47 protein-coding genes and 3 pseudogenes (1 of these 50 running past the window's edge) are annotated in these 57,671 nt (G+C 63.1%); 30 read left to right on the top strand and 20 right to left on the bottom strand.

Features of this window, described 5'->3' with window-relative positions:
- The 3 genes from CIT31_RS08155 to CIT31_RS08145 all read right to left on the bottom strand — a co-directional run.
- Positions 1-780, bottom strand: the 5' portion of a protein-coding gene (locus CIT31_RS08155) for a substrate-binding domain-containing protein (protein ID WP_065008346.1). It extends 276 nt beyond the left edge of the window; the window shows 780 of its 1,056 coding nt (coding positions 1-780); it begins with the start codon at positions 778-780; its stop codon lies off the left edge, out of view.
- A gap of 61 nt (positions 781-841) precedes the next feature.
- On the bottom strand, positions 842-1,861 hold the full coding sequence (locus CIT31_RS08150; RefSeq protein WP_029355307.1) for an ABC transporter permease: 1,020 nt from the start codon (positions 1,859-1,861) through the stop codon (positions 842-844).
- 36 nt (positions 1,862-1,897) lie between these two features.
- Complete coding sequence (locus CIT31_RS08145; RefSeq protein ID WP_095518404.1) at positions 1,898-3,424, bottom strand: sugar ABC transporter ATP-binding protein; 1,527 nt, start codon at positions 3,422-3,424, stop codon at positions 1,898-1,900.
- A 136-nt stretch (positions 3,425-3,560) separates the two neighbouring features.
- Between CIT31_RS08145 and mtnK the strand changes: the two genes are divergently transcribed.
- The 9 genes from mtnK (at position 3,561) to apnL (ending at position 14,525) form a co-directional block, all read left to right on the top strand.
- Complete coding sequence (mtnK, locus tag CIT31_RS08140; protein WP_095518181.1) at positions 3,561-4,832, top strand: S-methyl-5-thioribose kinase; 1,272 nt, start codon at positions 3,561-3,563, stop codon at positions 4,830-4,832.
- Complete coding sequence (mtnA, locus tag CIT31_RS08135; RefSeq protein ID WP_095518180.1) at positions 4,829-5,920, top strand: S-methyl-5-thioribose-1-phosphate isomerase; 1,092 nt, start codon at positions 4,829-4,831, stop codon at positions 5,918-5,920. The genes mtnK and mtnA overlap by 4 nt, the downstream gene beginning before the upstream one ends.
- Before the next feature lie 353 nt (positions 5,921-6,273).
- On the top strand, positions 6,274-7,101 hold the full coding sequence (locus tag CIT31_RS08130; RefSeq protein ID WP_095518179.1) for a phosphogluconate dehydrogenase C-terminal domain-containing protein: 828 nt from the start codon (positions 6,274-6,276) through the stop codon (positions 7,099-7,101).
- A 270-nt stretch (positions 7,102-7,371) separates the two neighbouring features.
- Positions 7,372-8,313, top strand: a complete 942-nt coding sequence (locus tag CIT31_RS08125) for a D-ribose ABC transporter substrate-binding protein (protein WP_095518178.1) — start codon at positions 7,372-7,374, stop codon at positions 8,311-8,313.
- Between the two features lie 76 nt (positions 8,314-8,389).
- Positions 8,390-9,049 (top strand): DUF2291 family protein, encoded by a 660-nt coding sequence (locus CIT31_RS08120; protein WP_095518177.1) that lies wholly within the window; start codon positions 8,390-8,392, stop codon positions 9,047-9,049.
- Positions 9,046-10,596, top strand: a complete 1,551-nt coding sequence (locus CIT31_RS08115; protein ID WP_095518176.1) for a sugar ABC transporter ATP-binding protein — start codon at positions 9,046-9,048, stop codon at positions 10,594-10,596. Before CIT31_RS08120 ends, CIT31_RS08115 begins: the two co-directional genes overlap by 4 nt.
- Positions 10,589-11,653 (top strand): ABC transporter permease, encoded by a 1,065-nt coding sequence (locus CIT31_RS08110; protein WP_095518175.1) that lies wholly within the window; start codon positions 10,589-10,591, stop codon positions 11,651-11,653. The genes CIT31_RS08115 and CIT31_RS08110 overlap by 8 nt, the downstream gene beginning before the upstream one ends.
- 2 nt (positions 11,654-11,655) lie before the next feature.
- On the top strand, positions 11,656-12,690 hold the full coding sequence (locus CIT31_RS08105) for a Gfo/Idh/MocA family protein (protein ID WP_095518174.1): 1,035 nt from the start codon (positions 11,656-11,658) through the stop codon (positions 12,688-12,690).
- Positions 12,687-14,525: a D-apionate lactonase gene (gene apnL, locus CIT31_RS08100; protein WP_095518173.1), complete on the top strand. Its 1,839-nt coding sequence runs from the start codon at positions 12,687-12,689 to the stop codon at positions 14,523-14,525. The genes CIT31_RS08105 and apnL overlap by 4 nt, the downstream gene beginning before the upstream one ends.
- A gap of 2 nt (positions 14,526-14,527) precedes the next feature.
- Here the strand turns inward: apnL and CIT31_RS08095 are convergent, their stop codons facing one another.
- Positions 14,528-15,241 (bottom strand): transcriptional regulator NanR, encoded by a 714-nt coding sequence (locus CIT31_RS08095; protein ID WP_095518172.1) that lies wholly within the window; start codon positions 15,239-15,241, stop codon positions 14,528-14,530.
- 143 nt (positions 15,242-15,384) lie between these two features.
- On the opposite strand from CIT31_RS08095, the gene oiaX reads away from it, so the two are divergent.
- From oiaX to dhaL, 9 genes and pseudogenes are all read left to right on the top strand, one after another.
- Positions 15,385-16,635, top strand: a complete 1,251-nt coding sequence (gene oiaX / locus CIT31_RS08090) for a 3-oxo-isoapionate-4-phosphate decarboxylase OiaX (RefSeq protein WP_095518171.1) — start codon at positions 15,385-15,387, stop codon at positions 16,633-16,635.
- Positions 16,636-16,639: 4 nt separating this feature from the next.
- On the top strand, positions 16,640-17,974 hold the full coding sequence (locus CIT31_RS08085) for a four-carbon acid sugar kinase family protein (RefSeq protein ID WP_095518170.1): 1,335 nt from the start codon (positions 16,640-16,642) through the stop codon (positions 17,972-17,974).
- A 401-nt stretch (positions 17,975-18,375) separates the two neighbouring features.
- Positions 18,376-19,026, top strand: a complete 651-nt coding sequence (locus CIT31_RS08080) for a helix-turn-helix domain-containing protein (RefSeq protein ID WP_245316143.1) — start codon at positions 18,376-18,378, stop codon at positions 19,024-19,026.
- Positions 19,027-19,116: 90 nt separating this feature from the next.
- Positions 19,117-19,767 (top strand): 2Fe-2S iron-sulfur cluster-binding protein, encoded by a 651-nt coding sequence (locus CIT31_RS08075; RefSeq protein WP_095518169.1) that lies wholly within the window; start codon positions 19,117-19,119, stop codon positions 19,765-19,767.
- Positions 19,768-19,774: 7 nt separating this feature from the next.
- Positions 19,775-20,608 (top strand): annotated as a pseudogene (locus CIT31_RS08070) (FAD binding domain-containing protein); the annotation flags it as partial.
- A 9-nt stretch (positions 20,609-20,617) separates the two neighbouring features.
- Positions 20,618-22,905, top strand: a pseudogene (locus tag CIT31_RS08065) (xanthine dehydrogenase family protein molybdopterin-binding subunit).
- A 55-nt stretch (positions 22,906-22,960) separates the two neighbouring features.
- Positions 22,961-23,140 (top strand): annotated as a pseudogene (locus CIT31_RS35000) (hypothetical protein); the annotation flags it as partial.
- A gap of 50 nt (positions 23,141-23,190) precedes the next feature.
- A complete protein-coding gene (locus CIT31_RS08055) occupies positions 23,191-24,204 on the top strand; it encodes a dihydroxyacetone kinase subunit DhaK (RefSeq protein ID WP_206073340.1) in 1,014 nt (337 codons plus the stop codon).
- Positions 24,205-24,215: 11 nt separating this feature from the next.
- Positions 24,216-24,854: a dihydroxyacetone kinase subunit DhaL gene (gene dhaL, locus CIT31_RS08050; RefSeq protein WP_095518167.1), complete on the top strand. Its 639-nt coding sequence runs from the start codon at positions 24,216-24,218 to the stop codon at positions 24,852-24,854.
- On the opposite strand, the gene derI is transcribed toward dhaL, so the two are convergent.
- The 3 genes from derI to CIT31_RS08035 all read right to left on the bottom strand — a co-directional run bounded on the left by derI (position 24,851) and on the right by CIT31_RS08035 (position 26,958).
- The gene (derI, locus tag CIT31_RS08045) at positions 24,851-25,294 is read right to left on the bottom strand and encodes a D-erythrulose-4-phosphate isomerase (protein WP_095518166.1); all 444 of its coding nucleotides are present in this window, start codon (positions 25,292-25,294) and stop codon (positions 24,851-24,853) included. The two genes, dhaL and derI, sit on opposite strands and share 4 nt — an antisense overlap.
- 27 nt (positions 25,295-25,321) lie before the next feature.
- Positions 25,322-26,107, bottom strand: a complete 786-nt coding sequence (locus CIT31_RS08040; protein ID WP_095518165.1) for a triose-phosphate isomerase — start codon at positions 26,105-26,107, stop codon at positions 25,322-25,324.
- A gap of 83 nt (positions 26,108-26,190) precedes the next feature.
- Positions 26,191-26,958 carry a DeoR/GlpR family DNA-binding transcription regulator gene (locus CIT31_RS08035; RefSeq protein WP_095518164.1) on the bottom strand — a complete coding sequence of 256 codons (768 nt, stop codon included), beginning with the start codon at positions 26,956-26,958 and terminating at the stop codon, positions 26,191-26,193.
- A 292-nt stretch (positions 26,959-27,250) separates the two neighbouring features.
- Between CIT31_RS08035 and fba the strand changes: the two genes are divergently transcribed.
- The gene (fba, locus tag CIT31_RS08030) at positions 27,251-28,315 is read left to right on the top strand and encodes a class II fructose-bisphosphate aldolase (protein ID WP_029355262.1); all 1,065 of its coding nucleotides are present in this window, start codon (positions 27,251-27,253) and stop codon (positions 28,313-28,315) included.
- A 35-nt stretch (positions 28,316-28,350) separates the two neighbouring features.
- Here fba and CIT31_RS08025 read toward each other — a convergent pair whose 3' ends face one another.
- The 10 genes from CIT31_RS08025 to CIT31_RS07980 form a co-directional block, all read right to left on the bottom strand.
- A complete protein-coding gene (locus CIT31_RS08025) occupies positions 28,351-29,313 on the bottom strand; it encodes a sugar phosphate isomerase/epimerase family protein (RefSeq protein ID WP_095518402.1) in 963 nt (320 codons plus the stop codon).
- Positions 29,313-30,830 (bottom strand): glycerol-3-phosphate dehydrogenase, encoded by a 1,518-nt coding sequence (locus CIT31_RS08020; RefSeq protein ID WP_095518163.1) that lies wholly within the window; start codon positions 30,828-30,830, stop codon positions 29,313-29,315. The genes CIT31_RS08025 and CIT31_RS08020 overlap by 1 nt, the downstream gene beginning before the upstream one ends.
- A 49-nt stretch (positions 30,831-30,879) precedes the next feature.
- Entirely contained in the window at positions 30,880-31,920 is a 1,041-nt protein-coding gene (locus CIT31_RS08015) for a 2-hydroxyacid dehydrogenase (RefSeq protein WP_095518162.1), read from the bottom strand.
- Positions 31,921-31,930: 10 nt separating this feature from the next.
- On the bottom strand, positions 31,931-33,484 hold the full coding sequence (locus tag CIT31_RS08010) for an FGGY-family carbohydrate kinase (RefSeq protein WP_095518161.1): 1,554 nt from the start codon (positions 33,482-33,484) through the stop codon (positions 31,931-31,933).
- Positions 33,484-34,608, bottom strand: coding sequence for an ABC transporter ATP-binding protein (locus CIT31_RS08005; RefSeq protein ID WP_029355254.1), 1,125 nt, complete (start codon positions 34,606-34,608; stop codon positions 33,484-33,486). The genes CIT31_RS08010 and CIT31_RS08005 overlap by 1 nt, the downstream gene beginning before the upstream one ends.
- On the bottom strand, positions 34,605-35,723 hold the full coding sequence (locus CIT31_RS08000) for an ABC transporter ATP-binding protein (protein WP_029355252.1): 1,119 nt from the start codon (positions 35,721-35,723) through the stop codon (positions 34,605-34,607). The genes CIT31_RS08005 and CIT31_RS08000 overlap by 4 nt, the downstream gene beginning before the upstream one ends.
- A gap of 5 nt (positions 35,724-35,728) precedes the next feature.
- Complete coding sequence (locus CIT31_RS07995) at positions 35,729-36,586, bottom strand: carbohydrate ABC transporter permease (protein ID WP_095518160.1); 858 nt, start codon at positions 36,584-36,586, stop codon at positions 35,729-35,731.
- A gap of 9 nt (positions 36,587-36,595) precedes the next feature.
- A complete protein-coding gene (locus tag CIT31_RS07990; protein ID WP_095518159.1) occupies positions 36,596-37,519 on the bottom strand; it encodes a carbohydrate ABC transporter permease in 924 nt (307 codons plus the stop codon).
- A gap of 205 nt (positions 37,520-37,724) precedes the next feature.
- On the bottom strand, positions 37,725-39,170 hold the full coding sequence (locus tag CIT31_RS07985; protein ID WP_095518158.1) for an ABC transporter substrate-binding protein: 1,446 nt from the start codon (positions 39,168-39,170) through the stop codon (positions 37,725-37,727).
- 44 nt (positions 39,171-39,214) lie between these two features.
- On the bottom strand, positions 39,215-40,189 hold the full coding sequence (locus CIT31_RS07980; protein WP_095518157.1) for a sugar-binding transcriptional regulator: 975 nt from the start codon (positions 40,187-40,189) through the stop codon (positions 39,215-39,217).
- A gap of 456 nt (positions 40,190-40,645) precedes the next feature.
- Between CIT31_RS07980 and CIT31_RS07975 the strand changes: the two genes are divergently transcribed.
- From CIT31_RS07975 to CIT31_RS07950, 6 genes are read left to right on the top strand one after another with little or no spacing between them, the layout of a single operon-like run.
- The gene (locus CIT31_RS07975; protein WP_095518156.1) at positions 40,646-42,046 is read left to right on the top strand and encodes an SWIM zinc finger family protein; all 1,401 of its coding nucleotides are present in this window, start codon (positions 40,646-40,648) and stop codon (positions 42,044-42,046) included.
- Positions 42,043-43,482, top strand: coding sequence for a DUF5691 domain-containing protein (locus CIT31_RS07970; protein ID WP_095518155.1), 1,440 nt, complete (start codon positions 42,043-42,045; stop codon positions 43,480-43,482). The genes CIT31_RS07975 and CIT31_RS07970 overlap by 4 nt, the downstream gene beginning before the upstream one ends.
- Positions 43,483-43,500: 18 nt before the next feature.
- A complete protein-coding gene (locus CIT31_RS07965) occupies positions 43,501-44,580 on the top strand; it encodes an ATP-binding protein (protein ID WP_095518154.1) in 1,080 nt (359 codons plus the stop codon).
- A gap of 6 nt (positions 44,581-44,586) precedes the next feature.
- Positions 44,587-46,845 carry a DUF5682 family protein gene (locus CIT31_RS07960; RefSeq protein WP_095518153.1) on the top strand — a complete coding sequence of 753 codons (2,259 nt, stop codon included), beginning with the start codon at positions 44,587-44,589 and terminating at the stop codon, positions 46,843-46,845.
- A complete protein-coding gene (locus tag CIT31_RS07955) occupies positions 46,838-48,079 on the top strand; it encodes a VWA domain-containing protein (RefSeq protein WP_095518152.1) in 1,242 nt (413 codons plus the stop codon). The genes CIT31_RS07960 and CIT31_RS07955 overlap by 8 nt, the downstream gene beginning before the upstream one ends.
- A gap of 5 nt (positions 48,080-48,084) precedes the next feature.
- Positions 48,085-49,476 (top strand): FAD-binding oxidoreductase, encoded by a 1,392-nt coding sequence (locus CIT31_RS07950; protein ID WP_095518151.1) that lies wholly within the window; start codon positions 48,085-48,087, stop codon positions 49,474-49,476.
- A gap of 36 nt (positions 49,477-49,512) precedes the next feature.
- Here CIT31_RS07950 and CIT31_RS07945 read toward each other — a convergent pair whose 3' ends face one another.
- Positions 49,513-50,442: a pseudouridine-5'-phosphate glycosidase gene (locus CIT31_RS07945; RefSeq protein ID WP_095518150.1), complete on the bottom strand. Its 930-nt coding sequence runs from the start codon at positions 50,440-50,442 to the stop codon at positions 49,513-49,515.
- A gap of 30 nt (positions 50,443-50,472) precedes the next feature.
- The gene (locus tag CIT31_RS07940) at positions 50,473-51,582 is read right to left on the bottom strand and encodes a carbohydrate kinase (protein WP_095518149.1); all 1,110 of its coding nucleotides are present in this window, start codon (positions 51,580-51,582) and stop codon (positions 50,473-50,475) included.
- 173 nt (positions 51,583-51,755) lie between these two features.
- Here CIT31_RS07940 and murQ point away from each other — a divergent pair, with 173 nt between their 5' ends.
- Positions 51,756-52,679 (top strand): N-acetylmuramic acid 6-phosphate etherase, encoded by a 924-nt coding sequence (murQ, locus tag CIT31_RS07935; protein WP_095518148.1) that lies wholly within the window; start codon positions 51,756-51,758, stop codon positions 52,677-52,679.
- A 194-nt stretch (positions 52,680-52,873) separates the two neighbouring features.
- Positions 52,874-54,004, top strand: coding sequence for an anhydro-N-acetylmuramic acid kinase (locus CIT31_RS07925; protein WP_095518147.1), 1,131 nt, complete (start codon positions 52,874-52,876; stop codon positions 54,002-54,004).
- A gap of 144 nt (positions 54,005-54,148) precedes the next feature.
- Here CIT31_RS07925 and CIT31_RS07915 read toward each other — a convergent pair whose 3' ends face one another.
- Positions 54,149-55,327 carry an MFS transporter gene (locus CIT31_RS07915; RefSeq protein ID WP_095518146.1) on the bottom strand — a complete coding sequence of 393 codons (1,179 nt, stop codon included), beginning with the start codon at positions 55,325-55,327 and terminating at the stop codon, positions 54,149-54,151.
- Positions 55,328-55,375: 48 nt separating this feature from the next.
- Here CIT31_RS07915 and CIT31_RS07910 point away from each other — a divergent pair, with 48 nt between their 5' ends.
- The 3 genes from CIT31_RS07910 to CIT31_RS07900 all read left to right on the top strand — a co-directional run bounded on the left by CIT31_RS07910 (position 55,376) and on the right by CIT31_RS07900 (position 57,593).
- Positions 55,376-55,915, top strand: a complete 540-nt coding sequence (locus CIT31_RS07910; protein WP_095518145.1) for an Lrp/AsnC family transcriptional regulator — start codon at positions 55,376-55,378, stop codon at positions 55,913-55,915.
- A gap of 141 nt (positions 55,916-56,056) precedes the next feature.
- Positions 56,057-56,596: a dihydrofolate reductase family protein gene (locus CIT31_RS07905; protein WP_095518144.1), complete on the top strand. Its 540-nt coding sequence runs from the start codon at positions 56,057-56,059 to the stop codon at positions 56,594-56,596.
- A 22-nt stretch (positions 56,597-56,618) separates the two neighbouring features.
- The gene (locus CIT31_RS07900; protein ID WP_095518143.1) at positions 56,619-57,593 is read left to right on the top strand and encodes a sigma-70 family RNA polymerase sigma factor; all 975 of its coding nucleotides are present in this window, start codon (positions 56,619-56,621) and stop codon (positions 57,591-57,593) included.
- The last annotated feature ends 78 nt before the right edge of the window (positions 57,594-57,671 follow it).

The following is a 57,671-nucleotide window of genomic DNA, read 5'->3' as shown; positions in this document are numbered from 1 at the left end:
GGAGGTCGAGATATCGGCCGAATAGATCTTGATGTCCTTGTTGAACCCCGCCTCGTCGACTGCGATCTTCACGCCCTTGGCGAATTCATCATAGGGCGCGAACATCACCTTGATGTCGGGGTTGGCCGACAACACCGAGCGGGCCTGGTTGGCGACGGAATTGGCGATCGGATTATCGAGCGTGCCGAACATCGCCGCCTCGTTGATCCCCGCATATTTCTTCTTGAAGTCAACCCAGGTCTCGTTGCGGCGGTCGAGCGGCGCGATGCCGGCGACATAGACATAGCCGGCCTTCCAGCTCTCGCCATTGTCCTTGATCGCCTGTTCGAGCGCGAGGCGTGCGAGGTCGCGGTCGGACTGTTCGATCTGCGGGATCTTGGGGTTTTCGACGTTGACGTCGAACGCTACGACCTTGATGCCGGCGTCGACCGCGCGCTGGGCGGCTTCCTTCATCGATTCCGTCAAGCCGTGCTGGATGATGATGCCCTGGACGCCAAGCGCGATGGCCTGGTCGACCATGTCTGCCTGGAGGGCGGCGTCCTGACGGCTGTCAAGGACGCGCAGATCGACGCCGAGCGCTTTGGCCTGTGCTTCGACACCGGACAGATAGGCCTGGAAGAAGTCACCGGTCGAGAGATAGCGGACCAGCGCGATCTTGACGGCGCCGGGCTTGTCGAACGGCGCCGGCCTGTCCTGCGCCATCGCCGGGACCTGCATCAGCAGCGCGGCGCCGGCAAGCCCGAGTGCTGCCTTCCCCAAAAGTCTTCTCGTGATCTTCATGTTGTCTCCTCCACTTGTTGAACTCAATTTTCAGCCGGTCGAAATCCTATCTGTCGAAACCCTACCTCTTGCCCCTGCCGGAAAGGGCGAAGGTGAAGACAAGGGCAACCACAAGAACCACGCCCTTGATGAAATCCTGCGTGTAGTAGGGCGCGTTCATCATCGTCAGGCCTTGCAGCAGCACGCCGACAAACACCGCACCGACGGCCGTACCGAAGGCGTTCGGCTTGGCGGCCCCGAGGACCGCATAGCCGATCAGCGCCGCGGCGACAGCGTCGAGCAGGAGATTATTACCCGAGGCGATGTCGCCGCGTCCAAGCCGGGCAGCGAGCAAAATGCCGCCGATCGAGGCAAAAACCCCTGAAATAACGTAGGCCCAGATTTTGTACGCCTTGACAGGCGCGCCGGCGAGTTCGGCAGCCCGTTCGTTGCTGCCGACCGCATACATCATGCGACCGAAACGGGTGTATTCGAGAAAAAACCAGATCAGCACCGCAAGCACGAGCAAGACGACTACCGAAACCGGGATGAGGTTGGGGATGAAGAAATCGAAGCGGTGGCGGCCAAGCGCCAGGAAGCCAGCGCCGAACGTGCCGTTGGCGACCGCGCCATCGGGCATCGTCATGCCGGTGGCGATCGAGCGGCCCTCGGTCGGAATGCGCTGCAGGCCGACGAGCAGGAACATCATGCCGAGCGTCGCCAGAAGGTCCGGTACGCGCATATAGACGATCAGCCAGCCATTGATGAGGCCGACAACGGCACCGATCAAGAGACAGGCGACAACCGCGACGACGGCGTTCTGCTCCAGCACCACCATGACATAGGCGGCTGCCATCATGGCGCTGGTGGCGACGGAGCCGATCGACAGGTCGAAGCCGCCGACGACCAGGGTGGCGGTGACGCCGAGCGCCAGCACGCCGGTGATGGCGACCGACTGGAAGATGAAGACGGCGCTCTGCGGCGAGACGAAGCCATCGGCGGCGATGGCGAAATAGGCAATCAACCCGAACAGCAGAACGATGAAGCCATAGCGGATGGCATGGTCGCGCGCCGCTGCCATCCTTACCAAACCCGAACTCATGTCCTCTCCATTCCACGTCCCATTATCTGCCCGCCCTCACGCTGCGCTGTGCAAGGGCCTGCCCGCCACTTCGGCCAACAAGCGCTCGAGGTCGATGTCGGCGTTGCGGTGTTCGCCAACGATTGTCTGCTCCGACATCACCAGGATGCGGTCGGCGGTCTCCAGCGCCTCGTCGAGTTCAGTGACGAACAGCAGCGTCGCACGGCCGTTCGCGCTCGCCCGCAGCTTGGCCGCGATGTCGCGCCTGGCCGAAATGTCGACGCCCTGAAACGGCTCGTCCAGAATGAACAGCTTTGCCGCCTGCGAGATCCAGCGGGCGACCATCACCTTCTGCTGGTTGCCGCCGGAAAGGGCTGACATTTCGTCCTTCTCCGAGCGGCAGACGATGCCCAGTTCCCGAATCTGCTGGCGGGCGGTGGCGCGCTCGATGCGGCGCTTGAGAACGCCCATACGCGACATCCGCCTGTGGAACGGCAGGCTGATATTTTCCTGGATGTTGAAGTCGCCGACGATCCCGTTTTCGCTCCGGTCCTTGGCGACGAGAAACACGCCGGCGGCGATCGCCTCGCCTGTCGAACCCGGAGCATAGGGTTTTCCGTTCAACGTCATGGTCCCGGTGAGCGGCTTGCGGACGCCAAACAGCGTCTCGGCGAGCGCGGTCTTGCCGACGCCGACGAGGCCGGTGATGGCAACGACTTCGCCGTCGCCGAGCGTCAGCGAGATCGGCATGGAGCCTTCTGCAATGCGCAACCCGTCGATCGTCAGGATAGGCTTGGCCGAATTCCTGGCGACGATCCGGTCGAGGTGGATCTTGCGGCCGAGCATGGCGTTGACGGCGCCTTCATAATCGAGCGGCTTGCGGTCGAAAACACCTGAGATGGCGCCGTCTCGCATCGAGACGATCCGGTCGGCGAGCCGCCTGATGTCGGACATGCGGTGCGAGATGTAGAGGATCGCGACGCCCTGCTCGCGCAGCCTGTCGACCAGCGCGAACAGCCGGTCGGCTTCGGCGCTGGACAAAGAGGAGGTCGGCTCATCGAGGATCAGGACCTTCGGCTGATGCGCCATGGCGCGGGCAATCGCCACCATCTGGCGGTCGGCCAGAGACAGATCGCTGATCCGGGCCTTCAGGTCGATGGCCAGCCCCATGCGGTCGGCAACCGCTTTTGCCTCGCGACGCACCCGGCCCGGATTGAACAGGGTCGGCGCGCCGCTGCCGCTCAGCCTGTCGAGCGTCAAATTGGTGGCGACGTCGAGGTCGGCGACGACACCGTCATTGATGTTTTGATGAACGGTGACGACGCCGGCGCGGATCGCCTCGGCCGGCGTTTTTGGCGCGAAATCCTCCGGCGCGAAGTCGTGGCCGGCAAGGCTCATCGTGCCGCCGCCGCGCTCGTAGACGCCGCTGACGATTTTGACGAGGGTGGATTTGCCGGCGCCGTTGGCGCCCATCAGCACGGTCACTTCACCGGCATGCAAATCGAGCGAGACGCCGCCAAGCACCTCGATATGGCCAAAGGACTTCCTCAGGCCGTGCACGCGGAACACGGCATCATTGCCCATTCGTTCCTCCCTGACCATGACGCTAGGGGCTGCTCCGGCAATTGTCAACACGATTGACAATTGCCAGAGAGCTTCCTAGCTTGGCCCGACCGCCATGGCTCCATTATGATGGGAGCACATAAGCGGGAGGGTGAGGATGACTGGGAAATCGCCGTTCGAAGCACTGTCGGTCAAGACATTGGCGGCACGCCTTGGCGCCAACGAGGCGCTGTGTTCGCATATCGGCAAGGACACGGCCCGCTGGAAGGTCCGCGAGGTCGGCGACGGCAATCTGAACCTGGTCTTCATCGTCGAGGGCGCCACGGGTGCTGCCGTCGTCAAGCAGGCCCTGCCCTATGTTCGCCTGGTCGGCGACAGCTGGCCGCTGCCATTGAAGCGCTCCTTTTTCGAGTATCACGCGCTGACGCGGCAGGAAGCGAGAGCGCCCGGTTCGGTGCCGGCCATCTATCATTTCGACGAAGTCCAGGCGCTGATCATCATGGAATATCTGTCGCCGCACATCATCTTGCGGCGGGCGCTGATCGAGGGCCGCCAGTTGCCGAACATCGCCAGGGATATCGGCTTGTTCATGGCCCGCACGTTGTTTCGCGGCTCCGACCTCAGCATGGTGACCAAAGATCGCAAGGCGGATCTGGCGCTGTTCGCCGACAACGTCGAGCTCTGCGATATCACCGAGAATCTGGTGTTCTCCGATCCCTATTTCGACGCCAAGATGAACCGGCATACGAGCCCGCAGCTCGACGGCATCGTCGCAGAATTGCGCGCGGACCGCGATCTCAAGGTCGAGGCGCAGCGGCTGAAGCATCTTTTTGCGGCCAATGCAGAAACGCTGCTGCACGGCGACCTGCATTCCGGCTCGATCATGGTCACCGACTCAGAAACGCGGATGATCGACCCCGAATTCGCCTTCTACGGGCCGATGGCCTTCGATGTCGGCATGCTGCTCGCCAATTTCTGGATGGCGTTCTTTTCGCAGCGCGGTCACGAACAGAAGGAAAAGCGCGACGCCATGCGCGGCTATTTGCTCGATGTGACGGTCGAGACATGGTCGGTATTCCGCACCGAGTTTTCGCATCTGTGGCGAACCGAGCGCACCGGCATGCTTTACCAGAAGAGCCTGTTCGAGGATCAGGGCGACAGGCTTGGCGCCGAACAGGCGCTCGACCACATGCTGCATTCGATTTGGACCGACATGCTGGGCTTTGCCGGCGTCGAGGTGCACCGGCGTATTCTGGGCCTGGCGCACAACGCCGATTTCGAGACCATTGCCGACGAGGATCTGCGCGCCACATGTGAGGCGAAGGCACTGAAATTCGGCCGTCACATCGCCGTCAACCGGCGCCAGATTCACAGCATCGACGAGGTCAACACATTGGCCGCGCTGATCGAACAGGAGAACAGAATTTGAACGTCGGCGACCGTCACTACCGGACCATCTGGCTGAGCGACGACGGCCGTTCGGTGGACATCATCGACCAGCGCTGGCTGCCGCATGATTTCCGCGTGGAAAAAGTCGGCACGGTTGCCGGCATCGCGACGGCGATCCGCGACATGTGGGTACGCGGCGCGCCACTGATCGGCGTCACCGCCGCTTATGGCGTCGCCATGCAGATGGCCGACGATCCATCCGATGCAGCACTCGACGGCATCTGGGAGGTCTTGCACGAAACGCGCCCGACCGCGATCAATCTGCGTTGGGCGCTCGATGAGATGCGAGGTTTCCTGCGGCCGCTTCCATCTGGACAACGCGCCGAGGCTGCTTACCGGCGCGCCGGAGAAATCGCCGACGAGGATGTCGGCCTCAACCGAGCCATCGGCGTTAATGGACTTGAAATCATCAAGGAAATCGCGGTGCGCAAGCGGCCGGGAGAGCCGGTCAACATCCTGACCCATTGCAATGCCGGCTGGCTCGCCACCGTCGACTACGGCACCGCCACGGCGCCGATCTATTTGGCAACGGAGGCGGGCATTCCCGTTCACGTCTATGTCGACGAAACACGCCCGCGCAACCAGGGCGCTCAGCTGACCGCATGGGAGATGGCCGGCCATGGCGTGCCGCATACGCTGATCGTCGACAATGCCGGCGGCCATCTGATGCAGCGCGGCCAGATCGACATGGTTATCGTTGGCACCGACCGCACCACCGCCGACGGCGATGTCTGCAACAAGATCGGCACCTATTTGAAAGCGCTGGCCGCGGCCGACAACGACGTGCCGTTCTACGTCGCGCTGCCGTCGCCAACCATCGACTGGACGGTGGGTGACGGGCTGGCCGAAATCCCGATCGAACAGCGCTCCAGCGACGAGGTCTCGCTGGTCTGGGGCAAGACCGCGAATGGCGAGATTGCGCAGGTCCGCATCTCGCCGGATACGACGCCCGCGGCAAACCCGGCCTTCGACGTGACGCCGGCGCGGCTGGTCACCGGATTGATCACGGAGCGCGGCGTCGCCAGGGCCTCGCGCGAAGGCTTGAAGGCGATGTTTCCCGGACGCTGATGATCCGGCTTCATTGACGGTATCAGCGGATAACCGAGAGTCCAGCCGTTGATTGCCCCATCCGCAGCAAGGGCGCGGCTTGCGCTCATCCAGAGTAGCTCGTCTCTGACAGCCGGCATTTTGGTGACGGCCGATTCTGCGTGACATCCTGGTGCTCGCCTCGCCGGCACGCGGACAAGTTAAAGCGACGCGATCGTCCGTCGATGCGGTGGGCGATGCTAACAACCTACGACACTGACGGAGCGGGCCGCATCCGATTCCTATCCAGTTGCCAAGCCGTGGTAGTGTGATTATACCAGTAGATTAGATGACGATCGGCCGGGCCATCGTTCGAGATCAGGAGTAACGGCTAGATGACAACGATAGCGCTGTTTGGTGCCGGCGGCAAAATGGGTTACCGCCTGTCGACCAATTTTCGCGGCTCTCACTACACGATACGCCATGTCGAGGTCAGCGACGTCGGCCGCGAGCGGCTAAAGACGGGGTTGGGCATCAACGCGGTCAGCGCCGACGAAGCCCTCGATGGCGCCGAGGTGGTCATCCTGGCGGTTCCCGACACCCATATCGGCAAGGTGGCGGCCAGCATCGAGGGCAAGCTTGCTGCCGGCACCATGGTCGTCGTGCTGGACGCCGCAGCACCTTTCGCCGGCCATTTGCCCAAGCGGCCGGACCTGACCTATTTCGTCACCCATCCCTGCCATCCGCCGATCTTCAACGACGAGACCGATATGGCGGCCAAGAAGGACTATTTCGGCGGCGTCAAGGCCAAGCAGCATATGGTCAGCGCGCTGATACAGGGACCGGAGGAAGATTTCGCCAAGGGCGAAGCGATCGCCAAGATCATCTGGGCCCCGGTCATGCGGTCGCATCGCGTCACGGTCGACCAAATGGCGCTGCTCGAACCCGGCCTTTCTGAGACTGTCTGCGCCTCGTTGTTGGTCGTGATGAAGGAAGCGGTCGACGAGGTCGTCGCGCGCGGGGTCGACCAGCAGGCCGCACTCGACTTCCTGCTTGGCCACATGAACGTGCTCGGCGCCGTCATCTTCGGCGAGACCAAGGGCGTGTTCTCCGATGCCTGCAACAAGGCCATCGAGTTCGGCAAGCCGGTCTTGATGCGTGACGATTGGAAGCGGGTCTTCGAGCCGGAAGAGATTGCAGCGAGCATTCAGCGCATCACCTGAGGCAGGTACATATCACCTGAATTAGTGATTGACTCATCATACCAGTTGGCTTAGCTGTTCGTAAGCTCGGACCAACCCAGGCCTCGCCAGGGAATTCGAGGCTTGGGCGAGCGGAGGAGGCCGGGGACTGGGGGCGCGACGATCCGTTCAGAGGGAGCCGGCAAACGGTTTTGAAACTGAGGCGATCCGCGATCTCTTGTGCCGCCTGACGAATTGAAACGCAGACAGTGGCCTAAGTTGATCAGGGCTTTTTCAAAACGGGAGGAAATCATGAAACTCACTCGCAGAATAAAACTTGTAGCTTTTGCCGGCATGCTGGCGCTTGGCACCGCCGCACCCGCCTATGCGGCGGATCTCATTGCCATCATCACGCCCTCGCACGACAACCCGTTCTTCAAGGCGGAAGCCGTCGGCGCGGAAGCCAAGGCCAAGGAACTCGGTTATGAAACGCTGGTGCTTGTCCATGACGACGACGCCAATAAGCAGTCGGAGCTGATCGACACAGCGATCGGCCGCGGCGCCAAGGCGATCATCCTCGACAATGCCGGCGCCGACGCCACCGTCGCCGCCGTGCAGAAGGCCAAGGACGCGGGCGTTCCGTCCTTCCTGATCGATCGCGAGATCAACGCCACCGGCGTCGCCGTCGCGCAGATCGTCTCCAACAACTATCAGGGCGCCCAGCTCGGCGCGCAGGAATTCGTCAAGCTGATGGGCGAGAAGGGCAATTTCGTCGAGCTGGTCGGCAAGGAATCCGACACCAATGCCGGCATTCGCTCGAAGGGCTATCACGATGTCATCGACGACTATCCGGACCTGAAGATGGTGGCGCAGCAGTCGGCCAACTGGAGCCAGACCGAAGCTTATTCCAAGATGGAATCGATCCTCCAGGCTAACCCGGACATCAAGGGCGTGATCTCCGGCAACGACACGATGGCGATGGGCGCCTATGCCGCTCTTGCCGCCGCCGGCCGCAAGGAGGTCATCGTCGTCGGGTTCGACGGATCGAATGACGTGCGCGATTCGATCGCTTCAGGCGGCATCAAGGCCACAGTCCTGCAGCCGGCCTATGCGCAGGCGCAGATGGCAGTCGAGCAGGCCAACGACTTCATCAAGAACAAGAAATCTCCGGCCGAGGAAAAGCAGCTGATGGACTGCGTCCTGATCAATGGCGACAATGCCGCCAAGCTGGAAACCTTCGCGCTGACCAACTGAGCCGGCGTAACATCAATCGCAAGGGACGAGCCTCCGGCTCGTCCCTTGCTTCCATTTACTGGGTGCCCTGACCGCCATGCCGAACAAGCCGACATGTTCGATCCTCGCCGCGCCGCTCATTGCCGTGACCGTCGGCGTCAGCCTGACCGGCTGCAAGATCCTGCCGACACCGTCAGCGGAAAACGGCGGCAAACCTCCGGCCTTCAATGCGGACAAGATGGTCGGCGATATCTGGGCTGCCAAGGCGGTGCCCTATCTCCAGCAGAAGGCCGGGCCATTTCCCGAGGTTCACGCGCTGGCGAAAGCCGATCCAGCGGCTGCCGGCGCCAAGTATGGCAATCCGAAGAAGCAGGCGAATTCGCCATGGACCTTCTCGATTCGCCTCGAAGGCAAGATTGTTGCGGCGAATACACAGTCACGCGCGGCAACCATGGATGTCGATGCCGACGGCGACGGCAAGGCGGATGCGCGGGTGCAGATCGGACCCGCAATGCGTGGCACCGCGCTGCGCGACAGTCTCGACTTCATCCAGTTCAACGATTTCACCAACCAGATCGACTTCGCCCAGTTCGGCAAGGCGTTCAACATCTACGCCGACAAGACAGTGCTTTCCAAGCTGCCGCGCGACGCGCTGGAGGGCCGGAGCGTCAAGATTGTCGGTGCCTATGTCATGGGCAGCGGTCAAGACCTGCCGCTGGTGACGCCGGCGGAGGCAGAGATCGGGCCAAAGCCATGACTGCCGCCGATCATGACGTTATATTGAAGCTGGAAGACGTCTCCAAGGTCTATTCGGGCACCGTCGCGGTCAAGCGCGCGAATTTCGAGGTGCGCAAGGGCGCGGTCAATGTGCTCGTCGGCGAGAATGGCGCCGGCAAATCGACGCTGATGAAGATCATCGCCGGCGTCGAACAACCGACGGTCGGCCGCATACTCCTGGAGGGCGAGGAGGTTTCCTTCTCGTCGTCCGGCGACGCGGTGAATCGCGGCATCGGCATGGTGTTTCAGGAGCTGAACCTGTTCGGCAACCTGACCGTCGCCGAAAACATTTTCGCCACGCGCGAGATCACCAACCGGTTCCGCAAGATCGACAGCAGAGAACAGGACCGCCGCGCGGCCGAATTCCTGGAGCGTCTGGAAGCCGGCATCCGGCCGGACATGCTGGTCGAGGATTTGCGCATCGGCCAGCAGCAGCTGGTCGAGATCGCCAAGGCGGTTTCGCTCGATGCGCGCATCCTGATCATGGACGAACCGACCTCGGCGCTGAGTGCGGCAGAAGTCGAGATCCTGTTCAAGGTCATTGCCGACCTCAAGGCGCGCGGCGTGGCGATCGTCTACATCTCGCACCGGCTCGAAGAGCTGATCCGTATCGGCGACTACATCACCGTGCTGCGCGATGGGCGGATCACCGGCCAAGAGAAGATGAAAAACGTCGACACGCAATGGATCGTGCGGCAGATGATCGGCTCGGACGCCAAGGACTTCGCCAAAGCCGACGGCCATATTCCTGGCGAAGAGATCTTTCGCGCCGAGGACATCTGCCTGCCGCGCGTGACTGGCGGGCTTGCGGTCGATCATGTCTCGCTGTCGCTGCGCGCCGGCGAGATCCTTGGGATCTATGGCCTGATGGGTGCCGGACGCAGCGAGCTGTTCGACTGCATCATGGGACGCCATGGCCATGCCACCGGAACGATCTTCATCGCCGGCAAAAAGATCAGAGAGCGCGACACGACGCGGCGGATCCGGCGCGGGCTGGCGCTGATCCCCGAGGACCGCCAGCGCGAAGGGCTGGTGTCGATCCTCTCCGTCGCCAGCAACCTGACGCTGGCCAGCCTGTCGCGGTTTGTGCGCCTGTTCCATATCAGCGGCGCCAAGGAAAACCAGGCGGTGACGCAGATGGTGCGGGAGCTGGCGATCAAGGTCGCCAATCCGGCGCAAGAGGTCTCGTCGCTGTCCGGCGGCAACCAGCAGAAGGTGGTGATCGGCAAGGCGCTGCTCACCGGACCGAAGGTGCTGCTGATGGACGAACCGAGCCGCGGCATAGATGTCGGCGCCAAGGCCGATGTCTTCCGCACCATGCGCAAACTGTCCCGCGACGGACTGGGCATACTTTTCGCCACCTCCGATCTCGACGAGGTGATGGCACTGTCCGACCGGATCGCGGTGATGAGCAATGGAAAACTGACCGGCATGTTCGATCGCGGCGACGCGACCGAGGCGGCACTCGTCGCCGCATCGGCGCTTGGCCACGGACCGATCCCGCACGGAGAGCCCGCCTATGACTGACATCCCCGCCAAGGCCTCCGTTGCCTCCGCCTCGAACGGCTCCGTGCTGCTGACGCTGATGAAGGCGAGGACGTTCATCGCGCTGATCGCCGTCCTGATCTTCTTCTCGATCGCAGCACCGAATTTCCTGTCGGCCGCCAACCTGATCCTGATGTCCAAGCACGTGGCGCTGAACGCGTTCCTGGCCATGGGCATGACCTTCGTCATCATCACCGGAGGCATCGATCTGTCGGTCGGCTCGATCGTCGGCCTGTGCGGCATGGTGGCCGGCTATCTCGTGCTCAACGGCATCGACCTGCAGGTCGGCTACACGATCTATTTCAATGTCTTCGAGATCGCGCTGATCACGCTGGCGGTCGGCATTCTGATCGGGGCCGTCAATGGATTGCTGATCACCAGGCTGAATGTCGCGCCGTTCATCGCCACGCTCGGCGTGCTCTATGTCGCGCGCGGCCTGGCGCTGCTGTCGTCCGATGGCCGCACTTTTCCGAACCTCGTTGGTAAACCCGATCTGGGCACGACAGGCTTCGGCTTCCTCGGCGCTGGTCGGCTGTTCGGCCTGCCGGTCTCGATATGGATTCTTGTCGTCGTAGCACTTGGGGCCGCCTATCTCGCCAAATACACCCCGCTCGGCCGCCACATCTTCGCCGTCGGCGGCAACGAACGGGCGGCGCGGATTTCGGGCGTCCGGGTCAACATGGTGAAGATGTTCGTCTACATGTTCTCCGGTTTCTGTGCGGCGATCGTCGGCCTGATCATCTCGTCCGAACTGATGGCCTCGCATCCGGCGACCGGCGAAAGTTTCGAGCTCAACGCCATCGCCGCGGCGGTGCTCGGCGGCACCTCGATGTCGGGTGGCCGCGGCACGATCGGCGGCACCATCGTCGGCGCCTTCGTCATCGGCATTCTCTCCGACGGGCTGGTGATGATGGGGGTGAGCTCGTTCTGGCAGATGGTGATCAAGGGCCTCGTCATCATCGTCGCCGTCGTCGTCGACCAGGCGCAGCGCCGGCTGCAACAACGCGTTACACTGATGCAGATGGCAAAGGCGGGCTGAGCATGGCGGAGCTGCGAGGAGCGCTGATCGGCTGCGGCTTCTTTGCCGTCAACCAGATGCACGCCTGGCGCGACATCGAAGGTGCCTCGATCGTCGCCATTTGCGACCGCGATCCGGAACGGCTCAAGGTGGTCGGCGACCAATTCGGCATCACGCGGCGCTACACCGACGCGGCGGCACTTTTTGCCGGCGAAAGCCTCGATTTCGTCGATATCGCCACCACCGCGCCGAGCCACCGTCCGCTCGTCGAGATGGCGGCGCGGCACCGCGTTCCCGCAATCTGCCAAAAGCCGTTCGCGCCGACGCTGGCCGACGCCAAGGCCATGGTGACGGCCTGCTCCGACGCCGGCGTGCCGTTGATGGTGCATGAAAATTTTCGCTGGCAATCGCCGATCCAGGCAGTGCGCGCCGTGCTCGACAGCAATGAAATCGGTACGCCCTTCTTCGGACGGATCTCGTTCCGCTCGGCCTATGACGTGTTTTCCGGCCAGCCCTATCTGGCGACGGGAAAGCGCTTCATCATCGAGGACCTCGGCATCCATAGTCTCGACATTACCCGCTTTCTGCTGGGCGACGTTTCGACTATCACGACACGAACCGCTCGCATTAATCCCAACATTGCCGGCGAGGACGTCGCTACAATGCTGATGGACCACAAGAGCGGCGCAACGTCCGTGGTCGATTGCAGCTATGCGACGAAGCTCGCGACCGAGCCGTTTCCGCAGACGCTGGTCGAGATCGACGGCAGCGATGGCACGATCCGGCTCGAGCAGAATTACCGGCTCACAGTCACCGGCAGGAACGGAACGGCGGTCAGCGACGTCTCGCCGCCGCTGCTGCCTTGGGCATTGCGGCCGTGGCACAACATCCAGGAAAGCGTCGTCGCCATTCAAAAGCACTGGGTCGACTGTCTGGCGAACGGGACCGAGCCGGCAACTTCGGGTGCGGACAATCTTAGGACATTGGCGCTGGTCGAGGCCGCCTATGCGGGGGCTGCGAGCCGGGAGCCGGTACAGCTCGACGCTCTGCTCAGATGACCGCCGACGCCTTCCTCCTCTATGGCACGCCCGCGGTCGAGGCCGAGCCGGTCAGGTTGCGCGCCGGCGCGCTCACTGCGGAGTTCGTCAATGGCAATCTGCGCACCATCCGCTATGGCGGTGTCGAAGTGCTGCGTGCCATCGCCTATATCGTCAGGGATCGCGACTGGGGCACCTACGAGCCGGCACTCACGGACCTGACTGTAGACCAGGGTGCCGATAATTTCTCCGTCAGCTATTCGGCAAGTTGCGTCGGACCAGAGGGAAACCGGCTCGACTTTCGCGCGACGATCGAGGCTTCCGCCGACGGCCAGTTGGTTTTCGACGTGAGCGCGCTTCCCGAAAACGATTTCGAGACCAATCGCTGCGGCTTCTGCATCCTGCATCCGATTGCCGGCCTGGCCGGCAGCCCGGTCACGGTCGAGCACACCGACGGCAGCTTGGTGGAAACAACGCTTCCGTTTTGGATTGACCCTTGGCAGCCCTTCAAGGATTTGCGGGCGATCACCCATGAAGTCCGGCCCGGCTTCACCGCCGAATGCCGGATGGAAGGCGACGCGTTTGAGATGGAGGACCAAAGGAACTGGTCGGATGCCTCCTACAAGACCTATGTCCGTCCGCTCGCCCTGCCATGGCCCTATGTGCTGCCTGCCGGCGAGACGCTGCGCCAGACGATCAGCTTGCGCATCTCCGGCGCCGTGAAGGCGCCGGCTGCCGCAGCGGCAGCTGAATCTGTCCGCGTCGAGCTCGGCGAGGCCGGACCGCCGCTGCCGGATATCGGCGTGATCATCTACCCGGATGAGATCGATGCCGCGCTTGAAAATCTGCCGATGCTGTCCGCGCTTGGCCCGCAACAGCTGATGTTCCACTATGATCCGACGAGCGGCCACGGACTCGATGCCTTGCAGTCCTACGCCCGGCTCGCCGCAGCTTACCCCGCCGAGACGACGCTTGAATGCGTGGTTGCCTGCACCGGCGATGTCGATCCCGAACTCTCCGATGTCGCCGGCATCGTCCGCCAAGCCGGACTAAAGCTCTCGGCCATTGCCGTTTCGCCCTCGGTCGACCGGCAGTCGACGCCGCCGGGCAGCGCATGGCCGCAATGCCCGCCACTGGAGGACGTCTATGCCGCGGCGCGCCGCGCCTTTCCCGATATCCGCCTCGGCGGCGGCATGTTCAGCTATTTCACTGAGTTGAACCGCAAGCGCGTTCCCGCCGACTTGCTCGATTTCGTCACCCACTGCACATGTCCGGTCGTGCACGCCGCCGACGATCTCAGCGTCATGCAATCGCTTGAGGCGCTGCCTTTCATCACCGGATCGGTGCGGGCGATCTTCGGGCCAAAACACTACCGGATCGGCCCGTCGACCATTGCCATGCGGCAGAACCCCTATGGCGGTGCGACCAAAGCCAATCCGCACCGTCAGCGCATCGCCATGGCCGACCGGGATCCTCGCCATGCCGGCATGTTCGCGGCAGCATGGACGATCGGCTATGCCGCGCGCGTCGCGCCGGCCGGGCTGGAGATGCTCACGCTGTCCAGCTTCACCGGACCGTTCGGCGTTCTGGCGGCATCCGGGGAACCCGTCGGCGAAGGTGAACCCCGGCCGATTTTCGAAGCTATCAAGGGGCTTTGCGAACTGGCCGGCTTCAGGCACTTAGCGGCGAGGACTAGCGATGAGACGCGGGTGCTCACGCTGGCCGGCCGTTCTCCCGCGGGCCAGACCGTCATGTGGCTGGCGAATCTGACGGCGAGCGAAGTTACGGTTGATATCTCCGGGTTCGAACGACGCCACCTTGTGATGCCGCCTTACGCGATCACCCGGATCGGGTGAAATCAGTTGCCGGAATTCATCACGTAGAGCGCGCGCGAGCGCTCGAGGTGCTTGATCATCGCCTTCTCGGCTGCGTCCGCATCCTTCTGCTCGATGCGCCCGATGATCTCTTCGTGCTCGGTCAGCGTGAAGTTTTCCTTGCCGGTCCAGATCAGCATCTCGGTGTGATATTCCTTCAGCCAGCCAAGCATCGCTTCGCTGACCGCGACATAAATCGGGTTGCCGGATATTGCCGCGATCTGGGTATGAAACTTCATGTCCGCGGATATGAAGGCCTCGGAATCGCCGCGAAAGCTCCGCTGTTCGGCAACGGTTGCCCGCAGCCGCTGAACGTCCTCTGCTGTGGCCTTTTCGGCGGCCTCCCTGACCATGCCGCGCTCGAAGAAGATGCGGGCGTTCTTGAGGTGCTCCAGCGTGTCCTTCGATGACGACAGGATGATCTTGGCCGCGCCGTCGACCTGTTTGATGATCGACTTGGCGGTCAGCTGAAGCACTTTCGCCCGCTCGCCATGCGAGATCGCGACGAGACCCATATTGCTCAACGCCTGCATCGCTTCGCGGATCGCCGGCCTGCCAACCTCGAAGCGTTCCATCAGCTCGCGCTCCGACGGCATGTCGTCGCCCGGCTGCAATTCGCCGCTGGTGATCAGGCGCTTCAGCCTCAAAAACACTTCGTCGGAAAGCTTGCGCCGGACGATCGGCTCCGAACGGTTCATCGTCGCGAATCACTCCTTGACCGGTGTCTATTTAGCATTGTCGCCTCGATTCCCGGAATGCCTGCGCGAGAGCAGGATATCGCTTGCAATGCTTATGTACTCATTATACCAGATCTCAAATATCGGGGAACTTCTTTCGAGCTATGATCACCCTCACCTATCGCGTCGAAACCTCGGCGAGCATCGACGCGCTGGCGACCAAGATCGCAAGCGACCAGTCGACCGGAACCTTCGTTGCGCTGGCCGGCGAGACCGAAGAGCTCAAGGCGCGGGTGGCGGCACGCGTCCTGGCGATACGGTCTTTGCCGGACGCCGATCGTCCATCGCTTCCCGAAGCCAGCGACGGGCCCTTCAAGCGCGCGGATGTCGACATCGCGTTTCCGCTGGATGCCATCGGTACCGATCTTTCGGCGCTGATGACCATCGCCATCGGTGGCGCCTATTCGATCAAGGGCCTGTCCGGCATCCGCGTCGTCGACATGAAGCTGCCGGATGAGTATCGCAGCGCCCATCCGGGTCCGCAATTCGGCGTCACCGGCAGCCGCCGACTAACCGGCGTGGAGAACCGCCCGATCATCGGGACGATCGTCAAGCCGGCGCTGGGGCTTCGACCGCGCGAAACGGCGGAGATGGTGGGTGAGCTGATCGCCGCCGGGGTCGATTTCATCAAGGACGACGAGAAGCTGATGAGCCCGGCCTATTCGCCCCTGTCGGAACGGGTGAAGGCGATCATGCCGCTCGTCCTCGACCATGAGCAGAAGACCGGTAAAAAGGTCATGTATGCCTTCGGCATCTCGCATGCCGATCCTGACGAGATGTTGCGCAACCACGATCTGGTGGCGAAGGCCGGCGGCAATTGCGCTGTGGTCAACATCAACTCCGTCGGCTTCGGCGGCATGGCTTTCCTCAGAAAGCGCTCCAGCCTGGTGATCCACGCCCACCGCAACGGCTGGGACATTCTCACCCGTCACCCCGGGCTTGGCATGGATTTCAAGGTCTGGCAGCAGTTCTGGCGGCTGCTCGGCGTCGATCAATTCCAGATCAATGGCATCGCCTCGAAATATTGGGAGCCGGACTGGTCATTCGTGGAATCCTTCAAGGCGGTGACCACGCCGATCTTTTCGCCTGATGATTGCGCGTTGCCGGTCGCCGGCTCCGGCCAGTGGGGCGGACAGGCCCCCGAAACCTACCGGCGAACCGGCCGAACGGTCGATCTTCTCTATCTCTGCGGCGGCGGCATCGTCAGCCATCCGGACGGGCCGGGTGCCGGCGTGCGCGCCGTGCAGCAAGCCTGGCAGGCGGCGGTCGATGGTATCCCGCTGGCGGAGTTCGCGCTGACCCATCCCGAATTGGCGCGGTCGATCGACAAATTCGGCGACGGCAAAGCAGCCTGACCCCATGCAAAATCTGCTTCTCAGCTACTATGGCGATGATCTCACCGGCTCGACCGACGTCATGGAGGCGCTCGAGCTTGGCGGTGTGCCGACCGTGCTGTTCATGCGCCAGCCGGACAAGGCCCTGCTTTCGCGGTTCAGGCATTGCCGTGCCATCGGCCTGGCCGGCACCAGCCGCAGCGAGACGCCGCAGTGGATGGACACGCATCTGCGGGGCGCCTTGGCCTGGCTGAAGACCCTGAACGCCGAGATCTGCCACTACAAGGTCTGCTCGACGTTCGATTCCAGCCCAACGATCGGCAGCATCGGCCGGGCTATCGAGATCGGCCGCTCGGTTTTCAGCCAGGAAAGCGTGCCGCTGGTGGTCGGCGCGCCGCAGCTCAAGCGCTACACCGCCTTCGGCCATCTGTTCGCCAGCTACCGCGACAAATATTTCCGTATCGATCGCCATCCCGTGATGAGCCGCCACCCGACCACACCGATGGATGAATCCGATTTGCTGATCCATCTGTCGCGGCAGACAGACCTCACCTCGGGACTGGTCGACCTCGCGACGCTGCAGTCGGCGTCCCGATCGGAAGTGTTCGATCGGCTGACCGAAAATGGCAGCGATATCTTGCTTTTGGACGTCGACAGCCGCGAGACTCAGGCGCTTGCCGGCAAGGAGATGTGGCGCGTTCGCACGCCGGGCGGCTATTTCGTCGTCGGCTCTTCCGGGATCGAATATGCGCTGCTGGCCGAATGGGCGTCTAACGGGAGCGTCCGTGCCGAGCCCAGCTTTTTGCCACCGGGTGCGGCCGACCGGATCGCGGTGGTCTCGGGCAGTTGCTCGCCGACCACGGAACGACAGATCCGGCACGCTTTGACGGATGGTTTCGACGGGATCGAGGTGGATCCTGTCGAGTTGGTTTCTGAGGCCTCCGGCGACGCGATTGCACGTGCGGCAGCGAGCGGCCGCGCCAGTCTGGAAGCCGGTCGCAGTGTCGTCCTCTACACCGCCCTTGGTCCCGCAGCCGACCGCGGCGCCGAAATCGACCGGCAGGAAGGCGCCCGCCACAAGCTTGGCCGCGGCCTCGGCGAACTTCTTCGCGAACTGACGATCGAGCAGAAATTACAGCGCGTGATCATCGCCGGCGGCGATACTTCGAGCCACGCACTCGGCCAGATGGGGGTCGATGCGCTGACGGTGCGAATGCCGCTGCCCGGCTCGCCGGGCTCGCCGCTTTGCGTCGCCCACTCGCGCGTCAAGGCAATCGACGGACTGGAGATTGCGCTCAAGGGCGGCCAGGTTGGAAGCGATCGCTATTTCTGCGCCATCCGCGATGGGCTCGGTGATTGACAGGAGGCGCTGATTTGCCTGATCTCACGAGTTCTTGAACACGGCGCGGTTACCAAAGCACGATGCCTGTGCCACATAAACCGCCATCTGCGTAGCGGCGGGGCGGCGCACAACGCTCAAGCCGGGGCCTGCCGCGGCTCCGCGAGTGAACCAGCGGGATACCGCGATGTCATTCAGACCGTTGCTTGGTGACGGACGGGTTCGGAGCCAGGAAGAGAAGTCGGAACCCCCTGCAAACCGCGTCCTGGGTCAGCTCCTCGATCGTTTTCGACAATCGGCGGTGGGCGTGCCGGGAGGCAGAACTCCGCTGGACAGCCCCTCATCATCTGATCGTGCTGACCGAAGAAGGCGGAACGTCCCATACATCTATCCGGCACGAGGCAAGATCCCTCTACGACGGAATGGACCGCCCCGGAGCCCTCACCTTCGTCCCCGCAGGCGCGGAGCGGCAGGGCTTCTATCGCGATGTAAACCTCTCCTATTCAGCCTTGTGGGTCGATCCCGATATCAGGCTTCCTGGATGCGAACGCCTGAGAGATTTGCCGATCCTGGTGAACAAGAGAGACGTGGTCGTCGCCACGCTGCTGAGTTCGCTTCGCGACGAGATGGTACTCGGTCACAAGCCGGACACTGCCTATATCGAGCATCTGGTCGCCCTCGTCAGCCTCCGCGTGGCCAACCTGAACCGGGAGCAACGGCCGTCTGTACGTCACGGCTGTCTCAGCCGTCGGGCGCTTGGTCGAATTCGGGATTACATAGATGCCCATATGAATTCCGACATTTCGCTAAGCGAGCTGGCAGCTGTCGCGGACATGGCCGTCGACAGTTTTGCACGCCGCTTCAAGGCGACGACCGGCCTTGCACCCTATGCCTATGTGATCGAGGAACGCGTGCGGCGAGCGGAGATGCTGCTGCGCGAAACGGGTTTGTCGATCGGTAGCATTGCCTTTCGCCTCGGCTTTTCAAGCCAGAGCCACTTCACCACGACCTTCCGGCGTCTCAGGGGCATGACGCCCCGCGCCTATCGGGTGAATTCTTCTCCGGATTCCTGACATTGCCGCCGGTTTCTTGAAAGAAAGCCGCCGCGCGCACCCCCACCTCCAGTGTCGAAGAGCGACAAAACTGCGACTGGGAGATCAAGTATGGCCAAAACAGACAGCAGGAGGGGGCCGACGCGTCGAACGGTGCTGGAGGGCGGGGTGGCGACCGGCGTGCTCCTGGCTACCGGTATACCGGTTGACGCCGAGCCGGCCGACGCAGCCGCATCGCCCACGCCGGTACCGACGATGCCGATGTCCCTGCGGATCAACGCGAAGGATTTTGCCGTCGAACTCGACCCGCGAACGACGCTGCTCGACGCCCTGCGCAACCATCTCGGCCTTACCGGCTCAAAGAAAGGCTGCGACCACGGCCAGTGCGGCGCATGCACGGTGCTCGTCGATGGGCGCCGGATCAATTCTTGCCTGACGCTTGCCGCAATGCATAAAGGTGACGAGATCACCACGGTCGAGGGCCTTGCCGAGGGTGACCAGTTGCATCCGGTGCAGGCCGCGTTCGTCGCCCGCGATGGCTTCCAGTGCGGCTACTGTACTCCGGGCCAGATCTGCTCCGCGGTCGGTATGCTGGGAGAGGCCAGGGCCGGCTGGCCGAGCCATGCGAGCGCCGACGTGGCGGCGGCTTCCGTCGCCCTCACCGATGCCGAGATCCGCGAGCGGATGAGCGGCAACATCTGCCGTTGTGCCGCCTATCCGAACATTGTCGCTGCAATTCGCGACGCGGCAGAGGAGGCATGAGCGATGCAGCCGGCTGCCGCTCGATCGGATCGAGGAGACGGCGGACGGCGGGCTTCGGGTCGGCGCCCAAATCCGCAACAGCGATCTCGCCGCCGATCCGCGGGTGAGGTCTCGCTACCCGATGCTCACGCAAGCACTGCTGGCGGGAGCGTCCGGCCAGATACGCAACAAGGCCTCGACTAGCGGCAATCTCCTGCAGCGCACGCGCTGCCCCTACTTCTACGACCGCAACATGCCTTGCAACAAGCGCGAGCCGGGCTCGGGCTGCGCAGCGCTTCAGGGCTTCAATCGCATGCATGCCGTTCTCGGCGCGAGCGAAGCCTGCATCGCGGTCCATCCCTCCGACATGGCGGTTGCCATGTCCGGGCTCGACGCCAGGATCGAGACCATACTGCCCGGCGGCGACACCCGCGCGATCCCGATCGGCGATTTCCATCGATTGCCAGATGCGATGCCCCATGTAGAGACCGTGCTCGGCCACGGCGAGATGATCGCTGCGGTTACTCTACCGCCCCCGCCACCCGGCCGGCAGATTTACCGCAAGGTGCGCGACCGTGCTTCCTACGCCTTCGCGCTGGTGTCGGTGGCAGCAATCGTGGAGAAAAGCGGCGATCGTATCCGAGGCGCTCGGATCGCCATGGGCGGTGTGGCAGCAAAGCCCTGGCGCGCGACAGAGGCGGAGCGCACGCTCGCAGGAGCGGCGGCGTCCGACGGCGCCTTTACCGACGCGGCCGAAGCCGCGCTCGCAGGAGCCGTCGGACATGGCGCCAATGATTTCAAGATCCCGCTGGCGAAACGGACGATGCGGCACACGCTCGCTGCTGCCGTCGAGAGTGCGTGAGGTGACACGATGACAGAGACGAAGACCCGCGAGAACCGTCCTTCCGAAACGCGCACCGGCGTCGTCGGGCGCCCGATCGACCGCATCGACGGTCCGCTCAAAGTGACAGGCGGTGCCACCTACGCCTATGAGCATGCGCTGGATGGCACGGCCTATGGCTACATTCTCGGTGCCGCCGTCGCCAAGGGGCGCATCGCCGAGATCGACACGGCCGACGCCGAACGGGCGCCGGCAGTGCTGCTGGTCATGACGCACCGGAATGCGCCGGCCCAGCCGGATTTCGGCCCGGCGGTCACGCCGACGGTGCCGGAGGTCTTCACCCGCGCCCGGCCCGCGCTCAACAGCGAGCGGGTGCGGTATTACGACGAGCCCGTCGCGCTCGTCGTTGCGGAGACGTTCGAGGCGGCACGCGCTGCTGCCGGCCTCATCAGAGTGCGCTACGACGAGGAGCCGGGCCTCTACGATTTGCCGGGGCGTGTGGCCGACGCCTATGCACCGAAGCGGACCAACGCCGGCTTCGAGACCGACAGTGTGGTCGGCGACTTCGAGAGTGCCTTTGCGGCGGCTCCGGTCAAGATCGATGCTACTTACCGGACCCCCTTCGAACATCACAATCCGATGGAGCCCCATGCGACGCTCGCCGCCTGGTCAGGCAACGAGTTGACGATCCATACATCGGCGCAGACACTCGCGAACTTCCGGGCTGGGATCGCCAGCACGCTTCGCATCCCGCCCGAGCGTGTGCGTATCGTGAGCCCCTTCGTTGGCGGAGGCTTCGGCTCCAAGCTGATTGCCCATTCCGATACAATCCTGGCCGCGCTTGCAGCGCAGGTCCTGCAGCGTCCCGTTAAGATCGCGCTGACGCGACAGCAGATGTTCGCCAATGCCGGTCACCGCGCAGAGATGATCCAACAGGTACGTCTCGGCGCAGACATCGATGGGCGGCTCACCGGGGTCGCGCACGATGTCTGGTCCGCAACGTCCAGCTTCGAGGAGTACTGCGAGCAAACGGCAGTTTTTGCCCGCTCGCTCTACGCGGCGCCGAACCGTCTCACCCGCCATCGCCTGGTTCCGCTGGATATCAACCGCGCCGAATGGATGCGCTCGCCCGGCGAAGCGCCCGGCATGCTTGCTTTCGAATGCGCCATGGATGAGCTTGCCGAGCGGCTCGGCCTGGACCCGATCGAACTCAGGATCCGCAACGAACCGGAACAGGATCCCGAGCGCGGCGTGCCGTTCTCGACCCGCAATCTCGTCGCCTGCATGGAGGACGGCGCCCGCCGTTTCGGTTGGGAGCGGAGAAACCCGACACCCGGCCGCACCCGAGAGGGCCGGAAGCTCATCGGCTACGGCATGGCGGCGGCGATCCGTCCGAACTACATCGGCGCGGCGACGGCGCGGGTTGCACTCGACCGGGACGGTCGGGTGACGGCGCGGCTCGACATGACCGATATTGGACCGGCACTTATACGATCCTGACTCAGATCGCTGCGGAAAATCTCGGCGTGCCGATCTCGTCCGTCAAAGTGGAGTTCGGCGACAGCCGCTTCCCGCGTACCGCCGGCTCCGGCGGTTCCTGGGGCGCGGCAAGCGCGGGTTCGGCGCTGCATAACGCCTGCAACGCCCTCAAGCAACGGATCGTGGAGGCGGCGCGGTCGAGCGAAGCCTCGCCACTGCACGGCGCGAACGCCATCGAGGAAAGCTTTGCCGACAGCGAAGTCAGGTTCGGCCAGCGGTCGGCAGGCCTGGCCGACCTCATCCGGAGGATCGCTCCCGACGGGCTCGAGGCCGAAGGCTCCGTAGCCGCAGGCGCCGCCACCCAGTCATACAAGGCTTACTCGCAGCATTCCTATGGAGCACATTTCGCCGAGGTCGCAGTCGATTGCGATACCGGTGAGATCCGCATGCCCCGGATGCTGGCTGTGATGGGCGCGGGCCGTATACTCAACGCCAAGACTGCGCGCCCGCAAATCATCGGCGGCATGACCTGGGGGATCGGTGCCGCCCTGATGGAGCAGACGGTGCTCGACCCGCGCCACGGCCACTTCGTCAATCACGACCTTGCGGAGTATCACGTCCCGATCAACGGCGACGTCCCCGAGATGGAGGTCGTCTTCCTCGAGGAACATGACGATAAGGCCAATCCACTCGGCGCGAAGGGTCTCGGCGAGCTCGGCGTCTGCGGTGCGGGGGCTGCTATCGCCAATGCCATTTACAACGCGACCGGCGTGCGAGTGCGTGAATTTCCCATCACCTTGGACAAGGTTCTGCCTGCCTTGCCCCTGATCGCGATTTAACGCTGCAAGTTATCAGCTCCTCCCTTGCCCTCACTGGCGATCACGTCGGAACGTAGTCAAGGTTCTCAGCGCGGCGGTAAAAGTCCTGCTTTCGCACAACTATCATGACGGCGCGGAACATCACCGCTTCTTCTTCGAGCACTTCAAGTTCAAGGGCAAAGAGGCAGCCAATGCCTGCATGCAGATCCTGGCCGCGCGGGAACGTATCGCCGCTGAAATGTCCGTCGCCGGGTAGAAATCCCGGTAACACGCTGTACTATCTGCGAAAATACGAAACTCGGGAGGATGCAGGTGCAGACCAAGAAGATCGTCAACGACGGCAACCGCACTGTCGATGAGATGCTGGAAGGCATCCTGGCTGCGCATCCCCGCCATCTCAAAAGCGCGGCGGGCAGCCCACGCTCGATTATCGCCCGCGATGGACCTCGCCAGGGCAAGGTCGGCCTCGTCATCGGCGGTGGCTCCGGCCACGAGCCGACATTCCTCGGCTTCGTCGGCAAGGGGCTGGCCGACGCGGCCGCGATCGGCAATGTCTTCGCCTCGCCGCCGCCCGACCCGATCCTCGAATGCGCCAAGGCGGCCAGCGGCGGCGCCGGCGTGCTGTTCATGTATGGCAATTATGCCGGCGACGTGATGAATTTCGACATGGCCGCCGAGATGGCCGCGATGGATGACATTGAGGCGCGCACCGTGCTGACCACTGACGACGTGGCATCGGCGCCGCGTGACCAGAGGCAAAATCGGCGCGGCGTTGCCGGCAATTTCTTCATCTTCAAAGCCGCCGGTGCCGCCTGCGACCGGATGCTCTCATTCGATCAATGCGAACGCATCGCCAGGAAGGCCAACGATCACACCTTCACCATGGGCGTGGCGCTGTCGCCCTGTTCGCTGCCGCAGACCCGCCGGCCGAATTTCGAGATCGGACCGGACGAGATGGAGATCGGCATGGGCATTCATGGCGAGCCGGGCATCGCACGTGGAAAACTGAAAACGGCCGACGAGATCACTGACGAGATGCTGGACAAGATCCTCGACGAGATGGCGCCGGCGCATGGCGACAAGGTCGCCGTGCTCGTCAATTCGCTCGGCTCGACGCCGCTGATGGAGCTTTACATCATGAACCGGCGCGTGAAGCGTCGGCTGGATGACATCGGCGTGTCAATTCACGCGACATGGGTCGGCAACTACTGCACCTCGCTCGAAATGGCCGGCGCCTCGGTGACGCTGATGCATCTCGACGCCGAATTGCAGACGATGCTCGACCATCCTTGCGACTGCGCCATGTTTCGCGCCGGCTGAAAGTAGCATCCATGACATCCATCGATACGGCCGATCTGAAAAGAATGTTTGATGAAATCGCAGTGGCGATCGAAGCCGACAAGGACAGGCTCTGCCAGCTTGACGGCCTCATCGGCGACGCCGACCATGGCATTGCCATGGGGCTCGGTTTCGGGGCGGTGCGCGATGCACTCGCTTCGCTGGATCTCGCGGCGACCGAGCCGACAGCTCTCCTCAACACCGCGGCCAAATCGTTCCTCAACGCTGTCGGCGCCTCGTCGGGCCCGCTTTATGCGACCGCCTTCATGCGAGGTGCGGCCGCCGTCAAGGGCAAGGCGACGCTGGCGAGCGCCGACGTCATCGCCCTGTTCCAGGCGATGGCGCAAGGCATCCAGGATCGCGGCAAGGCCGAGATCGGCGAAAAGACAATGGTCGACGCCTGGCTGCCTGCGGCTGAGGCGGCTGCGGTCGCGCATGCCTCCGGCAAGACGCTGTCCGAAAGCCTAGCAGCCGGCCTTGAAGCAGCCGAACGGGGCGCCGAGGCGACCAAGGACATGATTGCCGCGAAGGGTCGCTCATCGCGGCTTGGCGAACGATCGCTAGGGCACATGGACCCCGGCGCCGCGTCGGCCGTCACCGTCATTGGCGCGATGCGGAAAAGCTTGGGTTAGCCCAGCTTCGCCGCGTCGAGCCTGTCGATGGCCTGGACATTGCCAGCCGACGGTCCCTTTTCGTCGAACTCCGATGCGAGCCAGGCGTCGACGATCGACTTGGCCAGTTCCGGGCCGATGACGCGGGCGCCCATGGTGATGATCTGGGCATTGTTGGATTTCGCAGCGCGCTCGGCGGAGTAGGTGTCGTGGGTAAGTGCTGCGCGAATGCCGGGCACCTTGTTGGCCGAGATGGAAACGCCGATGCCGGTGCCGCAAAACAGGATGCCGCGATCGTTCTCACCGTCGAGGATGGTCTGGGCGAGCTTCTGCGACAGGTTTGCATAGTAGCCCGCCTGGCTAAGGTCGCTGACGGTGAGACCGGGTTTGGTGGCGAGATGCGCGGCAATGACGTCGAGCAGCGGCTTGCCCGCGCTGTCGGCTCCAATGGCTATTTTCATTTTATTGTCCTTTCCTGTTCATCGATACTAGATCGCCGCCGAGGCGCGCTGGAGGATGTCGATATAGCCTTCCGCCTGCCAGGCGGAGCGGCCGATGAACAGCCCGTCGATATGCGGCTGGCCGATCAACTCGGCGGCATTTTGCGGATTGACGCTGCCGCCATAGAGCACTGGCGGCTCGGCCGGCAGGAGTTCGCCGGCGATCTTCTTGATCAGCGCCTGCTGCCTATCAGCGTAGTCCGCACTTGCCGGAATGCCCTTGTCGCCGATCGCCCAGACCGGCTCATAGGCAAACAGGATCGTCGCCGCTTTCGCCTCGCCTTCGAGGACCTTTAGCGCGCCGTGCACCTGCAAGGCCAGCACCGCATCGGCCTGGCCGCTGTTGCGTTGCGCCAATGTCTCGCCGACGCAGATGAGCGGCACCAGCCCGTGCTTTACCGCCGCAGCTGCCTTGAGGCCGACAGCAATGTCGGTCTCGCCGAAATGCTCGCGCCGTTCGCTATGGCCGAGCTCGACGAGGTCGAGGCCGCAATCCGTCAGCATCACGGGCGAGATCTCCCCGGTCCAGGCTCCGGCGTCGGCCCAGTGCATGTTCTGGGCGCCGACCTTGACCCGCGTCGTCGCCAACGCCTTCTTAACCTCGCGGACCGCCGTGAAGGGCGGGATGACGAAGGGCTGGATGCGGTCGTCGAAACCGGGGACGAACCCCGCCAGCGCCTTGGCGAAGTCAGTCGCCTCTGCAAGCGTCTTGTTCATTTTCCAGCTTGTGCCGACCCAGTAAACCACGCATCCTCCTTCTAGAGTCTGTTCCATCCCGCGTAGCGGGATGGGGCTCTATCTTCTTCTTTGACCATGATCTTTTCCGAAAACCGGTTCCCACTTTTCGGGATCATGGTCTAGTCCTTCTCGACTAGTGTTAGCGAAACATCGGCGCCATCCAACGCCTGGCGCATCTGCGGTCCCAGTTCGCGACCGGTGAAGACGGCGTCGAACGCCTTGAGATCGGTCAGGAAATGCAGGGCCGTGCGGCCGAACTTGCCGTGATCGACCAGCAGATATTTACGCGCGGCGGCGGCCATCATCAGCCGCTTGGTGTGGACCACTTCCTGGTCCTGGTGGAAGGCGGAAGCGCCGTGGATGGCAGACGACGACAGGAAGGCCACATCGGCGCGCAACGATCTCAACGTGTCCTCGGCCAGCAGGCCGAAGAAACCGTGAAATTTCTTGCTGTACTGGCCACCGAGCGCAATCAGGGTGATCCCTCCAATGCCTGCCAGATCCTGTATGACGGCCAGATTGTTGGAGATCACAGTCAGCGGGCGGAGATCCGCAAGGTGGCGCGCGATGCCACCGGCCGTCGAGCCGTCGTCGATGATCACCGTCTGGCCGGGTTCAATCATCGCCACTGCGGCAGCCGCCAGGCGCTGCTTCTCCTCACCGGCCTGCTTCTGACGGTAGCGGAAATCGCTTTCGAACAGGCCGCTCGGCTGGATCGAGGCGCCGCCGCGCACCTTGCGCAGGAAACCGCTTTCCTCAAGCTCGTCGAGGTCGCGATGGACGGTCATCTTCGACACGCCAAACCGCGAGGCGAGGTCATCGACACTGGCCGTGCCAGTGTCGATCAGAAAATCCATGATGCCTTGCCGCCGGCCGCCGCTCTTCATTGTCCAGCCTGTTTCCTGAATCCGGTCCGCTGTGAATCCGCCGTGGCGGAAACCGCGAGCCAAAGCTATTATAACAGAGGAAAACGCATAGGCGTCAAATTTTTTGTGATGATGTTACATTTCTTTGGGATATTATTCGCTTCTGATTGCTGTGCTGTAACAAGAATTGCTTCTCGGTGGCATGGCCAAAGGTTGCGGTTCTCTGGAAATCCGGCCAGAAGCATCAAAGGGCTGAACGACGATCGGACGGCTCGCAACCATAGGCTTGAAACCAAATACGGGAGACTATTGGGTGGCTCGCATCACATTGAGACAATTGCTCGACCATGCCGCCGAACACGGCTATGGCGTGCCTGCGTTCAACATGAACAATATGGAACAAGGCCTCGCCATCATGGAGGCCGCCGAGGAGACCAAATCGCCTGTTATTCTGCAGGCGAGCCGCGGCGCCCGCGCCTATGCCAACGACGTCGTGCTGGCCAAGCTGATCGACGCGCTGGTCGAGATCCATCCCGATATTCCAGTCTGCATGCATCTCGACCACGGCAACAACGAGGCCACCTGCGTGACCGCGATCCAGTATGGCTTCACCTCGGTGATGATGGACGGCTCGCTGAAAGAGGATGGCAAGACGCCGGCCGATTACGATTATAATTCGGGCATCACGGGCCGCGTCGTCGACATGGCGCATTGGGGCGGTGTTTCTGTCGAAGGCGAGATCGGCGTGCTCGGTTCGCTGGAGATGGGCGGCGGCGAACAGGAAGACGGCCATGGTGTCGAAGGCGCTGTCAGCCACGACCAGTTGCTGACCGATCCGGAACAGGCGGTGCAGTTCGTCAAGGACACACATGTCGACGCGCTGGCGGTCGCCATGGGCACCAGCCACGGCGCCTATAAATTCTCGCGCAAGCCGGACGGCGCTGTTCTGGCCATGAACGTGATCGAGGAAATCCATCGCCGCCTGCCGAACATGCACCTCGTCATGCACGGATCGTCCTCGGTGCCGGAAGAACTGCAGGAGATCATCAACAAATATGGCGGCCAGATGAAGCCGACATGGGGCGTGCCAGTCGAGGAGATCCAGCGCGGCATCAAGCACGGCGTGCGCAAGATCAACATCGACACCGACAACCGCATGGCGCTGACCGGCGCGATCCGCAAGGTGCTGACCGAGAACCCGAGCGAATTCGACCCGCGCAAGTATCTGACGCCGGCTATGGCCGCCATGAGGAAGCTGTGCAAGGAGCGCTTCGAGCAGTTCGGCACCGCCGGCAACGCTCCAAAGATCAAGCCGCTGCCGGTCTCGGAAATGGCCAAGCGCTACAAGTCGGGCAGTCTCGATCCGAAATTCGGCTGAGTTCGGCCGGCTTCATCTGACCGGGGCGGCCGGGTTCAACGGGCAGGAGCCGTACCCTGCCCGTCTCGCGGCAGGAGTGCCGCCCTGCCGGTCTCGATGAACGGCGCCCAGTAGTCGACCGACTCGCGGATCATGGCGACGACCTGGTGATCGACCGGCTCGCGCTCGCGAAACGACAGTTCGAGGCAGATCTCGTTGTCGACGCCGCCGCCGCGGCGAACCGTCTCCAGGAATTTTTCCGGCGTGATGCGGCCGTCCTGGTTGTAGGCGGCGATGAACGGCCAATGACCGCCCTTGTTCATCGACGACTGCTTGACGTGGATGATCGGCGATACGTTGGGGAAGGCTTCGGCCCAGGCATAGGGGTCGATGTCGGCCGGGTTGCTCGACGTCACGTCGCCATGGTCAATGTCGACCATCATCTTCATCGGGATGGCCATGCCGGCTGCCTCGATCTCGTTGTGCAGTACCCGGCAGCTGTCGATTGTATGGCCGAATTCGCGCCCGACCGACATCGGCTCCCAGAACAGATAGGTTAAACCGGCCGCTTTGGCGTGCTCGGCGACCTCGCGCCAGCATTCCAGCGCGATGTCGAACAGCCGCGCGCGGCGCTCGGGATCGTCGAAATCCCTGTGCGTGAAGATAGCGAACTGGGTCCCCATACCGGTCGCGCCGAGCTCGGCCGAAATGTCGGCAAAGGTCTTGAACCAATCGACATAGTAGCGGCGCACATCGGCGTCCGGATGGCCGAAATGGTTGAGCCGCCCATAAGGGCCGGTCATCCCCGACGTCACGCGCACGCCGGTGCGGTCGAGCGCGTTGCGGAACAGGCGGATGAATTTCGAGATCGTCGCCGCCGGCCAGCCGGGATTGACGAATTCATGCGTGAGCTGCACGTCCCGGATGCCGATGTCGTAAGCGATCGCATCGATCAGATCGTCCGGTTCGGCGAAACGGTTGACCAGCGGATTGGTGTTGAGAGAAAGCGTAAAGGCCATCAGCTTGCTTTCACCAGCCGGCTCGCGCACCAGTCCTCGAAGGCGGCTCTTTCTGCGGCGGACAGATGCAGCCCATGCTTGGTGCGCCGTTCGAGAATGTCGGCAGCGGTCAGCGCCCATTCATATTCGAACAAATAATTGGCTTCGCGTTCGAAAAAATCCTTGCCGAAGCACCGCCCCAGATCGGCGACTGACCTGGCCGCACCGACCAGAACGCGCGTCCTGGTGCCGTAGAGCCGGCCATAATGCTTGACCAGCGATGCCGGCATCCAGGGATATTCGCGGCCGAGATCGCCGAGAAACTGCTCGAAGTCGGCATTAGCGATATCGCCACCCGGCAGATAGCCTTTCGATGTCCACGGCGTGCCCATTTTCGGAAAGAACGGGGCGATCCTATCCAGCGCGTGCTCGGCCAATTTGCGGAAGGTGGTGATCTTGCCGCCGAAGACGGAGAGCAACGGCGCCTGCCCGGCCGATGCGTCGAGCTCGAAAATATAATCGCGCGTTACCGCGCTGGGGTTGTCGGCGTTGTCGTCATAGAGCGGCCGGACGCCGGAAAACGAGTAGATGACATCGTCGCGGGCAAGTTCGCGCTTGAAGTAGCGGTTGACGATTTTGATCAGGTAGTCGATCTCGCTGCTATCAGCCTTCACATCTTCCGGCCGCCCGTCATAGGGGATGTCGGTGGTACCGATCAGCGCAAGATCGTTCTGGTAAGGGTTGATGAAGATCACGCGCTTGTCGCTGTTCTGGACGAGATAGGCCTGCCGCCCCTCCCAGAATTTCGGCACGACGATGTGGCTGCCCTTGACCAGGCGCACATTTCGTTTGGAGTTCTGGCCGGCCACGCGGTTGATGATGTCGTTGACCCAGGGACCGGCGGCGTTGATCAGCGCCCGTGCCCGAACCGTTGTCGTGACGCCGGTTCGGCTGTCGCGCATCTCGACCGACCACAGGCCGTTTTCACGGCGGGCGGCGGTGCAGGCGGTCCGGGCAAGGATCTTGGCTCCGCGCTCCGCGGCATCGAGCGCATTGATGATGACGAGACGGGCATCGTCGACCCAGCAATCGGAATATTCGAAACCGCGCTTGAACACATCCTTGATCGGCGCGCCTTCGGGCGCGGTGCGCAGGTTGAGCGTGCGGGTGGCCGGCAGCCGCTTGCGGCCGCCGAGATGATCGTAGAGGAACAGGCCGAGCCGGACCAGCCATGCCGGCCGGTCGTCAGGGCTGTGCGGCAGCACGAAGCGCATCGGCCAGATAATGTGCGGAGCGGATTCAAGCAGCACTTCGCGCTCGATCAACGCCTCGCGCACCAGCCGGAATTCGTAATATTCAAGATAGCGCAGGCCGCCATGGACGAGCTTTCCCGATCGCGAACTGGTGCCTTCGGCCAGATCGTCCTTCTCGCACAGAATGACGGACAAGCCGCGGCCGGCTGCGTCGCGCGCGATGCCGGCGCCGTTGACACCGCCGCCGATAACGAAGAGGTCGACGATTTCAGTGGCGCCGCTCATCTCGCCGGGTCCTCGGTGCCTGGATTGTGTTTCATGGCTGCCGCGACCTTCAGCATGGATTGACCGGTGGGAGCCCGGCGATGAAGCGGCGCACCTCTTCGGCCGCCTGCTCGGCCGCATAGGTCACCGTGCGCACGGATGCGCCGGCGATATGCGGCGTCAGCGTGACGTTCGGAAGCTGCAGCAGTGGCCAGTCCGCAGGCACCGGCTCGACCGCGAACGTCTCCAGCATCGCGCTGCCGATATGGCCTGAGACGAGCGCATCGTAAAGCGCGTCGTAGTCGACCAGCGGCCCGCGCGCCGTGTTGACGAAGATCACCCCAGGCTTCATTCGGGCGATGGTGTCCTTGTTGATCAGTCTGCGGGTCTCCTCAGTCACCCGGGGATGAAGCGTGACCACATCGGAGCGGGACAGGAGATCGTCGAGCGCGACCAGTTCAACGCCGCCATTGCGGTCTTCGGCGCTCAGTTGCACGTAGGGGTCGGTGACCAGGATGCGGCAGCCGAACGCGCGCAGCAGGCGGACAACCTTGGTGCCGATATTGCCGTAGCCGATGACGCCGACGGTCATTTCGTTGAGCTCGCGGCCGGTGCGGTCGGCCCGGTAGAGATCGCCGCGCCATTTCCCTTTGCGCAAGGCTTCGTGCCCGACCCGGATCAGCCGCGTCTCGGCAAGGATGGCACCGATGGTGAACTCGGCCACCGCACTTGCATTGCGGCCGGGCACATTGACGACGGTGATGCCGTGGGCCTTGGCGGCAGCCATGTCGATGTTGATCGGGCCGCCGCGCGAGACCGCAACCAGTTTGAGTGTGGGCAGGCGCTGCATCATGATCTCGGAGAGCGGCGCAAGCTGGGTGACGAATATCTCGGCGTCGCCGATGAAATCGACCACCTCGTCCGGATCGCCAAAATACTCCTTGACCTTGTCGAGGCCGAGCGCCGCATTGCCGAATTCCATCGGCTCGTCGGGCCAGGCCGCCTCAAGGGTGCGAATGTCGAGATTGTTGCCGCAGGCCTTCTCGATTTTCTCGCGAAACACTTCGGGAAGCATGAAGCGGTCGCCAACGATTGCAATCTTCTTACGCATGCTCGACTTCTCACTTTGCCCTGGATGCGGCCATCGACCGCCAGACCGGCCGCAGCGCCTCATGCGCCAATGTGTAGGACGGAGCCACCCGCTCATAGATCGCGGCAAGTTTTCGGTCGCGCGGTTCCGCCGCGCCAAGCAGCGGCGTGACCCATTCCCCTACGCATTCGTCCATCGACCTGTATTGGCCGACGCAAACCGCAGCGATCATCGCGGCGCCCGCCGCACCGGCTTCCTCGCGTTGGCTGGTGCGAATGTCGGCGCCGACGACAGCGCCCAGGATCTTGCGCAGAGCCGGGCTTCTGGCCGCACCGCCGGTCAGCCGGATCTCGCTCGGCAGCGGCCCCATGGCGGCGTAGCAATCGCGCGACGCGAATGCCAACCCCTCGAAAACGGCGCGGACCATGTCGGCATAACCGTGCCGCGACGAAATGCCGACGAAACCGGCCCTGGCATTAGCATCGACGAACGGCCCCCGCTCGCCGGCCTCCGACACGTAGGGCTGATAGAGCAGCGAGGCCGGCTCGGATACGGATATCCACTGATCGACCAGCGCGATCATTTCTCCATTGGTGCGCGTAATGCCTTGCGAGGCGAGAATGCCGGAGGCGAGGCTAAGGACCCAATCGATGTTGAGTGTCGCCGCCATGTTCGACTGCATCTGCGCAAAGACGCCGGGCGTGGGCATCGTCATCGTGTAGCCGGTCGCCGCCTCGTTGAGCAGCACCTCGTCCGGCGTCTGCGCAAGCCGCATATGCATGCCGGTGGAGCCGATGATGGAGCAGCCGGGCTTGCGCTCGCGGTCGAGCAGGCCGGCGCCGAGCGCGGTGCAGGCCACGTCGACATAGGCCAGCACCACCGGCGTACCGGAAAGCAGCCCAGTCCCTTCGGCAGCCGTCGCCGAGAGGCCGGCGCTATGCCTGGTGCCGTCGACGATCGGCGGCAGCAGATGCCGGAGATCAGCGACGCCGAGCACCTCAAGCACATCGTCGCAATAGCCACGAGTGCGGAAGTCGCCAAAGGTGAAGGTCCCCTCCGACGGATCGGTGGCGCGTTCCCCGGTCAGGTTGAAATAGAGCCAGTCCTTGCAATGGAATGCCGTCGCCGCCTTGCCAAGCATGTCAGGCGCGTTGCGCTTCATGAAGGCAAGCTGCGGCCCCTGCTGACAGGCGGCCAGCCCGCTGCCGGTCTTTTCGAAACGGAGCCGGTCATCGGGCCGCGCGCGGATCTCCTCGACGATCGCGGCAGCGCGCGCGTCGAGCCACAGCCAGCCCTTCGCGACCGGCTCACCCTCCTTGTCGATCAGCCAGGTGCCATCGCCCTGCCCGGTCACGGCGATGGCAATGGTGCGGCTGGCAAGGTCCGGCACCTTGTCGGCAAGCTGGCGCAAGGTGGTCGCGGTATCGGCCCAGGTGCGCGCCAGATCCTGCTCGGCGCCGCCGCCCGGCAAGGTCTCATACCGGTTCGGCAACGCCGTGGCCGCGAGCTGCCGGCCCGCCGTGTCGAAGGCGACGGACTTGATGACAGACGTGCCGGCGTCGATGCCGATCAGCACATCCCGCATCAGGCAAGCTCCATGCCGTGCGAAATGGCCATGCCGCTGGACTGATCGAAGACGTGCAGGTTTTTCGGATCGATGCTGATATTGATCGGCGCGCCAAGCTCCAGCCGGGTCCGATCATGTTCGACCAGAACGAGCGAACCGCCGGCGAAATCCGCCGCGATATGCGTCTGGTCGCCGAGCCACTGGTTGGCCGAAACCGTTGCCGGCACGCCGTCCTTCGAGCGGCGAACCGCGTAAGGCCTTATGCCGATGACGACCCGCTGCCGTTTGAGCAATTCGTCGCGAACCGAGCCGCTGAACGCGTCCTTGTCATAGTCGAGCGAAAGTCCGTCGGGCAGCCGCAGATTGATCTTGTCGGCAGCCGTGCCGACATAGGCCTCGAAGACATTCATCGGCGGCTCGCCGACGAAGGTGCCGGTGAACAGGTTGGCCGGCCGCTGCTTGAGCATGTCGGGCGTGTCGAATTGCTGCAGCACGCCGCCTTCCATGACCGCGATCCGGTCGGCAAGCGCATTGGCCTCGGTCTGGTCGTGGGTGACCAGGATCGCGGTCAAGCCGCGCTCCTTGATGAAGTGCTTGATGCGGCCGCGCAGCACGGCGCGAAGTTGCGGTTCGAGCTGGCCCATCGGTTCGTCCAGCAGATGAAGATCCGCCTCGCGGATCAGCGCCCGGCCGAGGCTGGCGCGCTGCTGCTGGCCGCCGGAGATGGAGCTTGGATAGCGCTCCAGAATGTCCTCGATCTCGAGCAGCTTGGCGATGCTGGCAACCTTCGCATCGACGTCGCTTTTCCGCAGTTTGGCCGCCTTCAGCGCAAACGCCATGTTCTCGCGCACGGTCAGCGGCGGATAGAGCGAATAGCCCTCGAACGCCATCGCCACATTGCGCTTGACCGGAGGCAGCGTGTGCACCTTGCGGCCGGCAACCGAGATGGTGCCGCGCGACACCTCCTCAAAACCGGCGATCATGCGCAATGTCGAGGTCTTGCCGCAGCCGGACGAGCCGAGCAATGCGACGATCTCGCCCCTGCCGATTTCCATCGTCAGGTTCTGGACGGCGTGCACGCCCCTGTCGATCGGACCGTAGAACTTGTCGACGCCGGAAATGGTGAGTGCGCTCGGGATCATGCCGCTTCTCCGCTGCGCAAATTGACGACGTTCCTGGCGCCGATTCTGTCGCCGCTCGCATGATCGAACAGCAGGGCGCTTTTGCCGTCGACGGCGATATGAGCCCTGCCCTCGGTCTGACCCGGTGTTCCGGCCGGCCGGGAGACCAGGATTTCACGGCCGCGCACGGTGCGCACCAGCGTGACGATCTTTTCATTGAGCGGCGTCTCCGCCTCGACCGTCACCGGAATGGCAGCGGGCGTTCCTTCGTCGACGAAGCTCAAGGCTTCGGGCCGTAAGCCGATCACGCAGTCGCGGCCGACCGTCGCATCATAGGCACCCGTCAGATGAACCTGGACATTCGACAGGCCGACATAGATGCCCTTGGCATCGCGCGACGGCTTGACGTCGAGCAGGTTGATGGTCGGGTCGCCAAACAGCCGCGCGATCTCGATGTTCGCCGGCTCACGATAGATCTGCTCGGGTGTGCCGAGCTGCTTGATGACGCCTTGCGACATCACCGCGATGCGATCGCCGAGCGCCATGGCCTCTTTGTAGTCCTGGGTGACGTAGACGACGGTTGCGCCACGGTCGGCCAGCAGCCTCGGCAATTCGAGCCGCATTTCGAAGCGCAGTTTGGCATCGACGTTGCGCAAGGGGTCGTCGAGCAGGAGAACCGGCGGCGAGCCGACCAGAGCGCGGGCGAGCGCGGTACGCTGCTTCTGGCCGTTGGACAGCGCCCTTGGCCTGTGGCTGAGCACATGGCCGATCTTGAGCAGCTTGGCGACGCTCTCGACGCCCGCTTTCATCGCACTTTGCGACGAACGCTTGGCCTGAAGCGGCGTGGCGATGTTGTCGAACGCGGTCATATGGGGAAACAGTGCGAAATTCTGGAACGCCATGCCGACGCCGCGGAACTCGGCGTCAAGATCGGTCATGTCCTCGCCGCCGATGAAGATCTTTCCCTCGTCCGGGTCGATAACACCGGCGACCAGCCGCAGCAGCACCGTCTTGCCGGCGCCGGACGGTCCGAACAGGACCAGGGTTTCGCCGTCGGCGACGGTCAGCGAAAGATTGTCGAGGACAGTCTGGCTCTTGTAGCGCTTGACGACGTTTCGCAGTTCGAGGCTGGCCATGAGAACTATCCCTTTACCGCGCCAAGCGACAGGCCTTCGACGAGATAGCGCTGCGCATAGAGGGCAAGCGCCAGCGTCGGCGTGATCGAAAGCACGATCGCCGCCGAGATCTGGCCATACTGGATGCCGGAGGAGGTGATGAAGGCCAGCGCACCGACTGTCACCGGCTGCTTGTCGGCCGAGGCGAGCACGAGCGCGAAGACGAAATTGTTCCAAGCGAAGATGAATGCGAGCAGGCCGGCAGCCGCAATGCCCGGGCCGGCGAGGGGCAGCGCGATCTTGCGGAAGGTGGCGAACCAGGAATGGCCGGCGATGCGATAGGCATATTCGATGTCGGCCGGGATGTCCTCGAAATAGCCGCGCACGATCCATAGGATCAGCGGCAGGCAGATCAGCTGATAGACCCAGATCAGTCCGATATAGGTGTTGGCCAGTCCAAGCTTCTGGAAATAGAGGGTGAGCGGCAGGAGCACCAGCAGCGCGGGCGCGAACCGGAACGACAGCAGCGTAAAGGCAATGTCTTCCGAGCCGCGAAACTTATGCCGTGCAAAGGCGTAGGCCGCCGGAACGCCGAGCAGCAGCGCGACGGCGACCGAGGTGACCGACAGGAACACCGAATTCCAGAGGTTGCGCATGAAGGCGATGTCGAGCGTGCCGGCCGCCGTCGTCAGCTTTCCGGTGATCAGCGCGGTGTAGTTGGCCAGCGTCGGCTTGAAGACAAGCTGTGGCGGAATCCGCAAGATGGTTTCGTTGGTCTGGAACGACATCATTAGGATCCAGACGATCGGGAACATGAAGAAGATCACGACCAGTGTCAGCGCTATGCCGCGCAGGATGCGTTCAAGAAGCGAGGTGTGTTCCATCTCAGCCTCCTATGCCTGGCCGCGGGCGCGTTCGCGCAGCCGCAGCCAATTCTTGATGAAGATATTCGAGAGGAAATAGGTGATTGCCCACAGGATGATCATCAGCGCTGCCGAGCGGCCGACATTGGTCGACTGGAAGAAGTTGAGATACGCCTCGACCTGGAAGACGGTCAGCGTGTCGCCCGGACCGCCCTGGGTCATGGCATAGATGATGTCGAACTGCTGGATGGAATCAAGCAGACGGAACAGCGTCGCCGTCAGGATGTAGGGCATCAGCATCGGCAAGGTAATGCGGAAGAACACGAAACTCCTCGGCACGCCGTCAAGTGCTGCCGCCTCGAAGGGCTGCGTCGGCAGGCTGCGCAGGCCGGCAAGCAGCAGGATCATGATGAAGGGCGTGTAGACCCAGATGTCGACAAGGACCACGGTGAAAAGCGCGGTCGACGGCGACGAGGCCCAGCGGAAATCGTGCAGTCCGATCAGGCTGGCGAGATAGCTCAACACGCCGAAGCCGGGATTGGTCATCAGCTTCCACATCAGCGCGGCAAGCGCCGGCGCCGTCATCAGCGGCATCAGCAGCATGATCGAGATGAAGTTGTTCAACGTCGAGCGCTTCTGCAAGAGCATGGCGATGCCGAGACCGAGAAGCAGTTCGAGCAGGACGGTGATACCGGCATAGAGCAGCGATATCTCCAGCGTGTTCCAGAACTTCGGGTCGGTGAAAAAAGAGATGTAATTGTCGCCCCAGTTGAACTGACGCGCCCAGGGCTGGCTCAGCCGGTAGCGCTGGAACGAATAGACGACCGATGTGAAGAACGGGATCAGGATACCAATGCAGACGAGCAAGGCCGGCAGGCTGAGCACATAAGGCAGCACCCTCTTGCTGATCCTGATGCCGGAAGGCTTGTTTCTTTGCATGGTCGCCGCAGTCATCGTGCTGTTCCATCATCTCTGTTGCTTCGCCCTGCCGACCGCCCAGGGAGCTAGGCGGCCGGTTGGGCGAGTGGCGGCACCGCCAGTGTTTGAGCATCGGATTTTCCCAAAACCGGTTTCCACTTTTGGGTCCGATGCTCCAGGCGCCGCTTCGCAGTGGAATGGCCGGCTGGCCCGCAAAAGCGGGCCAGCCGTTCGCCAGGACTTAGCCGAGCCCGGCTTCCTTGAGCTGGCCATCGATGCTGGTGGCCAACATGTCGATGCCTTCGTCGACGGGCACTTCCTTGGCCACCATCTTCTGCAGCGTCGCCGCCCATTCGGTGGTGAGATCGAAGAACAGCGGCTGCGGTGTGAACTTGATGCTGGCGCCGGGCGCCGAGACGTCGAACATCTCGACATAACCCGGGTAGCTCTTGTTCAGCTTCTCGCGAAACATCTCGTCGTTCCAGACCGACTGACGGACCGGATTGACGAAGTCCATCTTGGTCGCGCCGAACAGTGCATGCTCGGGCCCGGATGCCCATTGCATGAAGTACCAGGTGGCGTCCTTATCCTTCGAGAAATTGGACATCGACAGCGACCAGATCCAGATGTTGGGCGTCGGCGCCTTGGCGGCGGGATTGGCCTTGAAGGCGGAGAAGGCGAGCTTGCCTGCCATCTTGTTGTCGCCGCCATTCATGAAGTAGCCGAGGATGTCGGCGTCGAAAATCATCGCCGAGGCGCCGGCGCCAAGATCGGTGCCGACCTGATACCAGGTATAGGTCGACCAGTCCTTGGGGCCGCTCTCCTGGATCATCTGAACCCACTGCTTGTGGAAGGCCTTGGATTCGGCGGTGTTCATCGCGGCCGACAATTTGCCGTCGGCCGAGACATTCAGGTCCTTCTGGTCAAAGTTGGCATAAGCCGAGAGGAAGCCGGGATGGATCGTCGCCCAGGAGCGCGAGCCGCGCACGCCGATGCCGTAGACGCCACCACCGACATCCTTGGTAAGCTTGGCCGCCGTAGCGACCATCTCGTCCATATTGCCGGGAACGCCGACGCCGACCTTGTCAAACATACCCTTGTTGTAGGTGATGTTGTTCTGTTCGAAGCCCCACGGAATGCACCACTGCTTGGCGTCATCGGAGCCGAGTACTCCGCCGGGCTGGCCGTTCCATGCGCAGGACTTCCTGACACCGGGCAAGAAGTCGTCCCAGGCATAGTTCACGTTGGTCTTGGTCGGATCTTTGATCCACTCGTTGAGGTCGGTGATCCAGCCGGCCGGGCCGTAGGTCCAGGTCATGTAGGCGCCGGTCATGAAGGCATCGTATTCAGGCGAGCTGGCCGACAGCGCAGCGGTGACCTTGTCGAAATAGACGTCTTCCGGGAAGACGTCGTAGACGACCTCCATGCCGGTCAACTTCTTGAAGTTTTCAAGGTTGGCGATCATCGCATCGGCGTAAGGATGCTTGTTTAGCAAGAGCTTGATGGTCTTGCCCTTGTGCGCCTGCCAGTCGAAATCCGCCGCCAGTGCGCGGGTCTGCCCCAGATTGAGCAGCGTGCCGGCAGTGCCGGCGGCAAGGCCCATTGCGCCGAGGCCTTTGATCAGCCCACGACGATCGACTTGTCCGCGCAGGAACGCGTCGATCAGGTCTTTCTCTTTCTCATGCATTTGTCTTCTCCTCCACAGGGTAGTTTCAATCGAATGGTTGCCGGCTACCCGACCGGCGTCTGCTCCACGAGTGATCGCGCCGTCCGCTCATCGGTGACCAGGCCTTTGAGATAGCGGCCCTCCAACACCGACTTGATGGCACGAACCTTCACCTTGCCGCCGGCAACGGCGACAATCCTGCGATTGCTGATGTCTTCGCGCGCCAGCGCCAGCGCCCGGTTGGAAAGGGTCGTCTCGACCGCTTTTCCAGCATCGTCGAAGAAATGGCCGAGCAGTTCGCCGACGCCGCCCTTGCGGCGGATCTCCTCCATTTCACCCTTTTCGATCATGCCGGTGGCGACCAGCGACGCCTCGCGCTCGGCGGTGCCGATACCGGCAATGAGCAGGCCGGCGGCCTTGCCGAGATCGAAGACCTCGCTGATGCCTTTCTGCCCGAGCAGCACGGTTCGATCCTCGACCGTGTTGGCGAACATCGGCACCGGCATCACATAGGCTTCCGCGCCGGTCCGTTCGGCCAGACGGTGAATGACGTCGTGCGGATTGGCCGAGAACTTGCGCGTCAGGCCGCCAAGCAGCGAAACGAAACGGGTCTTTTCGGCCGATATGCGCGGCAGATATTCGACGCAGGCGGCAAGCGTGCGGCCATGACCGACGCCGATCAGCGTGTCCTCGCCGCGTTCGATTTCACGCTTAAGGAACTGCGCGCCGGCAATGCCAAGCGCCTTGAGCGGCAAGTCTTCGCCATCGAAGTCGGGGACGACCTCGCAATAATCGAGGCCGTAGCGGCTGGACAAATCATCTTCAAGCGCGACGCATTCCGAGACTTCGCCATCGATATAGACTTTGACCAGCCCTTCCTGATTGGCCTTGGTGATGAGGCGATGCGCCTTGAGGCTGGTCAGGCCAAGTCGCTTGGCAACCTCCGACTGGGTCAGGCCGCCAGCATAATGAAGCCAGGCGGCACGTGTCGCCATACTGGTTTCATCGTCGCGCAGGAGGCCGTTTCCAAAACCAACCATTTCCGCCCTGAGATATTTTTATCAGCTGGTGCAAAATTTTTCACAAGGCGTTGCAGGAGTCAAGCACCGCACGGTTCAAATCGCACAAAAAGGCGCCAAAAAGATTCAGCCCGCTGGAGCGCGATCGTGCAGGTTAGCGCCCGTTGAAGTGTCGGGCCTGTCGACCTGAAGGGCAAAGGCTGAACGGCTCGCTCCAGCGAACCAGTTGCATGGGTTGCTAACTTGCTCCCGTCCACTGAGCGCACAACTGGGCTGGCCGACGCCAAACGCCGTTTTGCTGAAAATCCTCTGCCTGCCGAAATGGCGGTGGACCGCGCTTGCGGATCAGGTGAATTCGGCCGCATAAGATAAGATCGAGAAGTATCGATCTTCGCTTCACGAGAGCTACAATAATTCTTCACAAACGGCTATCTATCCTGGCGACAGGCGTTTGGTTCGAGTCACGAGGGGCGCGGCTTGGAATTCGATTTGAAGACCATCGAGGCGCTTGCCCCCGATCAGGCGTCGCTGAGCGCCGCCTCCAAGCTAACCAAACGATCGAGCTGGCCGCGGCTGGAAAAGAATGAGCAGCAGGCGCTCATCTGGGGTGAATGCCAGGGCTCCGGCTCCAATCCTTATCGGGTGGTGATCGACACAGGCGACCACGGCTACAAATGCACCTGCCCATCGCGAAAATTCCCGTGCAAGCACACGCTGGCCCTGATGTGGATTGCCGCCACTGCGCCAGCCAGTTTTGCAGCCGCTGAATCGATACCGGAATGGGTGAATGACTGGCTCAGCCGGCGCAGGAAGACGACGCCACCGCCAGCGCAATCGACATCCGGCGCGGCAGCCAAGAGCATCGATGAAGCCGCACGGACGGACCAGAGCGCCGCGGTCGAAGACGTTGCGGCGGTGGAGCGTCGTGAGGCAGCGCAGCGCAAGCGGGCGGAAGACACACGACAAGCAGTGTCGGCGGCGCTAGATGAACTCGACCAATGGATCGCCGACCAGTTGCGGCTTGGCCTTTCGGGTTTTATCGACGGCAGCAGCGACCGTTGCCGCCGGATTGCTGCGCGGCTGGTCGACATGAAGGCAACCGCGCTTGCCGGTCGCATCGACGAGATCCCATCGCGGCTGATGGCGCTACGCAGCGAAGAAAGACCGGATGCGGCGATCCGCGAGCTCGGCAAGCTTGTGCTGCTGGCCAAGGCGTGGCGGTCGGCGCCTGACGATCCCGAGCTGAAGCGCCTCGTATCGACGTCTGAGACCCGCGAACAGGTTCTGGCCAATCCCGATGCAAGACAGGTCGAAAGCTTCTGGGAAGTTCTGGGCGAGAAGATCGAGAGCCGCCGTGACGGTCTCGTCAGCCATTCGACCTGGCTGCTTGATCTGAAGAGCACTACCCCGCAATTTGCCGTGCTGCTCGATTATTTTCCGGCTTCTGCCGGACGCCGGTCCAACGCTTTTGCTCCGGGCGATCGTTTCGATGCCCGGCTGGTCTTCTATCCATCACGCAAGCCGCTCCGCGCACTGGTGGCGGAGCGCATGGGTGAAGTGATATCCGGCGCGTGGCCTGATTTCAGCTTCGGCGCTGCAAAGGACCCACTCGCCACGCATGCTTCCTATCAGGATGCTGCACCTTGGATTGCCGATTGTCCTCTCATGCTGCCGCCTGGTGCGATCCTGGTCGACGACCGGGGCACAGGCTGGTGGCAGGCCGCGGATGATCCGCAAGGGATCGCCTTGCCCATCGCAGGCGCGGTAAATCAAACATTGCTCGGCCTCGACCTTGCCGCCACGGCAGCGCTCTGGGATGGCGCCCGGCTTGACCTTCTGGCGGCGCAAAGCGGGTTCGGGAGGCTTGACCTGTCGTGAACGAGGGCGAGCAAACAGGCCTGGCGACAATGCGCGATTGCTGGATCACCGGCGGCGCCGCTTTCGATCTGGCTCCGACCGCCTGGAAGACGATCGCCGGCGGTGCAAGTCCCGACGAGCAGGAGCGCCGACTCCTTGCAATCGCAGCACAAGCGCTCGACGTCGCCCTGCGGCCTGCGGCGCCGAAGACACTCAAGCGCCGTCCCCCGCTGCCCAGGCTTGCGCTCCCTATGCTGCCGGAGCGGTTGCGGCCGCTGTTGAGAGCCGCTCTGAAACACGCCGTCGACGCGAGACGCAAGACGCGCGTGGTGACGCTTGTCGCCAGCCGCGGCTTTGTCCTCCATCCGATGGACTGGATGCCCTCGGATCAGAACAGTCCGGACGTCTACGCTCCCTGGATCGACTGGCAAGCAAGCTTCGACGGGGAGAGACATGCCCCACTAGAGAAACTGACGGCGGAAAATTGGGATGAATTCTATCCCGCCGCGCGACGCATCGCGCTGGCAAACATGCGACGCACGGAATCGGCTTCGGCTCGAATGCTGATCGAGGCCAAGGCATCGGGCGAGCCGGCCGAGGTCAGGCTTGCGCTCATCGAACTCATGCGCGTCGACCTGAATCCTGAGGACGCGCCGTTCCTTAAAAGCCTCTCCGCCGACAGGTCCGGCAAGGTGCGCGAACTGGCTGGCCGGCTGCTGGCAAGGCTGGGAGAGCACGGCCACTTAAGCGAAGGCGGGGCGGATGACCCCGCAGTCGAACTCGCCGCCTTCATCAGCGAAGGCAAATCCGGCTTCATCCGCCGCCGGACAACTTACACGCCGGCGAAACTGAAATCCCCAGCGCAGGAAAAGCGCCGCGCCGAATTGTTCGAGACCTGCAATCTGGTCGACCTTGCCGCACGGTTCGGCACTACGGAACCCGAATTCATAGGAGCCTGGCAATTCGGCACCGACAACAACGCTGACATCCTAATCGCCCGAATGGTCGCCGCTTCAGGCAGCGACGCTGCGGTGACGCAGATGGCGGATACACTTGTCGCGGATGGCGGCAAACCGGCGCTGTTCGTACTGCACCTCACGCCGCGCCTGGACAGTCGCAGAAAACGAGCCCTCGTCCGGCTGATCCTCAAGCAAGCAAATTACCTCAGCGCGATCAATCTTGCGGAAGGCATTGATGCTGGCTGGCTGGAGTGGGACGATCTCTCGAATGGGTCGGCTCTTGCGGGGTTGCGTTCCGCCGTTGCGGGAAACGACGAAGCCGTGCGGCGGGGCGCCGACGATATACTGGAATCGCTTGGCTTTCTTGCCACAGCGACCACAGCGGCAAAATTGATCGACGAGGTGGTCGCAGCCGGCATGCCGCCCGCGGCCCCATCACTCAGCGTCCTGCGTCTCAACGCGGCGCTGGCCGAACATCAGTCTAGAACCGACCCATGATCAATCCGGAGAATAGATATGAACGCTGCCATCCGTCTCCCGGTCGAGCAGGCCTATGCCTCTGAATTGCAGGCGCTGGCGCGCGGTGACGACAGGCAAAAGCCTGCCGGCTGGAGCCTCTCGCCACAGGCTGTGCTGACCTATCTGCTGGGCGGGAAGGCCGGCGACGGCACGCCGGTAACGCCAAAATATGTCGGTCGCCGCCGATTGATGGAGACCGCGGTGGCAACGCTCGCCACCGACCGCGCATTGTTGCTGCTCGGCGTTCCCGGAACGGCCAAGTCCTGGGTGTCGGAACATCTGGCCGCCGCCATCATGGGCGACTCGACGCTGATCGTGCAGTGCACGGCCGGCACCGACGAGAACCAGATCCGCTATGGCTGGAACTATGCGCAACTTCTGGCAAAGGGCCCGAGCCAGGAAGCATTGGTGCCGACGCCGCTCTACCGCGCCATGCAGACCGGCAAGCTCTGCCGACTCGAGGAACTGACGCGCATGGGCTCGGACGTGCAAGACACGCTGATCACCGTGCTTTCCGAAAAGATGATGCCGATCCCGGAATTCAACACATCGATCTATGCCCAGCGCGGCTTCAACATCATTGCCACGGCAAACAATCGGGACAAAGGTGTGAATGAACTCTCCTCGGCACTCAAGCGTCGCTTCAATGTCGTGGTTCTGCCATTGCCGGAAGACATGGCTGAAGAGGTGGCGATCGTCTCCAAGCGGGTCGATGAGATGGCCGGCGGGCTCGACCTGCCGGTGCCGAAAAATGTCGGCGAGGAGATAGCCCGGGTATTGACCATCTTCCGTGAATTGCGGGCCGGTGCGACCGCCGACGGCAAGGTGACGCTGAAGACGCCCTCGGGCTCGCTGTCGACCGCCGAGGCGATCGCGACGATGGTTGGCGGGCTGAGCCAGGCGGCGTGGTTCGACAGCGGCAAGCTCGGCGCCGAAGGTCTCGCCGCCAGCCTTGTCGGCGCGATCGTGAAAGACCCGGTTCAGGACAAGGCAGTGCTTGAGGAATATCTGGAAACAGTGCTCAAGAAGCGGCCCGACTATGCCGGCTACTATGCGGCCTTGAACGCAGCGATCTGACGCGCCATGGGGCACAACGACGTCGCCTATTTCGGCATACGCCATCACGGGCCGGGTTCCGCCGACAGCCTTGTGCAGGCATTGCAGGATTTGCAGCCGGGCGCCGTGCTGATCGAGGGGCCGATCGACGCCTCCGCGCTGCTGCCGTTGCTGGCCCGCCCGGAAATGCAGCCGCCGGTAGCACTGCTTTGCTATCGGGAGGAGGATCCGGCTTCGACAAGTTTTTGGCCGTTCGCCGAGTTTTCGCCGGAATATCAGGCGGTGCTTTGGGCCGTGGACAACAAGGCGGCGTTGCGCTTCATCGACCTGCCGTCGCCGGCGCGCTTCTCGGAAGCGGCGGTCGAAGGCGCGGAAAAAGTCGATGCTGACGAAGCGAAGGAATCAAGCGAGCGTGATGATGTGGCTCCGCATCGGCGTGATCCGATAGGCACGCTGGCCCGCGCCGCCGGCTATGAGGATGGCGAAAGCTGGTGGTCGGACATCATCGAGCAGAATCCGGAACCAGGCCCGATATTCGCGGCCATCTCCGACGCGATGATGACGCTGAGGGATGGTGAAGGCTCGATCGCTGAGTTCGAGGCCCAGCGCGAAGCGCATATGCGGCTCGAAATCGCTGCGGCGCGCAAGGAATTCGACGGACCTATCGCCGTCGTCTGCGGGGCGTGGCATGTGCCGGCACTGCAGGCGACACACCCGCAGAAAAACGATCAAGCCCTGCTCAAGGGGATCGCAAGGCGCAAGAGCACGATGACATGGGCGCCGTGGACGGGACCGCGTCTGGCGCTGGGCTACGGCTATGGCGCGGGCGTCGTCGCACCCGGCTGGTGCAAGCATCTCTGGCGCACGCGCGGCCGGCGCGATGCAGCAACCTTGTGGCTTGCAATGATTGCAGCGGTGCTGCGCGTGAAGGGTCACCTGGTCTCGACCGCTTCGCTGATCGAAGCGGAGCGGCTCGCCCGCACGCTCGCCGCGATTCGCGAGCGGCCGAAACCCGGGTTTGAGGAATTGCGCGACGCCGCAATTGCGGCTCTGTTCAATGGCGAAGCGTTGCTGTGGGCCCTGGTCGAGGCCGAGCTGCTTCTAGGTGCGGACGTCGGCGAAATTCCACCCGACACGCCGTTGGCGCCGTTGATCGAGGATCTGCAGCGCAACCAGAAGGCGGCGCGGCTGAAACCTGAAGCGCTGGAGCGGGAACTATCCGTCGACCTGCGAAGCGACAGCGGGCTGTTTCGTTCGACATTGCTGCATCGGCTGAACGTGCTTGGTGTGCATTGGGGCAAGTTGACGGACGCCGGTCGCAGCCGTGGCACCTTCCGTGAGCGGTGGACCCTGGCCTGGGAGCCGGAATATGCCGTTCGCCTGGTGGAGAACCTGATCTACGGGCCGACCATCGAAAAGGCTGCCAACGGCCGCCTGATCCAGATGATCGAAGCCGCAGCAACCCTCGATACTCTTGCGGTACTGGTCCAGGGCGCCATCACGGCAGGCCTGTCGGAAGCATCGACGGCCGGTCTCGGGGCCCTGGAGGCGCGCGCGGCGCGCAGCAGTGAATGCCTGGAGATTCTGGCCTCGATGCCGCCGCTCGCCGACATCATCCGCTACGGCGAGGCCCGCAAGACGGAGACGAACCGGCTTTCCGGCCTGATGGAGCGGCTAATCGTCGAAGGTGCGATCGCGCTTCCCTATGCGGCACGCGACCTGGATGAGCAGGCCGCCGCGACGCTGGCTAGCGCGATGCGCAAGGCCGACGAGGCGATCAGGCTGGTCGAGCCCGGGGAAGACGTGCTGAACGGATGGCGCAACGGGCTGGCTGCCGTGCTGGAGGGGTCGCGAGCGACGGCGCTGCTGGCCGGATGCGCCGCGCACCTGCTCTATGAGGCCGGCCGCCTGTCCGCCGAAGCCGCAGCCAGGCTGCTCGGGCGACGCCTGTCGCCGGGCACGCCGGTCGCCGAGGCGGCGGGGTTCTTCGAGGGCTTCTTCAGCACAGCCGGTCAACGGCTGATCTATGACGAAGGTCTGCGCGGCGCGGTCGATTCCTGGCTCAAATCTCTCGACGAAGATGCTTTCATCGCGCACCTGCCGTTGCTGCGCCGCGTCTTTTCCAATCTGGACAGCATGGAGCGCCGGCGGCTGATCGAAGCGGTTCTCGGCCGCGCCGCGCGCTTGCCGGCTGGCCTGACGCCGACGCCGGATGGCGGCGAGGCATGGCGCCGACACCTGGAACGGCTTGGACCATTGCTCACGGGAGGAAACGGCAATGGATGACGAGGGCGAAATGAACGGGCCCGGCCCACTCACTGCAGATGCCGGAGGGGAGCGCCGCTGGCGCCTGGCGATCGGCGCCGATGACGAGGCGTCGGCGGCACTTTCCAGCGACGACAAACGACTTTCGGCGGCACTCGATGCTCTCTACGGCGATGGTGCCAGCGCGGCGGCCAGTGACCCGCGCAAGCGGCGTGGCGGGCTTGGCCGTTCGGCACCGCGCGTTGCGCAATGGATGGGCGATATCAGGTCCTTCTTTCCCGCGCAGGTCGTTCAGATTGTCCAGAAGGACGCTTTCGAACGGCTGGACCTGAAGCAGATGCTGATGGAGCCGGAGTTCCTCAAGGCGATCGAGGCCGACGTCAACCTGGTCGCCGACCTGATTTCGCTCCGCTCGGTCATGCCGGCCAAGACCAAGGACATCGCCCGCACGATCATCGCCGACATTGTCGCCAAGCTGATGCAGAAGCTGGAGCAGAAGACCGCCGAGGCGATACGCGGCGCGCTCGACCGATCGAGGCGCACCAACCGTCCGCGTGCGCGCGATATCGACTGGCAGCGCACCATCTCGGCGAACCTTCGCCACTACCAGCCCGAGCACAAAACCATCGTGCCGGAGAAGCTGGTTGGTTTCATGCGCAAGCAGCGCCGGCTGGTCGATCTTGACGAAGTCGTTCTCTGCGTCGACCAGTCCGGCTCGATGGCGAGCTCGGTGGTCTACGCCTCGATCTTCGCGGCGGTGATGGCCTCGCTGCCGGTCGTGCGCACCAAGCTCGTCTGTTTCGATACGGCCATCGTCGACCTTACCGAAGAACTCAGCGATCCCGTCGAAGTGCTGTTCGGCGTGCAGCTTGGCGGCGGCACCGATATCAACCAGGCCGTCGCCTATTGCGCCGACCGTATCGAGCGGCCAACCAAGTCGCATCTGGTGCTGATCACCGACCTCTACGAGGGCGGCAATGGCCAGGAGTTGCTGCGGCGGCTGGCGGCGCTGGTTCGATCCGGCGTCAATGTCGTCGTGCTTCTGGCACTGACCGACCAAGGCCGGCCCGGCTACGATCCGGCAATGGCAGGTTCGGTTGCCGCACTTGGCATTCCGGTCTTCGCCTGCACGCCGGATTTGTTTCCGGACATGATGGCGGCGGCATTGCGCCGGGAAGATATCGGCGCCTGGGCGGCGGGAGCCGACATCAAGTTGGTTCGCACCGAGGCCGAAGCGCCCAGGGCGAACGAGTGAGCCCCATGTCACAGAAGGTTGCCGAGCTCCTGTCGCGGCTGGAAAAACGGCTGGACAGATCAGCGATCGTTTCGGCCGACGAGGCCGGACCGCGTTACAGGGAAGATCCCGACGGCAAGACCGGCGCACTGCCGGAGTTCGTGCTGCGTCCGTGCAGGACCGGCGAGGTGTCGGACATACTGCGCCTGTGCAACGAGGCGCGGCAGAGGCTTGTCGTCCAGGGTGGCCGAACCGGGCTTGCCGGTGCGGCTCGCATCCAGCCCGGCGAAGCGGTGCTGTCGCTGGAGCGCATGACGGCGATCGAGCCGCCCGACCGCGAGGCGGCAACGATCGTCGCCGAGGCCGGCGCACCACTACAGATGGTGCAGGACGCAGCCGATACGGCCGGCTTGCTGTTCGGCGTCGACATCGGCGCGCGCGGCACGGCCACGGTCGGCGGCAATGTCGCCACCAATGCCGGCGGTATCCGGGTGCTGCGCTACGGCATGTACCGCGCGCAGGTGCTCGGTCTGGAAGCGGTACTTGCCGATGGCAGCATCCTGACGTCGCTCAAGGGCTTGTCCAAAGACAATTCCGGCTATGATCTCAACCAGCTCTTCATTGGCAGCGAAGGCACGCTGGGCGTCGTCACGCGCGCCTGCCTGCGGCTGCACCCGAAGCCGGCCACCGAGGTCAACGCCTTCTGCGCGCTTGCGTCGCTCGACGCGGCGATCGCGCTGCTTGCGCTGCTCAGGCAGAAGCTCGGACCCCTGCTCTCGGCCTATGAAGTGAATTTCGCGCCGCTCTATGGCGCCATGGTCGCCGGCATGGATGCGCCGGCGCCGCTGCCCGTCGGCTCGCCCGTCTATGTGCTGGCCGAGATACAGGGCAGCGAGCCCGACCGCGACGGCGAACGTTTTGCCGATGTGCTGATGCAGGCGGTCGAGGACGGCGTGATCGACGACGTGGTGGTCTCGCAGTCGCCGCGCGAATTCCGCGCGCTGTGGGCGGTGCGAGAGGACGCCAATCGCTTCCTGTTTTCGATAAAAGGCCTGGTCGGCGTTGATGTCAGCATCCCGCTGGCGAGAATGGGCACTTTCCTGCGGGAAACGGAAGCTGCGGTCCAGGCCGTTGACCGCAACGCCGACATCTACGTCTTCGGCCATCTCGGCGATGGCAATCTGCACTATCAGGTCCGCACGGTGGATCCGGCGGCGGCATACGACATCGTCTATCGCAGCGTGGCTGCGGCCGGCGGCGGCGTCTCGGCCGAGCATGGCATCGGCCTCGACAAGAAGGAATGGTTGCACCTTGTGCGCAGCGATGCCGAGATCGCCGCCATGCGGCGCTTGAAAGCGGCTTTCGATCCGAACAATATCCTCAATGCCGGGCGGGTTTTCGATCTCGGGCCCGCCTGAAATCGAAGGCCGGTAGCGCCGGCCGGGGTGCTGAGCCTATTTGGCCATGCGCTTCAACCGCGCATGCGCCACCGCAATACGGGCGGCAAGCGCGGCGTTGTTGCGGACCAGCGCGATATTGGCCTTCAGGCTGCGACCCTGCGAAAGCTCGTTGATGCGGGCGAGCAGGAACGGCGTCAGTTCCTTGCGCCCGATGCCGCGTTTCTCGGCCTCTGCCACCGCTGCCGTGATCGTGCCGTCGATGAAGGCCGGATCGAGCGCATCCACTTCCGGAATTGGATTGGCGACCAGGATGCCGGTGCCCGAGCCGATCTGCTCGTGCAGCAGCATGGCCTGCGCAATGTCCTCGGCCGTATCGAGGCGGTGATCGGCTTTCAGTCCGCTGGAGCGCGTATAGAAGGCCGGAAAATCGTCGCTCTGACAGGCAATCACCGGCACGCGCTGGGTCTCCAGATATTCCAGCGTTTTTGCAATGTCGAGGATCGATTTCACGCCGGCGCAGACGACGGTCGTGCCGGTCTGGCCGAGTTCGGTCAGGTCGGCCGAGATATCGAATGTGGCTTCGGCGCCGCGATGCACGCCGCCGACGCCGCCGGTCGCGAAAATACCGATGCCGGCGAGTGCGGCGATCCGCATCGTCGCCGAAACCGTGGTTCCGGCCGAGCCGCCGCCCACCATGATGGCGGCGAGGTCGCGCCCGGAGGCCTTGACCACGTCTTTTGCCGCTGCCAGCTGCTCCAGCTCACGGTCATCGAGCCCGACTTTGATCTTGCCGGCGACCACCGCGATCTTGGCAGGCACAGCACCGTTCTCGCGCACCACGGTTTCGACGCCGCGCGCTGTCTCCAGATTGGCCGGATAGGGCATGCCATGGGTGATGATCGTCGATTCCAGCGCCACCACCGCGCGGCCTTCCCGGAGTGCTGCCGCGACTTCGTCGTTCAGGTGGAGAAGAGAAGGTTTCATCGTCGTCTCGCTTTCAGGGTTGGCTCGCGTTCAGGCGGGAATGCGGTACATGCCGGCGGTGAGGAAGCGCGGCGACAGGTCGGGATGAACGCTGGATTCGCTTTCGGTGGTCAGCGTGGCGAGCAGCGCGCCGGTGCGCGCCGCGTCGAGCACGGGATCGCCCGAAAGCACCTTGTACATGGTGCCGGCAATCATTGCATCGCCGGCGCCGGTGATGTCGACGGCGCAGGCCGGGACGGAACGCATCGTCGCCACGCCGCTCTCGGTCGCCACCGCAAATCCATGAGCGCCCATGGTCACGATCACCTCGCCGGCGCCGGCCGCGCGCAGCGCCGCTGCAGCCTCCTTCGGCTTAAGCCGCTTGTCGGCATCGATGATGCCAAGCAGCGTATTGGCCTCGTCGTGATTGGTGAACAAAAGGTCGATGCCGGTCAGGTCCTTCGGCAGGCGTGCCGATTTCGGCGACGACACCGTGTCGACGGCGAGCCTGAAGCGCGCGCCCTGCTTGCGTGTCATCAGCGACTTGATCGTCGCAGCCGGCAGGTTGCAATCGATGAACACCCATGTCGCCGAAGCAAGGTGCGGCCAGAAGCGGTCGAGATGGGAGGGCGAAAACAGATCGAATATCTCCATGTCGGCGATGCCGAGCACGAGATCGTTATTGAGGTCGAGGATCGCTGCATATTCCGCCGTTGGCCGCTCCGTGGTGGTGATGACCTGGCTGACATCGGCGCCGAGGTCGCGCAGATGGCGCACCAGCGAGCGGCCGGTCTCGTCGTCGCCGACAATCGAGACGAAGCTTACGTCGACGCCGAGGCGGACAAGGTTCTCGGCGACGTTGCGGGCGACGCCGCCGAAGCTGCGATAGCCGTCGACCGGGTTCGACGTCCCGAAGATCAGATCCTTCCTGGCGTGGTACTTGCGGTCCAGGACGGCGCCGCCGATGCAGATCATGCGCTTGGAGGCCGGCAACACATAGCCGCGACCGAGAATGTAGCCCTTGTTGACGAGCTGCACGATGTGGGCCGCGACGGTCGAGCGGGCAATGCCGAGCGCGCTCGCTATATCCTGCTGGCCGGCGAAAGGGTTCGCCGCGATGAGATCCAGCACTGCCTGTTCCTGTGCTCCAAGGTCGTCCATCGCCTCACCCCGGCCCGCGCAATTCATGGCTGGACTTTGATCAACAACAAATGATGTTGTCAACATTTGTTTGAGGCAACGGGGTCCGCCAATGCCAGCCGCTGGTACTGGTCAACGCCTGGCGCCGCATCACATTACTTATTGCCGATGGCAAGAAGTTTGAAAGCAAGCTGATGAACGAACAGGAGTTGATGTCGGAGCTGGAACGGTTGGTTTCCGAGGACCGGAACCCGAAGACGATGGATATCGACCTGCTGCCAACCATCGAGATCCTGCGCAAGATCAATGACGAGGACAGCGGCGTTCCGGCCGCTGTCGAGAAAGTCATTCCGGAAATTGCTGCCGCGGTAGACCGGATCGTTAGTGCGTTTCAAAAAGGCGCGCGGCTTGTCTACATCGGCGCCGGCACGAGCGGCCGGTTGGGAGTTCTCGACGCGTCGGAGTGTCCACCGACATTCGGTGTGCCCGAGGACATGGTGCTCGGCCTGATCGCGGGCGGGCCCAAAGCGCTGATGCGGGCTGCGGAAGGCGCCGAGGATGATCCGCAACAAGGCATGAAGGCACTGCAGGACATCAAGTTGACCGCCGACGATGTGGTGGTCGGCATCGCGGTCAGCGGCCGCACGCCTTATGTGATCGGCGGTTTGACCTACGCAAAGCAGGTGGGAGCGACGACAGTGGCGCTCTCCTGCAATCCCAGGTCGACCATTGCCGGCATCGCCGACATTGCCATCTCTCCGTTTGTCGGCCCCGAGGTTCTCGCCGGCTCGACCCGGCTGAAGTCGGGAACCGCGCAAAAGCTGGTTCTCAACATGCTGACGACAGCCAGCATGATTCGGATCGGCAAGAGCTATCAGAACCTGATGGTAGACCTTAATCCCAGCAACAAGAAACTCGTCGCCAGGGCGGTTGGGATCGTGATGCAGACCACCGGCTGCACAGCGCAGCAGGCACGACAGGCGCTCGACCAGACCGGCAAAGACGTAAAGCTGGCGATCCTGGTGACAATCACCGGCATGAGCGTCAAAGAGGCGCGGCAAGCCCTCGACAATGCGGGAGGATTCCTGCGAAAGGCGATAGGCGAAAAGCCTGGGTGAGGATGAGGGCTGGCGGCGGCCGGCTGTGCAGGGACGGTCGGGCATACCGCTTTACCGGCATCGGACTGTGGATCGACCTCGACAAAGGCAAGGCATGGACCTTGCTCGCCAAACGGATCCATCCGACACATCATTCAACAGCGGAATCGCTTCGCCAATCGGTCGGCGATCTCGCCAATGGAGCCTAACAAATCATGATTGCGAAAAGTGACCAGCCAATCTGGGCCGTCGGCCTGATGACCGGCACCGTCCTCGACGGCAATATCGACGTCGCGCTGATCAAGACCGATGGCGAGCGGATCGCGGATTTCGGCACCTACACGCTGGCACCCTACCCCAGGTCGATCAGGACCCTGCTGGAGGAGACGCTGGATCAGGCCAGGGTGTGGAATTTCACCGGACCGGAGCCGGCGATCTTTCGCGAAGCTGAAGAAGCGCTGACGCGCGCCCAGTCAGCGGCGGTCAAGGACCTGGTCGAGAGCTATGGATTGACGATGGCCGATGTCGGGGTCGTCGGCTTCCATGGCCAGACCGTGCTGCATCGTGCTCCGCACGTCGGCCGGCTCGGCCAGACCCGCCAGCTCGGCGATGGCGAGTTGATGCATGCCATCCTGGATACCAAAATTGCCTACGACTTCCGCTCGGCCGACATGCGCGCCGGCGGGCAAGGGGCGCCGCTGTCCGCGACCTATCACGCCGCGCTGCTACGCGATGCCGACGCCAGCGGCGACACGGCCGTTCTCAATCTCGGCGGCGTCGCCAACGTCACGTGGTGGGATGGCAAGGACAATGTCGTTGCCTTCGACACCGGACCGGCCAATGCGCCGTTGAACGATTTCATCAAGTCCAAAGGGCTCGGCGAAATGGACCGCGACGGCGCGCTGGCCCGCACTGGCACTGTCGACGAAGCGCGGCTGGCCAAGCTCTTGCAGCATCCCTATCTGGCCACGCCCTATCCAAAGTCGCTGGACCGGTTCGACTTCGGCGCAGCCATGGCGGATGGGATGAACGCTGAGGATGGCGCTGCACTGCTGACGGCCTTCACCGCCGCCGCCGTCGGCAAAGCGCTCGACCTCCTGCCGCACCGGCCGAAGCGGCTGGTGGTCAGCGGTGGCGGCCGCCACAACCCGACGATCATGGCCATGCTCGCCAGCCGTGCCGGTGTCGAAGCCGTGCCGGCGGAGGCGCTCGGCTGGAAGGGTGACGCGGTGGAGGCGGAATGCTTTGCCTTCCTTGCGGTTCGCGTGCTCAGGGGCCTGCCGATCAGCTTCCCGACCACCACTGGTGTGCCACAGCCGATGCGCGGCGGACGCCTCGCCGGCTAATCAAGCCGACAATTCTTCTACAGGAAGACGCGGCTGCGGCCGACGGGAAGATCGGGAAGCACGCCGAAAGGCCGATAACCCCGACGCTCATAGACCTTGACCGCCTGGGGATTGAACGTCTCGATCAGCCGCGTGGCTCCGCGACTACACGGACCGCGGCGAACGCCACACCGCCGCTGAGGCCGCGACCAGCATGAGCAACGCTGCGACCACGGCCGATGCCGCAAAACCAAAGCTGGAATAAAGCGGTCCGAAGGCCGTGGTTCCGACAAACACCGCGAGATAGGTCACGGCGCTGTTCAGACCCATGATCGTGCCGCGCCGCGCCGGATCGAGCGCCGAGAGGCGCATCACCAGGACGTTCAGTCCAAAATGATTGGCAAGGCCCCAGATCCCGACCATCGCGATGGTCAGATGGAAACTGCCGCCTGCCGCGGCCAGCGCGATATAGACGATCGCGACGAGGAGATAGGCGAACGGCATGACGCGTCGCGCGCCAAGCCGATCGATCACGCCGTCAAGAAGTGCCGCCATGCCGAAGCCTGCGCCATAGGCGAGCGCGGCCAAGCCGTTGGCACTGACCGGCCGTCCCAAGCCATTGTGAAGGTGATCGCCGAGATAGCCGTAGACACCATAGAAGGCGGTCATGAAGGCGCCGCAGGCGACCAGAAGCGGCACTATGCCGGGCACGGCCAAAGCGCCGAGCGGCGTCGGCGCCGGGCCGCTTTTCCTGACATCGCTCAGCGACGTCAGCGTAAGACCGGTCAATGCGAGCGCCGCAAAGACCGCTACCGCCGCAAAAACAGCGCGCCAATGCACGAAGTCGGCAAGCACCGCCGATAATGAGACGCCGGCCACCATGCTGAGGGTCCATCCGGTCAGCACGACGCCGATCGTCCCGCTTTCGCGGCCAGGCGGCGCAATCGCGGCCGAGCTGGCATAGATTGCCGGCATGGCGATACCGGCAGCGATGCCGGCGAGAAGCTGGGCCGCAACCAGCGTCGTTACCGTCGGCGCGGCAGCGCTGGAGACAAGTGCTATCGCCAGCAGCAGCAACGCCCCTTGCAGCATGCGACGGGCGCCGAGCCGATCTATATAGCGCGCCAGGAACAAGGCGCTTGCCGACGTGCCAAGACCGAACGCAGCGGACGCGATCATGACGGCCGGCACGCTCGTCGTAAACGACGCGGCCACTGCCGGTGCTATCGGACCGAGGACCAGCGAGTTGGAGCCGATCACGGCTATGCATCCGGTCAGCAGATAAGCGAGCGCCGGGATAGGCGGCCTTGCCGTCAAAGTTGCGACTTGATCACTGTTCGACATATGGCCATAATGGCCGTATTAAATTCTGTATCAATAAGGAACTTCATTATGGATGAAGAAACAGATGGCGTTCCGCAGAACCGGCCTGCTGCCCGCGACGTTGACGCAACCGACCGAAAGATATTAGGCGTTCTGGTCGATGACGCCACGATCAGCTATGCCGAGCTCGGTGATCGCGTCGGCCTGTCGCCGCCGGCAGCGCATGAACGGGTGAAGCGGCTTCGGCGCAGCGGCGCCATCCGCAACACCGCGGCGATCATCGATCCCAAGGCGGTGCGCAAGCCGTTGCTCGCTTTCGTGCACATCGACACCAAGGGTTGGGGAAAGACCCCCGAACTGATGGCGATTTCCGAGCGCCCCGAAGTCGAGGAGATTCATTCGGTGGCCGGCGACACATGCATGCTGATCAAGGTCCGCACCGAGGACACTCGGGCGCTCGAAGGCCTGCTGTCGCGGCTTTACGAAACGCCCGGCGTCACCTCGACACGAAGCTACGTGGTTCTGTCGACCTATCTCGAGCGGCCGGTGCAGCCCGGGATCACGACAGAATGGCCGTCGCCCCGGCACATGGCCAAGCCGCTGTATTAGTTCAAACGATCTTCACGCGCGTATCCAAAATCGAACCGGGAACGTCTTAGCTATCGGGTGCCTTGTCACGATCGAGGGACCGGTTCGTTCGCCGGTTCTCGATCATGACGGGAAGGCCTGCTGCGCAACCGGAGACGTGCAATGAGAAAATTGATCGTGGGCAGCTTCATTTCGCTGGACGGCGTCATCGAAGCACCAATGGACTGGGCTTCGCCCTTCTTCGACGAAGAAGCCAGGGAGCATTCTTACCAAAAGGCTGGCGAGGCGGATTTTTTCCTGCTCGGTCGCGTGACCTATGAAATGTTTTCGGCGCGCTGGCCGCAGGTCAAGGGTAGCAAGTATATGGATCGCATGAACGGGCTGAAGAAGCTTGTCGCATCACGCAGCCTCAAAGACGTGAGCTGGAACGCGTCGCTGATCGAGGGTGATGTCGCCGCCGAAATCGCTAGGATCAAGCAGCAGGCCGGCGGGGACATACTGAAATATGGGGTGAGCAATCTCGACCAGACGCTGCTCGCCAACAAGCTTGTCGACGAGTATCAGCTCTCCATCGTGCCCACCCGTGTGGGCCATGGCAAACGCGCTTTCCAGGATATCGACCCGTCCCTGGTCAAGCTGGAGCTTGTGAACACGCACCGGTTCAAGAACGGCGTCATCACGCTGACCTATATCCCACGGTGATCCGTCTCTGGATATTGATACCATGAAGATGCAGCCAAGAATCGATCCAACCGGGCTTTTTGACGTCCGCTACGCCGCGTTCCTGGAGACGGTCGCACATTTGCGCGGACGGCTGCACCGCTACTGTGCACGCATGACAGGTTCGACGCTCGACGGCGAAGACGTCATGCAGGAGGCCCTGTTCGAAGCCTATCGGAAGATCGAGAAGCTTGACGATCCGAGCGCTCTTCGCCCTTGGCTGTTTCGCATTGCGCATAATCGCTGCATCGATTTCCTGCGAAGCAGACAAGCACGCGAGCGTGCGGAGGCCAATTTCGTCGAAAACGAAATCATCCTGCCGGTCGAGCCGCCGGGCCAGGGCGCCGATCGCGCGATCGAACGGCTGGTGATCCACCTGCCGCCCAAGGAACGCGCCTGCGTCCTGCTCAAGGATGTATTCGACTATTCGCTGGAAGAGATCGCCGGCCTCGTCGGCTCGACCGTGGGTGGCGTCAAGGCGGCGTTGAGCCGTGGACGCTCTAAGCTGGCGATGCTGCCAAACGAACCAGACGTCCGTTCGGAGTTCCAGCGCAATGCCGAGCTTTCAAAATTGCTCAACCGCTATGTCGAGCTTTTCAATCGCCGTGACTGGGATGGCGTGCGGGCGTTGACCAGCGCCGATGCCCAATTGCGGGTCGCGGATTGCTTCAAGGGCCAGTTGTTGGAATCGCCCTATTTTGTCGAGTATGAAAACGCCCAAATGACCTGGAAGATGGTGACTGGCGAGATCGATGGCGAAGCGGTGCTGCTCGTGCTCCACCGCGGCGAAGGCGGTTGGAAACCAGCCCATCCGGTTCGGATCGAAGCGATCGACGGGGTCATAAACCGCATTGCCGATTATTACGCCTGTCCCTGGATAATGCCGGCGGCCAGAGCGGTGTTCGTTTCCATCCCCAACCAACCGGGCGCATGCCCGGGCAACAAACGGGACGATGCAAGTGTCCGGCATCAACCCTAGAGCGGGATGAGATTTGTAAGAGTCGTGGGATTCCCAAATCATCGCAGTTCTGATTCAACATTCATGCTGGGAGGAGGC

The organism is Mesorhizobium wenxiniae, assembly GCF_002284535.1.
Classification (GTDB): domain Bacteria; phylum Pseudomonadota; class Alphaproteobacteria; order Rhizobiales; family Rhizobiaceae; genus Mesorhizobium; species Mesorhizobium wenxiniae.
Note: the sequence above shows the minus strand (reverse complement) of the source record. Positions and strands in the feature narration are given on the sequence as shown.

Excerpts from the sequence above, each read along its gene's own strand:
- CIT31_RS08150 (WP_029355307.1), bottom strand. The coding sequence starts at position 1,861 with ATGAGTTCGGGTTTGGTAAGGATGGCAGCGGCGCGCGACCATGCCATC.
- CIT31_RS08145 (WP_095518404.1), bottom strand. The coding sequence starts at position 3,424 with ATGGGCAATGATGCCGTGTTCCGCGTGCACGGCCTGAGGAAGTCCTTT.
- mtnK (WP_095518181.1), top strand. The coding sequence starts at position 3,561 with ATGACTGGGAAATCGCCGTTCGAAGCACTGTCGGTCAAGACATTGGCG.
- CIT31_RS08130 (WP_095518179.1), top strand. The coding sequence starts at position 6,274 with ATGACAACGATAGCGCTGTTTGGTGCCGGCGGCAAAATGGGTTACCGC.
- CIT31_RS08125 (WP_095518178.1), top strand. The coding sequence starts at position 7,372 with ATGAAACTCACTCGCAGAATAAAACTTGTAGCTTTTGCCGGCATGCTG.
- CIT31_RS08120 (WP_095518177.1), top strand. The coding sequence starts at position 8,390 with ATGCCGAACAAGCCGACATGTTCGATCCTCGCCGCGCCGCTCATTGCC.
- CIT31_RS08115 (WP_095518176.1), top strand. The coding sequence starts at position 9,046 with ATGACTGCCGCCGATCATGACGTTATATTGAAGCTGGAAGACGTCTCC.
- CIT31_RS08110 (WP_095518175.1), top strand. The coding sequence starts at position 10,589 with ATGACTGACATCCCCGCCAAGGCCTCCGTTGCCTCCGCCTCGAACGGC.
- CIT31_RS08105 (WP_095518174.1), top strand. The coding sequence starts at position 11,656 with ATGGCGGAGCTGCGAGGAGCGCTGATCGGCTGCGGCTTCTTTGCCGTC.
- apnL (WP_095518173.1), top strand. The coding sequence starts at position 12,687 with ATGACCGCCGACGCCTTCCTCCTCTATGGCACGCCCGCGGTCGAGGCC.
- CIT31_RS08095 (WP_095518172.1), bottom strand. The coding sequence starts at position 15,241 with ATGAACCGTTCGGAGCCGATCGTCCGGCGCAAGCTTTCCGACGAAGTG.
- oiaX (WP_095518171.1), top strand. The coding sequence starts at position 15,385 with ATGATCACCCTCACCTATCGCGTCGAAACCTCGGCGAGCATCGACGCG.
- CIT31_RS08085 (WP_095518170.1), top strand. The coding sequence starts at position 16,640 with ATGCAAAATCTGCTTCTCAGCTACTATGGCGATGATCTCACCGGCTCG.
- CIT31_RS08080 (WP_245316143.1), top strand. The coding sequence starts at position 18,376 with ATGGACCGCCCCGGAGCCCTCACCTTCGTCCCCGCAGGCGCGGAGCGG.
- CIT31_RS08075 (WP_095518169.1), top strand. The coding sequence starts at position 19,117 with ATGGCCAAAACAGACAGCAGGAGGGGGCCGACGCGTCGAACGGTGCTG.
- CIT31_RS08055 (WP_206073340.1), top strand. The coding sequence starts at position 23,191 with ATGCAGGTGCAGACCAAGAAGATCGTCAACGACGGCAACCGCACTGTC.
- dhaL (WP_095518167.1), top strand. The coding sequence starts at position 24,216 with ATGACATCCATCGATACGGCCGATCTGAAAAGAATGTTTGATGAAATC.
- derI (WP_095518166.1), bottom strand. The coding sequence starts at position 25,294 with ATGAAAATAGCCATTGGAGCCGACAGCGCGGGCAAGCCGCTGCTCGAC.
- CIT31_RS08040 (WP_095518165.1), bottom strand. The coding sequence starts at position 26,107 with ATGGAACAGACTCTAGAAGGAGGATGCGTGGTTTACTGGGTCGGCACA.
- CIT31_RS08035 (WP_095518164.1), bottom strand. The coding sequence starts at position 26,958 with ATGAAGAGCGGCGGCCGGCGGCAAGGCATCATGGATTTTCTGATCGAC.
- CIT31_RS08025 (WP_095518402.1), bottom strand. The coding sequence starts at position 29,313 with ATGGCCTTTACGCTTTCTCTCAACACCAATCCGCTGGTCAACCGTTTC.
- CIT31_RS08020 (WP_095518163.1), bottom strand. The coding sequence starts at position 30,830 with ATGAGCGGCGCCACTGAAATCGTCGACCTCTTCGTTATCGGCGGCGGT.
- CIT31_RS08015 (WP_095518162.1), bottom strand. The coding sequence starts at position 31,920 with ATGCGTAAGAAGATTGCAATCGTTGGCGACCGCTTCATGCTTCCCGAA.
- CIT31_RS08010 (WP_095518161.1), bottom strand. The coding sequence starts at position 33,484 with ATGCGGGATGTGCTGATCGGCATCGACGCCGGCACGTCTGTCATCAAG.
- CIT31_RS08005 (WP_029355254.1), bottom strand. The coding sequence starts at position 34,608 with ATGATCCCGAGCGCACTCACCATTTCCGGCGTCGACAAGTTCTACGGT.
- CIT31_RS08000 (WP_029355252.1), bottom strand. The coding sequence starts at position 35,723 with ATGGCCAGCCTCGAACTGCGAAACGTCGTCAAGCGCTACAAGAGCCAG.
- CIT31_RS07995 (WP_095518160.1), bottom strand. The coding sequence starts at position 36,586 with ATGGAACACACCTCGCTTCTTGAACGCATCCTGCGCGGCATAGCGCTG.
- CIT31_RS07990 (WP_095518159.1), bottom strand. The coding sequence starts at position 37,519 with ATGACTGCGGCGACCATGCAAAGAAACAAGCCTTCCGGCATCAGGATC.
- CIT31_RS07985 (WP_095518158.1), bottom strand. The coding sequence starts at position 39,170 with ATGCATGAGAAAGAGAAAGACCTGATCGACGCGTTCCTGCGCGGACAA.
- CIT31_RS07980 (WP_095518157.1), bottom strand. The coding sequence starts at position 40,189 with ATGGTTGGTTTTGGAAACGGCCTCCTGCGCGACGATGAAACCAGTATG.
- CIT31_RS07965 (WP_095518154.1), top strand. The coding sequence starts at position 43,501 with ATGAACGCTGCCATCCGTCTCCCGGTCGAGCAGGCCTATGCCTCTGAA.
- CIT31_RS07960 (WP_095518153.1), top strand. The coding sequence starts at position 44,587 with ATGGGGCACAACGACGTCGCCTATTTCGGCATACGCCATCACGGGCCG.
- CIT31_RS07955 (WP_095518152.1), top strand. The coding sequence starts at position 46,838 with ATGGATGACGAGGGCGAAATGAACGGGCCCGGCCCACTCACTGCAGAT.
- CIT31_RS07950 (WP_095518151.1), top strand. The coding sequence starts at position 48,085 with ATGTCACAGAAGGTTGCCGAGCTCCTGTCGCGGCTGGAAAAACGGCTG.
- CIT31_RS07945 (WP_095518150.1), bottom strand. The coding sequence starts at position 50,442 with ATGAAACCTTCTCTTCTCCACCTGAACGACGAAGTCGCGGCAGCACTC.
- CIT31_RS07940 (WP_095518149.1), bottom strand. The coding sequence starts at position 51,582 with ATGGACGACCTTGGAGCACAGGAACAGGCAGTGCTGGATCTCATCGCG.
- murQ (WP_095518148.1), top strand. The coding sequence starts at position 51,756 with ATGAACGAACAGGAGTTGATGTCGGAGCTGGAACGGTTGGTTTCCGAG.
- CIT31_RS07925 (WP_095518147.1), top strand. The coding sequence starts at position 52,874 with ATGATTGCGAAAAGTGACCAGCCAATCTGGGCCGTCGGCCTGATGACC.
- CIT31_RS07915 (WP_095518146.1), bottom strand. The coding sequence starts at position 55,327 with ATGTCGAACAGTGATCAAGTCGCAACTTTGACGGCAAGGCCGCCTATC.
- CIT31_RS07910 (WP_095518145.1), top strand. The coding sequence starts at position 55,376 with ATGGATGAAGAAACAGATGGCGTTCCGCAGAACCGGCCTGCTGCCCGC.
- CIT31_RS07905 (WP_095518144.1), top strand. The coding sequence starts at position 56,057 with ATGAGAAAATTGATCGTGGGCAGCTTCATTTCGCTGGACGGCGTCATC.
- CIT31_RS07900 (WP_095518143.1), top strand. The coding sequence starts at position 56,619 with ATGAAGATGCAGCCAAGAATCGATCCAACCGGGCTTTTTGACGTCCGC.